At 56.7% G+C, this 57,671-nt stretch carries 47 protein-coding genes and 2 tRNA genes (2 of these 49 running past the window's edge); 35 read left to right on the forward strand and 14 right to left on the reverse strand.

Annotated features, from left to right (window positions below):
* Positions 1-100: the final stretch of a hypothetical protein gene (locus tag Q0V70_RS02570; protein WP_297588046.1), read on the forward strand. 893 nt of this gene lie to the left of the window's left edge; the window shows 100 of its 993 coding nt (coding positions 894-993); its start codon lies beyond the left edge, outside the window; it ends in the stop codon at positions 98-100.
* A gap of 93 nt (positions 101-193) precedes the next feature.
* Here the strand turns inward: Q0V70_RS02570 and Q0V70_RS02575 are convergent, their stop codons facing one another.
* Positions 194-2,002: a long-chain fatty acid--CoA ligase gene (locus Q0V70_RS02575; RefSeq protein ID WP_297588049.1), complete on the reverse strand. Its 1,809-nt coding sequence runs from the start codon at positions 2,000-2,002 to the stop codon at positions 194-196.
* A 198-nt stretch (positions 2,003-2,200) separates the two neighbouring features.
* Between Q0V70_RS02575 and Q0V70_RS02580 the strand changes: the two genes are divergently transcribed.
* The gene (locus Q0V70_RS02580; RefSeq protein ID WP_297588052.1) at positions 2,201-3,619 is read left to right on the forward strand and encodes a hypothetical protein; all 1,419 of its coding nucleotides are present in this window, start codon (positions 2,201-2,203) and stop codon (positions 3,617-3,619) included.
* Between the two features lie 53 nt (positions 3,620-3,672).
* Here the strand turns inward: Q0V70_RS02580 and glnA are convergent, their stop codons facing one another.
* Complete coding sequence (gene glnA, locus Q0V70_RS02585; protein ID WP_297588606.1) at positions 3,673-5,094, reverse strand: type I glutamate--ammonia ligase; 1,422 nt, start codon at positions 5,092-5,094, stop codon at positions 3,673-3,675.
* A gap of 292 nt (positions 5,095-5,386) precedes the next feature.
* Here glnA and Q0V70_RS02590 point away from each other — a divergent pair, with 292 nt between their 5' ends.
* From Q0V70_RS02590 to rraA, 4 genes are all read left to right on the forward strand, one after another.
* Positions 5,387-6,493, forward strand: coding sequence for a thiamine ABC transporter substrate binding subunit (locus tag Q0V70_RS02590; protein ID WP_297588054.1), 1,107 nt, complete (start codon positions 5,387-5,389; stop codon positions 6,491-6,493).
* A 27-nt stretch (positions 6,494-6,520) separates the two neighbouring features.
* A complete protein-coding gene (locus Q0V70_RS02595; RefSeq protein ID WP_297588056.1) occupies positions 6,521-8,227 on the forward strand; it encodes an iron ABC transporter permease in 1,707 nt (568 codons plus the stop codon).
* Positions 8,224-8,994, forward strand: coding sequence for an ABC transporter ATP-binding protein (locus tag Q0V70_RS02600; protein ID WP_297588058.1), 771 nt, complete (start codon positions 8,224-8,226; stop codon positions 8,992-8,994). Before Q0V70_RS02595 ends, Q0V70_RS02600 begins: the two co-directional genes overlap by 4 nt.
* Before the next feature lie 99 nt (positions 8,995-9,093).
* On the forward strand, positions 9,094-9,585 hold the full coding sequence (gene rraA / locus Q0V70_RS02605; protein WP_297588060.1) for a ribonuclease E activity regulator RraA: 492 nt from the start codon (positions 9,094-9,096) through the stop codon (positions 9,583-9,585).
* Positions 9,586-9,773: 188 nt separating this feature from the next.
* Here rraA and Q0V70_RS02610 read toward each other — a convergent pair whose 3' ends face one another.
* From Q0V70_RS02610 to Q0V70_RS02620, 3 genes are all read right to left on the reverse strand, one after another.
* Positions 9,774-10,865, reverse strand: a complete 1,092-nt coding sequence (locus Q0V70_RS02610; RefSeq protein WP_297588062.1) for a hypothetical protein — start codon at positions 10,863-10,865, stop codon at positions 9,774-9,776.
* 188 nt (positions 10,866-11,053) lie between these two features.
* Positions 11,054-12,160 (reverse strand): DNA adenine methylase, encoded by a 1,107-nt coding sequence (locus tag Q0V70_RS02615; RefSeq protein WP_297588064.1) that lies wholly within the window; start codon positions 12,158-12,160, stop codon positions 11,054-11,056.
* A 102-nt stretch (positions 12,161-12,262) separates the two neighbouring features.
* On the reverse strand, positions 12,263-12,727 hold the full coding sequence (locus tag Q0V70_RS02620) for a tRNA (cytidine(34)-2'-O)-methyltransferase (RefSeq protein WP_297588067.1): 465 nt from the start codon (positions 12,725-12,727) through the stop codon (positions 12,263-12,265).
* 71 nt (positions 12,728-12,798) lie between these two features.
* On the opposite strand from Q0V70_RS02620, the gene Q0V70_RS02625 reads away from it, so the two are divergent.
* From Q0V70_RS02625 to Q0V70_RS02650, 7 genes are all read left to right on the forward strand, one after another.
* Positions 12,799-15,762, forward strand: coding sequence for a DEAD/DEAH box helicase (locus Q0V70_RS02625; protein ID WP_297588069.1), 2,964 nt, complete (start codon positions 12,799-12,801; stop codon positions 15,760-15,762).
* An 88-nt stretch (positions 15,763-15,850) separates the two neighbouring features.
* On the forward strand, positions 15,851-16,213 hold the full coding sequence (locus tag Q0V70_RS02630) for a hypothetical protein (protein WP_282921536.1): 363 nt from the start codon (positions 15,851-15,853) through the stop codon (positions 16,211-16,213).
* Positions 16,214-16,342: 129 nt separating this feature from the next.
* A tRNA-Leu gene (locus Q0V70_RS02635) sits at positions 16,343-16,427 on the forward strand.
* Positions 16,428-16,476: 49 nt separating this feature from the next.
* Positions 16,477-17,160, forward strand: coding sequence for a GNAT family N-acetyltransferase (locus Q0V70_RS09640; protein WP_307741552.1), 684 nt, complete (start codon positions 16,477-16,479; stop codon positions 17,158-17,160).
* Positions 17,161-17,176: 16 nt separating this feature from the next.
* Positions 17,177-17,665 carry a nucleoside triphosphate pyrophosphohydrolase family protein gene (locus Q0V70_RS09645; protein ID WP_307741553.1) on the forward strand — a complete coding sequence of 163 codons (489 nt, stop codon included), beginning with the start codon at positions 17,177-17,179 and terminating at the stop codon, positions 17,663-17,665.
* 124 nt (positions 17,666-17,789) lie between these two features.
* Positions 17,790-18,884, forward strand: coding sequence for an FAD-dependent oxidoreductase (locus Q0V70_RS02645; protein ID WP_297588071.1), 1,095 nt, complete (start codon positions 17,790-17,792; stop codon positions 18,882-18,884).
* Between the two features lie 148 nt (positions 18,885-19,032).
* Positions 19,033-19,404, forward strand: a complete 372-nt coding sequence (locus Q0V70_RS02650) for a DNA primase (protein ID WP_297588074.1) — start codon at positions 19,033-19,035, stop codon at positions 19,402-19,404.
* 60 nt (positions 19,405-19,464) lie between these two features.
* Here Q0V70_RS02650 and Q0V70_RS02655 read toward each other — a convergent pair whose 3' ends face one another.
* Both Q0V70_RS02655 and Q0V70_RS02660 read right to left on the reverse strand, forming a co-directional pair.
* Positions 19,465-20,472: an aldo/keto reductase gene (locus Q0V70_RS02655; protein ID WP_297588077.1), complete on the reverse strand. Its 1,008-nt coding sequence runs from the start codon at positions 20,470-20,472 to the stop codon at positions 19,465-19,467.
* Positions 20,473-20,508: 36 nt separating this feature from the next.
* Positions 20,509-21,366 carry a PD-(D/E)XK nuclease family protein gene (locus Q0V70_RS02660; RefSeq protein WP_297588080.1) on the reverse strand — a complete coding sequence of 286 codons (858 nt, stop codon included), beginning with the start codon at positions 21,364-21,366 and terminating at the stop codon, positions 20,509-20,511.
* Between the two features lie 90 nt (positions 21,367-21,456).
* On the opposite strand from Q0V70_RS02660, the gene Q0V70_RS02665 reads away from it, so the two are divergent.
* From Q0V70_RS02665 to Q0V70_RS02725, 13 genes are all read left to right on the forward strand, one after another.
* Positions 21,457-22,512, forward strand: coding sequence for a tRNA (adenine-N1)-methyltransferase (locus tag Q0V70_RS02665; RefSeq protein WP_297588082.1), 1,056 nt, complete (start codon positions 21,457-21,459; stop codon positions 22,510-22,512).
* Complete coding sequence (gene arc, locus Q0V70_RS02670; protein WP_297588085.1) at positions 22,505-24,088, forward strand: proteasome ATPase; 1,584 nt, start codon at positions 22,505-22,507, stop codon at positions 24,086-24,088. Before Q0V70_RS02665 ends, arc begins: the two co-directional genes overlap by 8 nt.
* Before the next feature lie 12 nt (positions 24,089-24,100).
* Entirely contained in the window at positions 24,101-25,684 is a 1,584-nt protein-coding gene (locus tag Q0V70_RS02675; RefSeq protein ID WP_297588088.1) for a proteasome accessory factor PafA2 family protein, read from the forward strand.
* A 45-nt stretch (positions 25,685-25,729) separates the two neighbouring features.
* Positions 25,730-25,927 (forward strand): ubiquitin-like protein Pup, encoded by a 198-nt coding sequence (locus Q0V70_RS02680; RefSeq protein ID WP_282921544.1) that lies wholly within the window; start codon positions 25,730-25,732, stop codon positions 25,925-25,927.
* A 3-nt stretch (positions 25,928-25,930) separates the two neighbouring features.
* On the forward strand, positions 25,931-27,334 hold the full coding sequence (locus Q0V70_RS02685; RefSeq protein ID WP_297588090.1) for a proteasome accessory factor PafA2 family protein: 1,404 nt from the start codon (positions 25,931-25,933) through the stop codon (positions 27,332-27,334).
* The gene (locus Q0V70_RS02690; RefSeq protein ID WP_297588093.1) at positions 27,331-28,998 is read left to right on the forward strand and encodes a hypothetical protein; all 1,668 of its coding nucleotides are present in this window, start codon (positions 27,331-27,333) and stop codon (positions 28,996-28,998) included. The genes Q0V70_RS02685 and Q0V70_RS02690 overlap by 4 nt, the downstream gene beginning before the upstream one ends.
* Positions 28,999-29,006: 8 nt before the next feature.
* A complete protein-coding gene (hisF, locus tag Q0V70_RS02695; RefSeq protein WP_295026670.1) occupies positions 29,007-29,798 on the forward strand; it encodes an imidazole glycerol phosphate synthase subunit HisF in 792 nt (263 codons plus the stop codon).
* Positions 29,799-29,925: 127 nt separating this feature from the next.
* Entirely contained in the window at positions 29,926-30,342 is a 417-nt protein-coding gene (hisI, locus tag Q0V70_RS02700) for a phosphoribosyl-AMP cyclohydrolase (protein ID WP_297588096.1), read from the forward strand.
* On the forward strand, positions 30,342-31,190 hold the full coding sequence (locus Q0V70_RS02705; protein WP_297588099.1) for an indole-3-glycerol-phosphate synthase: 849 nt from the start codon (positions 30,342-30,344) through the stop codon (positions 31,188-31,190). The genes hisI and Q0V70_RS02705 overlap by 1 nt, the downstream gene beginning before the upstream one ends.
* Complete coding sequence (gene lgt, locus Q0V70_RS02710) at positions 31,190-32,272, forward strand: prolipoprotein diacylglyceryl transferase (protein WP_297588102.1); 1,083 nt, start codon at positions 31,190-31,192, stop codon at positions 32,270-32,272. Before Q0V70_RS02705 ends, lgt begins: the two co-directional genes overlap by 1 nt.
* Positions 32,273-32,435: 163 nt before the next feature.
* Positions 32,436-32,675, forward strand: a complete 240-nt coding sequence (locus tag Q0V70_RS02715; RefSeq protein ID WP_297588104.1) for a hypothetical protein — start codon at positions 32,436-32,438, stop codon at positions 32,673-32,675.
* Positions 32,676-32,776: 101 nt separating this feature from the next.
* Positions 32,777-33,217 carry a LexA family transcriptional regulator gene (gene umuD / locus Q0V70_RS02720; protein ID WP_297588106.1) on the forward strand — a complete coding sequence of 147 codons (441 nt, stop codon included), beginning with the start codon at positions 32,777-32,779 and terminating at the stop codon, positions 33,215-33,217.
* On the forward strand, positions 33,199-34,569 hold the full coding sequence (locus Q0V70_RS02725) for a Y-family DNA polymerase (RefSeq protein ID WP_297588109.1): 1,371 nt from the start codon (positions 33,199-33,201) through the stop codon (positions 34,567-34,569). The genes umuD and Q0V70_RS02725 overlap by 19 nt, the downstream gene beginning before the upstream one ends.
* A gap of 137 nt (positions 34,570-34,706) precedes the next feature.
* Here the strand turns inward: Q0V70_RS02725 and Q0V70_RS02730 are convergent, their stop codons facing one another.
* Positions 34,707-36,200 (reverse strand): DUF1846 domain-containing protein, encoded by a 1,494-nt coding sequence (locus tag Q0V70_RS02730; protein WP_296179800.1) that lies wholly within the window; start codon positions 36,198-36,200, stop codon positions 34,707-34,709.
* A 74-nt stretch (positions 36,201-36,274) separates the two neighbouring features.
* On the opposite strand from Q0V70_RS02730, the gene Q0V70_RS02735 reads away from it, so the two are divergent.
* Positions 36,275-37,492 carry a DUF4032 domain-containing protein gene (locus Q0V70_RS02735; RefSeq protein ID WP_297588112.1) on the forward strand — a complete coding sequence of 406 codons (1,218 nt, stop codon included), beginning with the start codon at positions 36,275-36,277 and terminating at the stop codon, positions 37,490-37,492.
* 109 nt (positions 37,493-37,601) lie between these two features.
* Here the strand turns inward: Q0V70_RS02735 and Q0V70_RS02740 are convergent.
* Positions 37,602-37,675, reverse strand: a tRNA-Leu gene (locus Q0V70_RS02740).
* A 106-nt stretch (positions 37,676-37,781) separates the two neighbouring features.
* Here Q0V70_RS02740 and Q0V70_RS02745 point away from each other — a divergent pair.
* Entirely contained in the window at positions 37,782-38,390 is a 609-nt protein-coding gene (locus Q0V70_RS02745; protein WP_296179794.1) for an ANTAR domain-containing response regulator, read from the forward strand.
* A gap of 40 nt (positions 38,391-38,430) precedes the next feature.
* Here Q0V70_RS02745 and Q0V70_RS02750 read toward each other — a convergent pair whose 3' ends face one another.
* Positions 38,431-38,826, reverse strand: a complete 396-nt coding sequence (locus Q0V70_RS02750) for a PaaI family thioesterase (protein ID WP_297588115.1) — start codon at positions 38,824-38,826, stop codon at positions 38,431-38,433.
* Positions 38,827-38,859: 33 nt separating this feature from the next.
* On the opposite strand from Q0V70_RS02750, the gene polA reads away from it, so the two are divergent.
* Positions 38,860-41,655, forward strand: a complete 2,796-nt coding sequence (gene polA, locus Q0V70_RS02755) for a DNA polymerase I (protein WP_297588118.1) — start codon at positions 38,860-38,862, stop codon at positions 41,653-41,655.
* 63 nt (positions 41,656-41,718) lie between these two features.
* Here the strand turns inward: polA and Q0V70_RS02760 are convergent, their stop codons facing one another.
* Positions 41,719-42,981 carry a dicarboxylate/amino acid:cation symporter gene (locus Q0V70_RS02760; protein ID WP_297588120.1) on the reverse strand — a complete coding sequence of 421 codons (1,263 nt, stop codon included), beginning with the start codon at positions 42,979-42,981 and terminating at the stop codon, positions 41,719-41,721.
* Positions 42,982-43,268: 287 nt separating this feature from the next.
* Here Q0V70_RS02760 and rpsA point away from each other — a divergent pair, with 287 nt between their 5' ends.
* From rpsA to uvrB, 4 genes are all read left to right on the forward strand, one after another.
* Positions 43,269-44,741, forward strand: a complete 1,473-nt coding sequence (rpsA, locus tag Q0V70_RS02765) for a 30S ribosomal protein S1 (RefSeq protein WP_282921563.1) — start codon at positions 43,269-43,271, stop codon at positions 44,739-44,741.
* 224 nt (positions 44,742-44,965) lie between these two features.
* Entirely contained in the window at positions 44,966-46,141 is a 1,176-nt protein-coding gene (locus Q0V70_RS02770; RefSeq protein ID WP_297588126.1) for a glycerate kinase, read from the forward strand.
* Positions 46,134-46,826 (forward strand): dephospho-CoA kinase, encoded by a 693-nt coding sequence (gene coaE / locus Q0V70_RS02775; protein ID WP_297588128.1) that lies wholly within the window; start codon positions 46,134-46,136, stop codon positions 46,824-46,826. The genes Q0V70_RS02770 and coaE overlap by 8 nt, the downstream gene beginning before the upstream one ends.
* Positions 46,823-48,994 (forward strand): excinuclease ABC subunit UvrB, encoded by a 2,172-nt coding sequence (uvrB, locus tag Q0V70_RS02780; RefSeq protein ID WP_297588130.1) that lies wholly within the window; start codon positions 46,823-46,825, stop codon positions 48,992-48,994. Before coaE ends, uvrB begins: the two co-directional genes overlap by 4 nt.
* Before the next feature lie 186 nt (positions 48,995-49,180).
* On the opposite strand, the gene Q0V70_RS02785 is transcribed toward uvrB, so the two are convergent.
* On the reverse strand, positions 49,181-52,690 hold the full coding sequence (locus tag Q0V70_RS02785) for a bifunctional proline dehydrogenase/L-glutamate gamma-semialdehyde dehydrogenase (RefSeq protein ID WP_297588133.1): 3,510 nt from the start codon (positions 52,688-52,690) through the stop codon (positions 49,181-49,183).
* A 125-nt stretch (positions 52,691-52,815) separates the two neighbouring features.
* The gene (gene putP / locus Q0V70_RS02790) at positions 52,816-54,471 is read right to left on the reverse strand and encodes a sodium/proline symporter PutP (RefSeq protein ID WP_297588136.1); all 1,656 of its coding nucleotides are present in this window, start codon (positions 54,469-54,471) and stop codon (positions 52,816-52,818) included.
* A gap of 286 nt (positions 54,472-54,757) precedes the next feature.
* On the opposite strand from putP, the gene Q0V70_RS02795 reads away from it, so the two are divergent.
* Together Q0V70_RS02795 and Q0V70_RS02800 are read left to right on the forward strand one after the other, a co-directional pair.
* Positions 54,758-55,756, forward strand: a complete 999-nt coding sequence (locus Q0V70_RS02795) for a TerC family protein (RefSeq protein WP_297588139.1) — start codon at positions 54,758-54,760, stop codon at positions 55,754-55,756.
* 55 nt (positions 55,757-55,811) lie between these two features.
* Positions 55,812-57,563, forward strand: coding sequence for a cell wall-binding repeat-containing protein (locus Q0V70_RS02800; protein WP_297588142.1), 1,752 nt, complete (start codon positions 55,812-55,814; stop codon positions 57,561-57,563).
* 4 nt (positions 57,564-57,567) lie between these two features.
* On the opposite strand, the gene Q0V70_RS02805 is transcribed toward Q0V70_RS02800, so the two are convergent.
* On the reverse strand, positions 57,568-57,671 hold the 3' portion of the coding sequence (locus tag Q0V70_RS02805) for a bile acid:sodium symporter family protein (protein WP_297588145.1). The gene runs 886 nt beyond the window's last position; the window shows 104 of its 990 coding nt (coding positions 887-990); its start codon lies off the right edge, out of view — the gene reads right to left on this strand; its stop codon occupies positions 57,568-57,570.

A 57,671-nucleotide genomic window follows, 5' to 3' on the forward strand; every position in this document is an offset into this window, starting at 1 on the left:
TGCGGCTTTGCTCTCTGTCGCTGCCCTGATTGCTGGCGTCGGATTGCTGGCTGGTGCAGTCGCCACTTCACGGCGTCGCGCTACCACGGTTGAACAGTGATTCGTTCAATCTAAATAACAAAAACCTCCACTTGTTGGACCCGCTGTTTGCGGGTCCAACTTGATTTAAAAACCTCCATGCTACGTGCGGAGTTTATTTCGCGTAGATGGCTTCGATTTCCTTGGCGTATTTTTGAATGACCAGTTCCCGGCGTACTTTTAAGGAAGGCGTCAACAGGCCGTTATCCACGGTGAAGTCGCCAATAATAACCCGAACTTTGCGGATAGATTCGGCTCTAGAGACACTGGCAGAGGCTCTCTGGGCGCCTTTCATCAGAGATTCTTGAACAGCGGGGTGAATAGCGGCAGTTGCCGGATCCATGGCGGGAAGTTTGTGATTGGCCAGCCACGTGGGCAGCATTTCCCGGTCCAAAGTCACCAAAGCCGACACAAACGGCTTCTTGTCCCCGATGACGACCACGTTGGAAACCAGGGGATGACCGCGGAACGAGTCCTCCAACGGAGCCGGAGAGACATTCTTTCCCGAGGCGGTGACGATAAGTTCCTTCTTCCGTCCGGTAATGCTGAGGAATCCATCGTCGTCGATTTCGCCCAAGTCTCCGCTGGCGAACCATCCGTCTGGGTCCAGAACTTCGCGGGTCGCCTCAGGGTTGTTGCGGTAGCCGCGCATCACCAGGTCGGAACGGACAAATATTTCCCCGCTGCTATCAATTTTTAGTTCCACACCGGGCAGCGGACGTCCCACGGTGCCCATGCGGATATTGCCGGGAAGGTTTCCGGTAACCGGACCGGCGGTTTCCGTTAACCCCCAGCCTTCTATGACCGTCAGACCCACGCCGTGGAAAAAATGACCCAGGCGCGCGCCCAGGGGGGCACCGCCGCTGATGACCCACCGGCAGTCCCCGCCCATCAGCTCCAGGAGTTTAGAAAACAGCAGTTTATCTGCAATCGCGTGGGAACGATGCAAGCGGAATCCGACAAATTTGCGGTTTGAATCCTCTAATGCTTCCGAGTAATGAATGGCTTGCGCCACCGCCCAGCTGAAAATCGTGTGTTTCAGGCCTCGGCCAGACTTGACCTGAGCAGCGGTATAAATTTTTTCCAGAACCCGTGGAACCACAATCATGCTGGTGGGACGGAACGACTGCAGGTCATTCAGCAGGTTTTTCACATTTGGTACGCAGCCCAGCACGCCGCGCCCCGAGAGCACCGTGTAGGAACTGAAACGGGCAAACACGTGAGCCAGCGGTAAAAACAGCAGCAGACGGGTCTTTTTGCTGTCGATAACCTCAGGCAGACTGTCCCCAATCATCAGAGCCATATAGACAAAGTTGCGCTGGGTCAGCTCCACACCTTTCGGTTTTCCCGTCGTTCCGGAGGTATAGACGATGGAGAGCAGCGAATCGAGGTTGACTGCGGACAGACGTTCCCGAACCTCCTGTTTACGAATATTGGTCCCCTTGAGACGAATCTGGTCCAGCGCCCCGTCCTGGATGGCGGCCACGCCGCAATCCACAACCCGTCCAGTGGACTCCACCAAACGGGTCTGGGTCGCGGTTTCGGTAATGACAAACCGGGCCCCGGTATCCTCCAAAATCCAGTCCACCTGGGCCGCCGAATCGGTTTCATAGATGGGAACCACGGTCAGGCCAGCAGACTGGGCAGCATAATCCAATAAAACCCAGTCGTATGAGGTGCCTGCCATAATGCCGATGCAGTCCCCGGCCTCTAAGCCCATGCCGATGAAGCCGCGTGCCACATCGATAATCTGGTTAGCAAAGGTGGAAGCGGTGATTTCTTCCCAACCGTTACCGAACGGCTGGGGTCGCATCATCACGACAGCCTGGGGAGTGCGGCGTGCCCGGGTGAAAAACAGCGCGGGTATGGAATCGTTAGATTCCAAGCTAATTTGGGCGGGGGTGGCGTAATAATTCGTGGTCAACAGATCCTCCTGAATCAATAGGTTTAACATACCGCAAAATGGGTCGAAAGATTGGACAGAGCATTTGGCTCAAACCCGCTGAGATTATGGACTTTGTGACTGCGGAGTCTCATAATGAAACCAGGAGTGCCGATGTGAGAGATATCCATTCGGTGGGTGAAATTTGCCAGATAGATTTCATTGAGAGGGGGAGCGTCCATGAGTATACCTGCGGTCGGGCCCTCCTTTCCGCTGGGAAATCCGGGGGTTGCCAACGCTGCCAATGTGGCTAATGCCGCCCAAAACGCCGCTACCGCCGCACAAAACGCGCAAGCTGCGGTCAACAACGCGGCAGCCAACATGGGAGCGGCGGCCCAGCAAAATCTGAGTGCAACTGGACTGCCGATGCCACAAAACTCGGCCGCCATCGCCAATGTGGTGGCGGGGCTGGCTTCGGCTCAAAATACTTCCGAGGCCGCTACCGGAAAACCTAATCCGGCATCTGCCCAATCCAACGCTTCTCCGGCAACCCAGCTGCTGCCCAACACCGGAACTTCCAGCACCAACCTCGACTCCGCGCTGCAAAACTCCCGCAGCGCCTGGCAAAACGCCGCCGGGCAAGCCGCCACTCAAAAGAGTGGGGCGAATCCGAATTCCTTGGCACGAATGCTGCAAACCTTTTCCCAATCCACCGTGTCTCCCGGCACGGTACAAACGTCATTAGGCCGAGCCCAGATTATTCCTCCCGGACAGGGGGCGAACCTTTATGCCGCGGCTCAAAATAGCGGGTCCGCAACCACCGCGAACCCCGCACCCGCGACGGGAGCTGCGAATCCGGGTACAGCTGCGGTGGGCACTGCCGCCCAATCGGCCCTGCCCACCCTGGCAAATACTGCGGCCAATGCGAATCCCGCCCCAGCCACTACAACCCAGTCGGCAGCTCCACAGCAGGCTGCCGCCCAAACCGCCACGCAGACAGCTGCCGGCGCGGCCACCCTGCGGGCGGAAGGAGCCCAGACTCAGGCTGCTCCTGCCCCGGCAACCCCGGCCGGTACTCCCGCTAGCGCTCCCGGTGGGCCGGCGGTTCCGGCCGCATTGCCCGAAGCGGCGGTGCGTCAGGCCAACGCGGCCCAAGCCAACGCACAGCAAGCCGTCACTCAGGCACTTACTTCAACCGCTAGTGAAGGAAAAACTGCGGCAGCGCATTCCCAGAACCAGGCACGCAACGCCGCCGTAGCCTCCGACGCCAACCCGGCACCCGCTTTGCCAGCCCCGATGACACCCCAAGATCCAGCCCCGAAAGCCGGTCAGTTAGGCACCAGCGTGAGTGGCGTGTCGGAGGACCCGATGTATATGAGCCAAGTCGCGGCAGCCAGCGGATTTGGGGCCAGGCTGCAGCAGAGCCTGAACCTGAACCTGGGCATCGCCAACCTCACAGCCGGCAACCTCATTAGTTTCTGCGGGGTGCTGGTGATAACCCTGGTCGTTATGCGAATTTTTGTTGACGGGGTGGTTCCAGAGGAAATTGTCGCGCTGAGCTTCGCGGCCATCATTGGAATCATGCTGATGATAGGGCCGTGGCTGATGCGGGGCAAACCCGGGAGTAAAAAGACGCCGCCGCCACCCGGAAAAAGGTGACGGCAACGCGAAAGTGCGGCAGAACCCTTGTGACTTCCGTCCAATCGTAGCTATCAGCAGTTGTAGTACAGTTCAAACTCCAGCGGATGAGGATGCACGAACAACTTTTGCACTTCATTCTCGCGCTTCAGCCGAATCCACGTCTCTAACAGGTCAGTCGTGAACACGTCGCCCTCGGTGAGGAACTCGTAGTCTTCCTCCAGGGCGCGCAACGCCAAATCCAACGACGGCGGCAGCTTGTCGATGTCGCGGTACTCCTCAGGAGGCAGCTCGTAAAGGTCTTTGTCGATAGGCTCGGCCGGCTCGATACGATTGCGAATCCCGTCCAGGCCCGCCATCAGAATCGCGGGGAAAGCCAGGTAGGGGTTCGCCGAAGGATCGGGCACGCGGTACTCGACACGTTTCGCCTTCGGGGAAGTCCCGGTGACCGGAATGCGAATGCAAGCCGACCGGTTACGCGCCGAATACACCAGGTTCACCGGGGCTTCAAAGCCCGGCACCAGGCGGCGGAAAGAGTTAATGGACGGGTTCGTAAACGGCAGAATCGCGGCCGCGTGACGCAGCAACCCGCCGATAAACCAACGAGCCAGGTCAGACAGGCCGCCATAGCCGTTTTCACCGTAGAACAGGGGATTGCCGTCTTTCCACAGAGACACGTGGCAGTGCATTCCCGAACCGGCCTGACCCCACAGCGGCTTGGGCATGAAAGTTACGGTCTTGCCCAGTTCGATAGCCTTGTTTTTCACAATGTATTTGAACACTGTGAGATTGTCCGCAGCGTGCAGCAGCGTGGAATAGGTGTAGTTGATTTCCTGTTGACCCGAAGCCCCGACTTCATGATGAGCTCGTTCGATTTCAAAACCAGTCTCTTGCAAGGCACGCACAATGGCATCCCGGTCGTCGGCCGTGGCATCCATCGGGGGGACGGGGACGTAGCCGGCTTGGAATGGCATCTTGTTGCCCAAGTTGTGCCCGTCCTCCCAATCGCCCGAGGTCACCGGCGATTCCTGCGAACCAATTTTTACGAAAGTATCGTGCGGATCGGTGCGGAACTGGATGGAATCGAAAAGGTAAAACTCCGGTTCGGGAGCCAGGTATGCTGTGTCGGCGATGCCGGTGGACTTCAGGTAGGCTTCCGCCTTTTGGGTCACGCCGCGCGGATCGCGGGAAAATGGTTCGTTCGTAAAGGGATCCACGATAGAGGAATACAGCACCAGGGTCGGTTCCCGGCGGAACGGATCGACGAAAGCCGCGGTGGGGTCGGGAATCAGCTTCATATCGGATTCATGAATCGCGGTGAAACCATTGATGGACGACCCGTCAAACATCATCCCGTCAGTGAGTGTTTCCTCCAACATATTTGTGGGGATGGTGAGGTGCTGCATAGTTCCGTAAAGGTCGGAAAAGCGCACGTCGATAAAACGAATGTTTTTTTCTTTCACAAAATTAATTACTGACTGCGAATCATTAAACATGCCGGAACCTCCTGCAAAAAATTTATACATTTTTACCTTTCTATTTTTACCTTTCGCCCAGGTGTCCGCCAAATCGGCGCGCCCACAGATTTTGTCTGGCGATGGCATATACTTAGAGGCACGACAGGGGAGCGAAATTCGCTGAGAGTGCCGTGGCTTTTTGCGTTGCATGAAGCGGGCAGACCCTCGCACCAGGCAAGTAATGTTGCCGAGGAAGTCGAGTAAATCTCGGTTTACGTCGCCCAGGACGTGAACTTTTCCCCTGCTCTTACTGATTTTAGAAAGGGCAGTTATGTTTTCTATTACTCGTGGACCAGCCTCGTCCCGGGCTTTGGCAGCGTTGGCCGCAGCAGGGTTGTGCGCGGCTTTGGTGGCGGGTTGCAGCGATTCGCGTCCGGTCGACAGCGCCACCACCACCCCGGGAACTGACAAAGGCACGTCCAGCGGCACGGTAACCCTGGTGACCTATGATTCATTTCCCCTGAGCGATGAAACCGCCGCCGCCTTTACCGACAAAACGGGTTACCAGTTAAAGGTGGTTAAGAACGGCGATGGGGTAGAGCTGACTAATAAGCTGATTTTGACCAAGGATGCGCCGTTGGGCGATGCCGTGTTCGGGTTTGATAACAACACCGCTCAGGCCGCCGTTGATGCCGGAGCCCTGGCTGATTTCACCGGGAAACTCGCTCCCAGCGTGCAAAAACTGCGCGGGGATTCGAAGCAATTAGTGCCTGTGGACCGCGGCGAGGTTTGCGTTAACTACGATGTCGCCTACTTCCAAAAGAAAGGCCAGCAGCCCCCCGCGACTTTTGATGACCTGGCGAAACCTGAATACAAGAATCTCACCGTGGTAGAGGATCCCCGCACGTCCACGCCGGGCCTGGCTTTCCTGCTGTCCACCATCAACGCCAAGGGCGAAAACGGGTGGATGGACTACTGGAAGTCCCTGAAAGAGAACGGGGTCAAGGCCGTGAGCTCATGGGACGATGCATTCAACGTTGACTTTACGGCGGGTTCTAATGACAACGGCAGTGCGGCTTACCCCATCATGGTGTCCTACGCTTCCTCCCCGGCTTGGGCGGTCAGCGATGACGGTAGCGTTTCCACCATTGGCAACGTGCCGGCGACTTGTTACCAGCAGATTGAATACGCTGGGGTGCTGAAAGGTGCCAAGAATCCGGCGGGTGCTGCGGCGTTGGTCCAGTTCCTGACCGAGGAAACGGCGCAAAAGGACCTGACCGAGAACAACTATATGTACCCGGTGCTGGATTCGGTGCAGCTGCCGGAACCGTTGGCTAAGTTCGGCGCCCCGTCGGGTCAGGCGGCCATCCTGAAGGAATCCGACGTGGTTAAGAACCGCGAAGCCTGGGTGCGTTCCTGGGCTGAAATCATGGGCTAGTCGTCCCGAGCGTTCGAAAGGCGATAAATGGAAAAGACAGCCCCCAGGGTGGCTCTAGCGGTGATGGTTTTCCTGCCGCTGGCTTTCCTGGGGCTGTTTTTTCTGTGGCCGACCCTGCGTATTATCGGCATGGGGTTGAGTGGTACGGCGGCTGGCCTGGGCTCCGGCGGGAGTGCTGGCTTTGGCGGGGCTTTGCGCGAAATGCTCGGTCGAACCCGGACCTGGACGACCCTGTTTTGGACCTTGGAGATGGGTTTGCTGGGGACCATATTTTCAGTTTTCCTAGGTGTCGCCGGGGCTTGGGTGCTTTACGGGCTGCGGATTCCGGGGCGTCGAGTGTGGCGCACCCTCACCGGGGTGCCTTTCGTGTTGCCCTCCGTAGTGGTCGGGGTGGCGTTCCAGAATTTGTTAGGGCCGGGGGCTCCCCTGGGTTTCCTGGGTCTGTCCGAGAGCCGTGCCGCGATTATCTTGGCGATGGTGTTTTTTAACTTTTCCCTGGTCGCGAGGATCGTTGGTAACGCTTGGATGCGTTTGGATCCGCGTCCCGCACAAGCCGCGCGGGCGCTCGGAGCCAGTCCGGCCCGGGCGTTCTTGACCGTGACCCTGCCCCGGCTGGGGCCGGCGATTTTTGCCGCGGCCTCCCTGGTGTTCCTCTATTGCATTACGTCTTACGGCCTGATTCGAGTGCTGGGTGGGGTAAAAATCACGACGTTGGAAGTCGAGATTTACTTGGAAACCGCCAGTTACCTCAATCTTTCGGGAGCCGCGGTTTTGTCTATCCTGCAGATTCTCATCGTGTTGGCGGCTCTGGGTATTAATGGGGTGGCCCGGGCGCGTTTTGAACGCGCGGGGGCGCTGCGCACCGTGCCGCCCCGGCGGGTGCGCCGCGAGGATATTTTCGCGCTGGTCTTGACCGGTTTTGGAATTCTGTTGGTGGCGATGCCGCTGATTTTCATGGTGGTGGCTTCGCTGCGTTTGGCGGGTCGCTGGACGCTGGCGAACTATCGAGCCTTGGGCCATCCGGGGATTGTGGCGCAGCTGCCGGGCACGGCTTGGGCAGCGTGGGAGTATTCCCTGCAGGTGGCGTTGCTGTCCTGCGTGATTTCCCTGGTCATGGGGTTGTCGGTGGCGCTGGTCGTGTCCCGCCGAGTACCGCCGAACTCGCGGTGGCGCGGGGCACAGGAACTGTTCGATATGCTGTTTTCCTCTCCCCAAGGCGTTAGCGCGGTTACGGTGGGTTTCGGAATGCTGATAACTTTGCAGGCTCCGCCGCTTTCTCTGCCCGCTAACGCGGCGTTTCTGGCGGCCGCACAAGCGGTGGTGGCGGTGCCGCTGGTGCTGCGTTCGGTCCTGCCGACCTTGCGAGCCATCAATCCGCATCTGCGCGAGGCGGCCGCGACTTTGGGGGCGAACCGTCTGCAGTCTTTCGTCACGGTGGAGCTGCCCGTTTTGGCGCGGGTCAGTGGGGTCGGGGCCGGTTTCGCTTTCGCGATTTCTCTGGGGGAGTTTGGGGCGACCAGTTTCCTGGCCAGGCCGCTGGAGCCGACACTGCCGGTGGCGATTTTTGCTTTGAGTTCGCGTCCGTCCGCGCAGGCACAAGGGGCGAGCGCCGCCGCGTGCGTGGTGCTGGCGCTGACGTGTGCATTGGTCATGTTCGTGGCAGAAAACGGTTTTGCCGCTGCAACGCGAGACCCGCAGTGGGGACTGCCTAAGAAAAGGAGAACAAGGACGTGAGTGAAGAAACCTCCCAACCGGGCTTGTGCCTGCGGCAAGTGACCTTTTCCTACCCGCCAAACCGACGCGGTGAGGCTCCCATGCCGGTTTTGCAGGCCGTGAACCTGGACGTGAACCGGGGCGAAATTATGGTGCTGCTGGGGCCGTCCGGCTGTGGAAAGTCGACCCTGCTGCAGGTTGTGGCGGGATTGCTGCCGGCCGATTCCGGCACTTTGACCTGGGACGGCGTCAACCAGGAGCCCATTCCCACCCATAGGCGCGGATTCGCGATGCTGTTCCAAGACGGCCAGCTGTTTGCCAACCGCAACGTGGAACGCAACGTCGGCTACGCCCTGGAACTGCGCCGCCCACGCCCTTGCAAAACGGAAATAGCCGCCACGGTGGCCGAAATGCTGCAGTTGGTGCGGCTGGAGGGCATGGAAAAGCGCCGTGTCGACACGCTTTCGGGAGGGCAGGCCGGGCGAGTCGCTCTCGCTCGTGCCCTAGCGGCCAGGCCAAAACTGCTGCTACTCGATGAGCCGCTTTCCGCCCTTGACGAACAGTTGAAGTACGAGTTAGCCGCCGAAATCCGCGACATTGTGAAACGCAGCCACATCACCGCCGTTTACGTCACCCACGATCAGGCAGAGGCCGCCCTGGTGGCGGATCGCGTGGGGATCATGCTTGCTGGGGAGATTCGTCAAACCGGTACATTAGATGAGCTGAAAACCCACCCGGAGACCCGTGAAGTCGCCAAATTCCTGGGGGTCGGTTTACCTCCTCGGTAAGTTCGAGAAATTCGTTAGACTGGTGACGCCAGCGCCCCGAGACCGGTGTATTCGTACCATTCTTGCGGTATGCAGTGGTGTTTCGGAAAGGAAACGACAATGAAACAAAACATGATAGCCCCCCTCGCAACCACGGATTTGTATGACGAATACGGTGACCAGCTGCGGGTTTGTGATATTCAGATGGCTAACTTTGGTGGGCACAAGGCTTTCGCCGGCCAGATTACAACAATCCACTGCCACCTGGACAACGGCCTGGTGAAAGCCACGCTGAACTCCCCGGGGGAGGGTCGGGTCCTGGTCGTTGACGGAGAAGGCGACCTGCACACGGCCTTGTGCGGTGACATGATTGCGGGTGCCGCGGTAAAGAACGGTTGGGCTGGGGTCGTCATCAACGGGGCGATTCGCGACTCGGCAACGATTCGCGGTCTGGCTCTGGGCATGAAAGCGCTGGGCACTACCCCTCGTAAATCCGCCAAAGACAGCGTGGGTGAAACCGATGTGGAGCTAAACTTCGGGGGCATCACGTGGCGCCCCGGAGACATCTTGCACGCCGACATGGACGGAATCGTTTTGCTCCCCAAAGAGTAAGCCAACCCCCTGTATCACGAAAAGACGAAAAAGTAACAGAATACGGGGCTTAAGAGTCAGGTATTTCGGTTCTAACTGTCATGGTAGTGGCGGTGCGTGTCCGGTTCGCAGATGGGTGCCAAGGTGCCCGCAGAGCGTATTAAATTCTCCACGGGCTTTTCTTGTGTATCCACTACAAAAATAACGGTTTAGTAGAATCCGTCTACCAGAATATGAGAACCTCCGTCAGGCAAAGTTACCGTTTTGTCATTATCGGTATTTTTAATTTTGTCAAAAACCCAACGAGTTTTTCCATTTACTTCCTGGGGGGTTAGAGTAACTGGATACGTCTCTTGCAAAAACGAAATCCCGCCGTCACTATCAGTCCAAAGATTCGGAGTCATGCTACCGATAGTTACCCCGTCAGGATAGCCAGGGTGGCTACTAAAAAGAATGGTAGGCTTATTGACAAATAGTGTCGATTCTAAGAACTGGCAGTCGGGTTTTGGTTTTTCAACATTAATTCCGCAAGCCCCGGTAGAAGCGTACTCATCAGTCAAAACCGGAACCATATGCCCCATCTGCATAAAGGTTTCCAGTAATTTTTTATTAAGCTCGGTAGCATCTGGTTTATCTCCATCTGAAAACCACTTTCTAGCATAAGTAAACGGATTTTCGACCTTTCCGGATTCAATGTCATTAATCATGGCTAAAGCTTCGCCTTCCGGTTTCCAAATGGTTTTGAAAGCCTTGAGGTGTTCTTCAAAAGAAGCTGTGCGAGGCATACTAGAACGAAATTCGCTCATAACCTCTTTGCGGGTCAAGTACTCTTTCCATGCGGGAATGAGACGCTCTCGGATTTCATTAGCAGAAATATTTTCACTCTTTGGAACCATAACCATGTTTGCAGGGAAAGTGCGTAAGTAAACTATATCCCAGTTATCATAAAGGGAAGCTACAGGGATTCGGGCGGTATCTACCGCGTCATCAACCAACTTCTGAGCCTCTTTTTCGCCCAAAATGTCGGTAATAGAAACATAGTCTTTCCAGCGGTCGGGAACAACTAAGTCTGCACGAACTAATCCTGTTTCATCAACAGGGAGCTGTTGCATTTCCCCAATCTCCAAAGGTTTGTCAGGACTCGGAACCAAACTCTTTGGAGCCAACTTATCGGGTCGCTCCATTGTAGCTGTTGGTTTTGGTCCATCACCCGCAGCTTTTGTTTTAGGTATATCAGTACTAGCACAACCTGTGAGCATAAGGGCAACGGTTGCTACAACCGCTATCATCGTCTTTTTCATTTTTTCTTTCCTTCCTAGAGCTGCTCTGGCTATCCTCCGCGAAAGACTGTAACTGGGAAGGGAGCGGACTGTTTTGCCTAGAACTGTCCACAGACTAATGCCCATTTACTGCTACAGTTTATAAGATAACGTTTCGCAGCGTACAGGGTTTCCACCCGAATATGCGGGCTGACGGAAACCCCGCGGAGCTAGCCCACTTGGGCGAGGAGGCGCGGTTCTGAGGGCGCATCCGGGGTATTGGGGACGTGGAAAGCGGCGCGGATACGCGCGCCAACCTGTGCGGTGCACCCGACGAATAGGTATTCCAGATTCCGCAGGTGGGTGACTTTACCGACCTTGGTTCCCTCCGGGTTATAGATGCCGATTTGGGCACCCACGTAGCGTTTATAGTCAAAAGCCAGCGCTACGCAGTCCTCAAAACCAGCCGCCACCGCGTCAAACAGGGTGTCAAAATCAATCCAAGATTCATTGTTATAGGACAGCATCAGCGTGTCCGTGTCGACCTGCGCAATCAGGCTTTGCAGAGCCTGGGGCATCTCGCGTTTCCGGTTATACGCCGAATGCGTGGCAGAATCCCGAGCGTCCACCCGCTTTTGCGCCACGCCGTAAGCCTCGGGGCAATCCCAGCGAATCAGCGTCTCCCAAATGTGATAGTTCGTAAAGTAACGATGCTGGTTATAGGGCGGATCGAGGTAAACCAGGTCAAAACGCGGGGTCGCGGGGTCGGCGATGAGTGCGTTCGTGTCGCGTTGGTAGGTGGTGCCAGTACCGTCCAAAAGCTCGGGCACTCGCAGTTCCAGGTCATTGTACGCGCGCGGAGCCCACTGTTTCAGGTACGCCATCTGCAGCCCGGTCGTGGAATCTACCCGGTCTGCCGCCTCCATCAGGGAGGTCAGCAGGATAGGGTAGCGGGGGTCGGCGGCAAATTCCGCCTCAATCCGATTGCGGATTGCATCGATGCGCGCCCCGTTCCGCGGTTGAAAGAACCGAGACTTTTCGCAAAACGTTTCCGTGAAGTAGCCCGGCTCTCCAGGGGTGGCTTCTAGGTCGCACAAGAGAGTTCGTAGCTCGCGGTCGTTTACCTGACGTTTGTCGGTGGCGATATAGCAATCCGAGAGTACCCGGGAATAGCTGGCCACATCGTTGGCGGCGGTGGTAATCCCGAGAGCTTTAAATGCCTGGGCGACCCGGGTCGTTCCGGTAAAGGCGTCAAGGGCGGTGCGTGCGCCTGACAGGTCCGCAATCTGTGCCAATGCCGGCACCAAAGTGCGTTTTGAACCCAGGTACTTAATCACACGCGCTCCCTCTTTTCCTCGAGATTAACATGAGAAAACGGGAAAACCGCGCAGGCACACGGAAAACCGGGAAATCGTGACTTGTGACCAGGAAAAATGAAGCTACATACCGCCGGTGTAGCCGAGCTGACCCCAGGCGTAATAGAGCCCAATGGCCGCTGAAATCGAAAGGTTCAAGGAGCGGCGCCCCTCCAGCATGGGAATGCGAACCCGACTGGTGACCCGCGGGTCGTCCATGACTTCAACCGGCAGCCCGGTATCTTCGGGGCCAAACATGAGGCCGTCCCCGTCCTGGAACTGAATCTGGGGCAGCAGGAGGTCCGTGTGGCCGGTAAAGGCGTAAATGTTTCCGGGCACGTGCGCTAAGCAGTCGTCCAAATTGGGGTGACGCTCCAGGTGCGCCAGGTCGTGATAGTCCAGTCCTGCCCGTTTCAACTTGGTGTCGTTATCCAGGTCAAACACGGTCGGTTCGACCACGTGCAGGGTAGCGCCGGTACAGGCAGCCAGGCGAATCGCGGCACCGGTATTCCCGGCAATGCGAGGTTGAAAGAAAATCACGTGCAACATAACGTCCCTATTCTAGGGAGGTTTTTCGCTGCAACGGAAAATCCGGCGCTGAAACCTGTAAAATGGACAGAATGGCTTACGAAATGGATTGGCGCGGGGGGCTCGGCAGCTTGCTCAACGCTGGCGAGGTTGATGTTACGAACCAACCTTTGGCCATCCAGATTGAGGGAGAAACCTTAGTTCCCCTGCGTATCAACCCGTCCGGAGACTGGTCAGAAAAGCGCGCCACTTGGCGTGACCTGACCTCACGCTGGGCCTCGGTCACCAAGGGGCTGAACGCGACGCAACTCGCCGCGATGCGCCACCTTTTTGAACACAGTGCCCGAGCACAACTTGTGAAGTTAAGCCACCTGGACGCTACCGGTCTGGACCTCCTGGAAAAGTGCATCACCAGCGGAGTTAGCGTGTTTTCTGACACTACTCGCACCACCGTGTTGCGTCCCGTGGCTCCCGACCCCCAAACTGTCTTGGTCATTACCCAGCACGAGGACGGCTCGGTTACGGTGGCGGCCGGCACCGAAACTGCGAGTGCTGGCGAGCCCTCAGAAGCGCCCGAAAACACAGAAGCCGTCTGCCAGCCTCTCGGGCCGCAACTGGACGCCCTGCACGGTCGATTCGTGGCGTGTGCCGGCTTAAAAGCTGGTGTGAACGAGGAACTAAACACTCTGGCCGCGGCTCAGGTTCGATGGGAAATCCCGGCTGCACAAGCCAACGAATTTTGGGCCAACTACGCCAAACGCCTGGGGGAGCTGGGAGTGCTGTCCCGTGATTCCATGCATCTGAACCAGGAACACGCTTTTGGTCCTCCCCGATTGTGCGGATTGCTGCGACTGAACGAAATGAACCCGAAACTGGTCGAAATCCGCTGGACCGTGCGTCGCCGCTCCGCCACCGCCGCGGTAGAAGTGGCTTTGGACCCCGACACCCCCGATCCGGAAATTCAGGAAGCTATGCGGGGCGTCGGCTCCCTGGGGGGATGGAATGAATCCGAAATTCAGACGTTCTTTACGAAAAAATTTCCCATTTTTGAGTTGGATCGGATTCGCGAGTTCATCAATACCATCAACGTTTCCGAACGCGCTGAAGTCAACATTTCCCCCGAACTGCAACACATTCAGATTTTCTCTGACGGACCCGCTCTCGATTTGCAGATTGACCAGGCGCTTTCTCCCACTGAAGGAACGCTCCGGTCTGACGACACAGCCCCGGACTTCGAGGCAGATTTTTGCGAGTTTCCCGAGGGTGAGCCGCGTGGCTGGGGGCTGCGTTACGGGCTGAACCTGGGACTGCGCCTGGGCCAAGAGGACTTGGATACGAAAGAGTTTCTGGCGGCTCTGGGGCGGGTGGAGCGCTGGTGGCAAACTCCCGAGGGTAACTGGGTGGATTTGTATGCAGCGAAAAATCAACAGCTGAAACGCTTGATTCGCGAGTTCACCGATTTGGGGCTCAACGATTTTTCCGGCAGCGCTGATTTTACGGTCGGGATTTCTAATTTCGGGCTGATTTCGGCATTGGATGCGATGGCCGCGACGCGCCATTTTTCCGGCGATTGGGAACACGCCGTCAATCTACTGGTGAATCCGCCCGAAGTATCGACTCCCGCGTTGGCACAAGGCACTTGGCGTGGGTATCAAGAGGATGGTTTCCGTTGGATGACGGCTCGGGCCGAGGCGGGTTTGGGCGGCATCTTGGCTGATGACATGGGCTTGGGCAAGACTATGCAGATGCTGGCGGTCATCGCCGGGCAAAAGCTGCAGTTGGTGGGTAGTCCCGCGGACGCCGCAGCGGTGTTCGTGGTGGTCCCGGCCAGTTTGATGGGGACGTGGGAGGAACAAGCCTCGCGATGGTTCCCGGACTTGCGGGTATATACCCAAAGGACGAGCGTGGGCAAAGCCGCCGCGGACTGGAATCAGGTCGCCCGCGAGGTTCAGCAAGCCGACCTGGTGCTGACCACCTATACGCTGGCGCGAATGGACATAGATTTCTGGCAAACTCAGAGTTTCTCGGGTCTAGTTTTCGATGAAGCCCAGTTTGTGAAAAACCCTTCCACCGCCACCCATAAAGCCTTGGTGCGTCTGCGTGCGAAGTGGGCTTTTGCCCTGACCGGCACACCTATCGAGAATACAGCCACCGACTTGTGGTCAATTATGTCCCTGACAGTTCCTACGGTGCTGCCCAGCTTGCCGGTATTTACGCGCCGTTTTGCCGCCGAGACACTCAGCGATCGCAGCGAGGCGGCTGCCGAGCTTTCGGATCGGGTGGCACCGTTCCTGCTGCGTCGCACCAAAGACAGTGTTGCCCAGGAACTGCCCGAAAAGATCGAACAGATAGTCTCTATCGACCTGGAGCCGGTGCAGCGAACCTGGTACGCCAAGTATTTGACGGCGGCCAGAGCCCAGGCGGCGAACGCTAATTCTCCACGTATCAATATCCTTACGGCGCTGACCCGCCTGCGGCAACTCGCTTTGAGCGCCCGGCTCATCGACCATCACGCGCACGAGGACGGTGCGAAAGTCACGTATCTGCTGCAAACGTTGGAGGGTCTGCGCAACGATGGCCGCTCGTCTTCCCGGAAACGCCACCAGGCGCTGGTGTTTTCTCAGTTCACTTCCTTCCTGGCGATACTGCGGGAAAGGCTGGACGAGGCGGGAATTGAGTACGCCTACCTAGACGGCACCAGTCGGGACCGCGACCGGCAGGTGGCACGATTCCAAAACGGGGCAGTCGAAGTGTTCCTGATTTCGTTGAAGGCCGGTGGGTTTGGTTTGAACCTCACTGAGGCGGATTACGTGTTTCTCACCGATCCGTGGTGGAATCCGGCGGCGGAGGCCCAAGCTGTCGACCGGGCACACCGGCTGGGTCAAAAACGGTTCGTGAACGTCTATCGGCTGGTCGCCGCCGACACTATCGAACAGCGCGTTTTGGAGCTGCAAGAAAAGAAACGCGACCTCATCGGGGCGGTGCTCTCCGGTCAAGAAAACCGGGACGTGTCCGCGGGAATCACCCTGGAACAGTTGCGTAGCCTTCTGGGCTAGCGCTTTCGGCGGGATAGCAGAGGGGTGGCGCGCGGTAAATTTTTCCGAAATTACGGCGCGGTCTGAAAGGTCATGAAACAATGAAGCTATGAATGATGACATTGTTGAAGGGCGTAATTATTTCCAACGTTCCGCCGTCCGGGCGAAGTCCTTGGTACGCGGCGACCCGCTGGTGGGTTCGGGTTTGATTGTCATTGGGGTGTACTCGGGTAACGCCGAAGTCGCTGAGGTGATGCGCGGTTCGGCAAAAACGGTTCGTTTTATGCGTCCTGATGGAACGCTTTCCGCTGAAGCGGCGACGGATCCAGCTCAGATTGGCATCAAGTTAGCCAGTGGTTACGTGTTGGTGAAAGCCAGCGCAACCGGCAAAGATGATGTGGATGAGAATGCCTTTTTCCTGACCCCGACCGCTTCGATGGTCGAGATTTGGCAGTTCGCCGAAGCCGATTGAGTTCAATTCGCTCTCTGAGCCGGCAATCCTGGGGTTTTGCGCCAAGTTTCGCACGGGTGCGTTTCCGTTGCGGACTTCGTTTTGAGAATGTTGCCTAAACCCGCTAAATTTGATTTGCCTTTGGCACCAGCGAGGGTGGCGGAATGGTAGACGCGCAAGCTTGAGGTGCTTGTGACCAATTGCGGTCGTGAGGGTTCAAGTCCCTTTCCTCGCACAAGACCCGGAAATCCGGGTCTTTGTCGTATTTTCGTTCGGGAGGTTGCATGTCTGAAACACCTTTCGTTCGAGGAATCGCCAAATCTGTTTCTACCAGCGCCGCAATGGGGGAAATCGGCGCACATCGACCGTTTCCGGTTTACGGCGACCTCCTGACTTTGGATGTGCCGCGGGCGGCGGACTCCCCTGAAGTCGCGGCAGCGTGCCAAGATCCCGAAATTCAGCGTTTTACGACGGTCCCAGTGCCTTTCGGTCCGGAACACGCGGATAACTTTTTAAACGAACTTTGCCCCCAGTTATGGGACGAGGGGGGAGCCAGCTGGATTATTCGTACTTATGATGCCCAAACCCCCCACGTGGCGGGCACGATTTCTTTGCGGGTCGGGTTGGAAAAGACCGCCAATGTCGGGTACTGGATGGCTCCCGAGTGGCGGGGGCGCGGGCTGATGCAAGAGGCTCTGCAACTGGCGGTCACCACCGCGTTCAACCTGTTGGGTTTCCAATGCGTGACCTTGGAATCACACCCGGACAATCTGGCGTCTATCCGGGTCGCCTGGCGTTGTGGATTCCGTTTTGGCGGTATCTTGCGCGGTATTGGCTTACATCAGAACCAGCGGGAGGACCGGGCCATGGCGACGTTGCTACCGGGGGACCCGCTGGAACCGGCGACCTCGTGGAACGCCCTTATGAAACTATTACAGCAAGGTAACCGGGGAAACGCCTCGGACTAGGGAAAGAAGTACAAAAATGAGTGAACCAACACTGCCAGCCCCTGACCCACGCGACCCCGAAGCCCTCGTGCGGCAATTTCATCACGTTTACGGTCTGCCGGTGGTGACTACAGGACCAAACATTGAAAATGAGCGGATGCATATGCGCTTGTCGCTGATTTTAGAAGAAACTTCCGAGCTGGTGCGCGCCCTGTACGGTCAAAAAGCCTATGCGGCGCTGCGCGGGGTTATGGACGGGATTAGCGAGCTCGATGAAGGGGAGCGCGATACGGTCGAGGTCGCCGATGCTTTGGCGGATTTGGCCTACGTTGTTTACGGCATGGCTTTGGAAGCGGGTATCAACCTGCCGGCAGTATTGCAGGAAGTTCAGGCGTCCAATATGTCAAAGCTGGGTCCCGATGGGAAACCGATATATCGCGAGGACGGCAAAGTTTTGAAGGGGGAGGGATTCTTTCCCCCGAATATCGCCCGAGCTTTGCAGGTCCCGCTAGCCGCGGAACTATAGACATCGACGCTTCGCGGGGAGAAATATCTGACCCGAAACCGGTGTACCAGCTGGCTTTTAGGTTAGGATTAAGACGTTTTGTTTGAAATTTGTCAATTCTATGTGAGCCGAAGCGGGAGGTAGTGTGGTTCGAGTTACTGTAGTCGGCGGCGGTTACGGTGGAATCACCGTAGCCGGCGGTTTGGATGATGTCGCCGAAGTAACTTTGGTGGAGCAAAAAGACCAGTTTGTGCATCACGCGGCGGCTTTGCGCGCCGCCGTTGACGATATTTGGACCCACACCATATTCATGCCCTACTCGCGCCTGTTAAAGCACGGCCGCGTCGTGCACGGGGAAGCGACTCGCGTCGAGGGAACTACTGTTCACCTGGCAAATCACGACCCTATTGAGGCGGACTATTTGGTTTTAGCCACGGGGACGACCTACCCTTATCCGGCGAAACACAATATTCCGACCGCATCGTTGGCGAAACGCCGTCTGGAAGAAACCCGGCGTAACCTGTCTCAAGCGAAGCGGGTCATGTTGGTTGGTGCGGGTACTGTCGCTATCGAATTCGCCGGCGAGTTGTTCACGAACTTCCCCGATATGGAAATCATCATGGTGGACCGTTCCCCGCATATTTTGGGTTCCAACGAGTACGCCGAAGACTTGCGTAACGTTTTGACCGCGGAGTTGCAGCAAGCCGGTGTCCATCTGGTTTTGGGCGCTCCTTTGGCTTACTTGCCGCCGACCGACATCGGCGAGCTGGCTCCTTTCCACGTCGAGACTGGGGCCGGAGTCGGCATTGACGCGGACATGTGGTTCCTGTGCTACGGCGCCCAAACGGCTTCGGGCTATCTGCGGGCAAACTACGGTGATTCCCTCAACAGCGAGGGGCAGGTCGCGGTGGACGAATACCTGCGGGTCAGAGGGCAAAATCACGTTTACGCAGTCGGCGACATTACCGATGTTCACGAGTCTAAACGGGCTGATGCCGCCCGGGCGCACGCGCGGGTAGTGGTGGCAAACATTAAGGCAGAAATCGCCGGGCAGGCCCCTACCACCACCTATACCCCTGGCAAGATGTGGATTGTCCTCCCGCTGGGGGTCGAGGGCGGAGCATCCCAGTTGACCGGTCCAAACGGTGAATCTCAAATCGTAGGTCCTGACGAAACCTCGGAAATCAAAGGCACCGACCTGATGGTGACGATGGTCAGAGGTCAGCTGCACCTGCCTTAGGCCGTTTTTGGCTCAACCGTGGTGAATGGTGAGCCCGCACCAGGGCACTGCGCTGGCGTTATTGGTTGGCTCAGGTTCGCGGGGGTAAGCCGCGGGTTTCGCCCGGAATACCCTGCAAACTTTGGTCGTGCCGATTAGAATTGACCCTATGAGAGATCCTCGCACGGAGTTAGATAATTTGATTGCCGCGCTGCAGCGGCATTTGGAAGTGGCGTCTGTGGCGGACAATGAGATGGACGATTCGCCGGTTCTGAGCAACGCCGAAGAAAAACTTCGTGATGCCTTCTTTACCTATGATGATGCGCTGTTCACCGCCACCGGAGTTGAGTTGCCTTTCGACATCTTAGACGAAGACGACGATGACTACGATGATGATGATGATGACAACGACGATGATTTCGTAGATGACCTCGATGATGAAGATGATCTCATCGATGACTTCGACGGCGATGACGACGACGATAACGATTATCTCGATGAAGGCGATTTAGAGAACTTTGACCTGCACGGCGAGGACTGATTTCGTCTGTCTCGGTGTCGCCTCTCAGAGGGCACGCTGCGAGAGCAGGGTGCAAAAGCACTAGGCCGCCGGGAGGCGCGGGTCAGACACTTCATCCAATGCCGACATGACCTGACGCGGCACTTTCGTGCCTAGTGCCCCCAAGATTTGGTGGAACTGCTCGGCGCTACGCGCACCAACGATAGCGCTGGAGACGCCGGGCTTTTGCAAAGCCCAAGCAAGCGATACCGCCAGCGGAGAAACCTCCAGGCCCTGCGCCGCGGTCGCCACCGATTCCACAATGCTGCGGTAACGTCCTTGCAGGTAGGGCTGCACAAAACCCTGCAGGTGAAGGGAGGCTCCGCGAGAATCCGGGGGCAGGGAGTTGCGATATTTACCGGTCAAAACCCCGCGTCCTAACGCCGACCATCCCAAGAATCCGAATCCCAGCGACTGGGCGGCGGGCAAAACTTCGGCTTCAGCCTGCCGGTTTAACAGCGAGTATTCATTTTCCACTGCCGCCAAACCCGGCACGTTGACCGTGCCTTCCCGCAAGCGCGCCGCCGCGTAAGCGCACTGCCAACCTGCATGGTTGGACAGTCCCACGTACCGCGCTTTTCCGCTCGACCAGGCCGACCACAACGCGCCCAGCACCAGGTCAAAGTCAGTTTGCGGATCGGGGACTTGAATCAGCCACAAGTCTACGTAATCTGTGCCCAGGGTGGTCAAAGTGCGGTCCAGGCTGCTCAATAGGTTGTGGCGCGAGGCATCCACGAAAGACTCATCGTGACGCCGTGAAACCCCCGCTTTTGACACAATGACCAGGTCCTCACGGGGAAAACCGGACGAGTCCGCGCTGGTAGCATCCGCTGCGGTCGAACCGGAGTGACTCAATATACGGCCCAGCACCTGCTCGGCCTGGCCGTCTCCGTAGGTTGGGGACGTATCGACCAGATTCCCTCCCGCCTCGACAAAGGCCTCTAACTGAGCGGCCGCTTCGGACTCTAAGGTATCTCGACCCCAGGTCAGGGTTCCCAGTCCCAAGGCTGAAACCCGCATACCGGTATTTCCCAGACGACGCATTTCCATGGTTTCCAGCCTAACCGAGGAAGCGCTCCGAACTGCCTAGCCCGCGGCGATGGGACCGATTTCTGCAATTTTTTCCACTTGCGCCGGGTCCAGGTCCGGGGCTGTGCCCCCAAAAGCGGGACACAGGTTTTGAAAGTAGCACCAGTCGCAGAGCCGGGATTGCCGGGTTTCAAAACGTTTCGCTTGCAGGTGAGCGGCTATGTCTGACCACAACGCGTTAAGTTCAGTTTCAAATTCGCTCACATCGGCATCGGTCGGGTCAAACGTCAACACCTGGGGGTTGCCTCCCAAGAACAGCAGCTGGGTGCGTTTGGGGGTGATCTGATACTGTTCCCGGTACAGCAGGGCATACATTCGCATCTGAAACACATATTCCCCGGTAAAGCGCATATCGGGAGCCTTGCCGGTTTTGTAATCGATAATGCGCACGTCCCCGTTGTCTGCCTGTTCCACCCGGTCAATGAAACCGCGCAGCCTTAAACCGCTGGATAATACTGTTTCCACCCCCAGCTCCCGGCCGCTGGGACGCAGGCGGCGCGGATCTTCCAGGGAAAAATATGCATCAATAAGCTGTCGGGCCGCAGCTTTCAATTCGTCCTCGGAAGTCTGGGCCAGGATTTCAGAAAGTTTGTAGGCTCCGTCCGTGACCTTTTCCCAAGCGCTGTCCACGGTTTCGCGTACCGTGGGGGCTTGGCGGTCGGCGGGCGGCAAATCAAACATATCCTCCAGGACCTTATGCACTAAACTACCGCGCAGGGCTGCGGGGCTTTGCAGCTCAGGGAGTTTGTCGACATACTTGAAACGCCACTTCAGGGGGCATTGTTGAAACTGTTTCGCCGAAGATGCCGAAAGCGCCGGGGGACGAGAGGCCTGGGCAGGAACTGATTCACTCATGCTTTCAGGCTAATCGCCGGGCCGCCAAAAATCCGTCCGTTTACCAACCGATTGTGTCGGGTCGAAAAACCATAGGTTAAGATAAAGGTTATGGCTCAATCTCAGGAAAAACCATCCGTTCCCGGCGGTCCAGCGCGCCGCCGCGGCCCTTTTCGCAGTGGAGAGTGGGTCCAACTGACCGACGAAAAAGGTCGGGTGCATACGACCCTGCTGCGCGAAAACGGCTATTTCCAATGCCATCAAGGAGCCCTGCACCACAGGGAAATCATCGGGAAACCGGAGGGCACAATTGTTCCCGCGGAGCGCGGCGAACACCGCTTCACCGCGCTGCGTCCCCTGCTGGTTGATTATCATCTATCCATGCCGCGCGGGGCACAAATCCTCTACCCGAAAGATGCCGCGCAAATCGTGATGGAAGGCGATATTTTCCCTGGCGCTACCGTTGTTGAAGCCGGGGTGGGCAGCGGTGCGATGACCATGAGCCTGCTGGGGGCGGTAGGGCCGTCCGGGCACGTAACCAGTTTTGAGGTGCGTCCAGATTTTGCTGAGGTAGCGCGTTGCAACGTGGAAATGTGGTTCTGCGGGGAAGTGGACAACTGGGAGTTACGTCTGGCTGATCTTAGTGAGGGGCTGCACGAGGGCGTGGCGGACCAGACGGTGGATCGCGTGGTGTTGGATATGTTGAAACCGTGGGAGCACCTGGAACAGGTTCATCGGGTGCTGGTGCCCGGTGGGGTGTTGACCTGCTATCTCACTACCATTACTCAGCTGGCGCGGATGGTCCAAGACTTACGAAACTTCGGGGGTTTCACGGCCTTGCGCTCCTGGGAGTCCCTGGTCCGACCCTGGCACGTTGACGGTTTGGCGGTGCGACCCGATCACCGCATGATTGCCCACACCGGATTTATATTTACGGCCCGCCGTTTGGCTGACGGCGAAACTTCCATTCGGCACGGCGAAGAAGCGGTTGGTCAGTTCGACCCCTGCGATGCCCTGTGGGAAAACGACAACCTTGACTACGAAGCGTCACGGCCGATTTCGGACCAAAAACTGCGTCGCGTCATCAGGGATGCCCAGGAAAAAGCTGCCTACCAGCGGGAACAGGCGGATCGCCGCACCGTGCTTGAGGAGGAAAACGATGAATGATTCCGACACGAGTATTGAGGACTTGAAACGTGAGGTCATCTCCGTTGGCGAACACAACGCCCGCCTGAAAACCGCCCTACGAGAATCAAAAACGCAACTCGAGTCCCTGCGCTCCCAACTGCGACAAATCGGTCAACCTCCCTTGTCGCGAGCTATTTTTGAAGGGTTTTCCACCGACAAGGTACCCGGTGCGGACGCGAGCCAACCCTCCCGACTGGCCGAGGTCGCTTGGGAAGGCAAACACGTGCGCTTGGCGGTGCAGGAATTCGCGGGGGTGGACCAGCTGCAGCCGGGGGACGCCGTGTGGATAGACGCCACCCCGGTAGTTGTGGGCTTTGCGACCAGGGCCCTGTCTGGGAGCGTGGCGGTCATTCGTGACCTGAAAATGGACCGGGCGGTCGTGCGGCTGTCCAGCGGCACTGAAATTGTAGTGCGCCTGCGTGCCGGATTCGCCAAAACCCTGAAAGCCGGCGACACCCTGTTGGTGGATACGCGGGCCGGTTGGGGACTGGAACTGCTGGAAAGCGCCGGCGTGGAACAGGCCCTGCAGCCCGAAGTTCCGGAAGTCACCTATGACGATATCGGGGGGCTCGACACGGAAATCAAACATATCCGCGCTGCCGTAGAGATGCCCTATACCCATCGCAATCTGTTCGCCTCTTACGGACTGAGTGCACCGAAAGGAGTCTTGCTGTACGGGCCTCCGGGCTGCGGCAAAACCATGCTGGCCAAGGCCGTAGCCACGTCTCTGGCGGTGCAATACGATCAACCCAGCGTGTTCCTCTCCGTGAAAGGCCCCGAACTGCTGAGCAAGTTCGTGGGCGAAACCGAACGGCAGATCCGCGCCATTTTTGACCGCGCCCGGGAACTGGCGGCGGGTACTCACCCTGTGGTGGTGTTCTTTGATGAGATGGAGGCCCTGTTCCGTACCCGCGGCTCGGGCATTTCCTCCGATGTGGAAAATATGCTGGTACCCCAACTGTTAACCGAGATGGACGGTTTGGACGAACTGCGCGATGTCATCGTCATCGGCGCTTCGAACCGGGAGGACATGATTGATCCGGCGCTGCTACGTCCCGGCCGTTTTGACGTCAAAATTCGCGTGGGGCGTCCGGATGCGTCAGCTGCACGCGGTATTTTGGCGCACCATCTCAGTCCGGCGACCCCTTTCGATGAGGTACAGATGAACGCTGCCGGGGGAGCGACAGTTTTTGCCGTAAACCTGGTGGAGGCCGCGGTCAATCGCCTATTTGTCCAGGAGCCAGCCACCTATCTGTGTACCTTGCGCTACGTTGAGGTGGGGGGCAAAGAGCAGGAACGCAAAGTGTTCTTTAGCGACATGATTTCCGGGGCTTTACTGGTTTCGATTGCGAACCAAGCCAAAAATCTGGCCATAGGCCGCGAACTGAACGGCGAGGGTCGTGGGATTCGTCTGGAGGACCTCAACGCCGCGCTCACGGACACAATCGCTCAGACCGCGGCGCTCACGGCGCTGCTACCCCCGGAAGCTCTGGCACGAGACTTGGGAATCAACTGTATCGCCAGCGGGGTAGTCCGCGACCCGTCATATTCCTAGTCAGGGGCCGGAATGATGACAAATCAGCGTGTGGTAGGAATCGAAACCGAGTATGGCATCGCGCACGACCCGGATACAGAAGTTTACGCAAATCCCAGTCTGCGGGATAGTCCCGAGGGTTTGTCCGTGATTGCAGCACAAGCGGTGCGTTCTTGGCAGGCGAGTTTGCGTCCTGACGGGCGGGCGATTGGTTGGGACTGGGACGGGGAAGACCCCTTGAACGACCTGCGCGGCACTCGGTTGGAACGTGCCAGCGCTAATCCGACCATGCTGACCGATGATCCCCACCGGTTTGCCCCGGCAGCTTCCCCTGCAGACGCTACCGCGGATGACACGTTTTCAGCGCAGGAACTGGTGGGTCAATCCTCTCCCATGCTCACGAATGTGGTGTTGACGAATGGGGGACGGTTCTATGTCGACCATGCTCACCCCGAATACTCCACTCCCGAAGTGTTGACCGCCCGCGACGCGGTGGTGTGGGACGTAGCTGGGGAATACGTGGCCAGACGAGCCATGAGTATAGCCGCCAGCTACGATTCTCCGATTGCGCTGTACAAGAACAACACCGATTCCAAAGGGCTGGCATACGGTTCGCACGAGAACTATCTGTTGGCCCGGGAAGTGCCGTTTGCGCTGCTACGCGACTGCCTGGTGCCGTTTTTGGTGACACGCCCGGTTATCTGCGGTGCGGGCCGGGTCGGTATCGGGAAAAACAGTGAAACTTGCGGTTTTCAAATGTCGCAGCGCGCGGATTTCGTGGGGGATTTGGTTGGTTTGCAAACGACTTTCAACCGTCCCATCGTCAATACTCGTGACGAATCTCATGCCGATTCAAAGTGGCGCCGCCTGCACGTTATCAACGGCGATGCCAACCGGTTCCCCGGCTCTATCCTGGTAAAAGTCGCTTCGACTAGGGCGTGGTTGGCGGCTCTGGAAGCAGCTTGGAGGTCCAGTCACAGTGCCCCGCCGGTAGAGGGCCTGTTCCTGGAGTGCGATCCGGTAGAAGCTGGGTGGCAAGTCTCCCACGATATTGACTTTGTGACGACCCTGCGGTGTGCTGACGGGACAGAACGCAGTGCTTTGGAGTGGCAGTGGGCGGCAGCGAATACAGTGGCGGATTTCTTACATTCCTTAGACCGGGACGTATTAGTGGCGGATGCCCTCATTGATGCTCTGACCTGGGTAGATACCGTGCGAATGCTGCGCGAAGATTCCGGAGCCGCAGCGCGGCGCATCGAGTGGGTGGCGAAACGCACGATTTTCCAGGCTCTAAGCGAGCGGATTCCCGGGGGATGGTCCAGCGCGAAACTGGCAGCCCTGGATATTCAGTGGGCTGATTTGCGCCCCGGTTTGTCTCCGGTGGATAAACTGCGAGCCAAAGGCCATGTTGAGGATGTCGCGCCCGCTACCGAAATTATTTTGGCGGCTACCCAGCCTCCTACCGGCACTCGTGCAAAAGTGCGGGGGGATGCGGTAGCTCATCGAAAAGACCTGGTCGCAGCCAGTTGGACATCGTTGGTAGTACGTGCCGGGTGGGACCGGCTGCAGCGCGTTTCCCTACTGGATCCGTTCTCGGATGAGGCTCCAACTTCGTAATTGCGTCAATAGCGCATAACCTAATGAATTAGACGAAGTAGCACAATGGAGACTGTTATGAAACAAGACCAGACGAATTATCCGGGAACTCCTGCCTCACCTGACTCGAGCGCGGTCCCGTTCGGACGCGGTCAGATTCAAGAACCGGCCGGACTGGATGACTTGCTCGATGAAATTGAGGACCTTGTCGCCGAGGACGCCGGTACTTTTGTGCAAGGATTTGTGCAAAAAGGCGGGGAGTGAACCTTGGCGCGAAACGCTCACCTGGAACAGTTGCCGCGCCGCATTTTCGGTATCGAAACGGAATACGGCATTCTCGCCGCCGCGGTGTCGGGCGGTGCTCCGGTGGTGGACGCCGACAAGGCCGGACGGGTGTTGTTTCATGACGTGTTAGCCCGCAGCCAAAGCACTTCAGTGTTCCTCCCCAATGGTTCACGCCTCTATCTCGATGTTGGGTCCCATCCTGAATACGCTACGGCCGAATGTCTGAGCTTGGACGATGTGTTGAACCAGGATCGTGCCGGGTCGGAAATCCTGGCAGATATGGCTGGTGGAGCCAGCGAGCGCCTGAGTGCCCAAACTGGCACGAAAACCCAGGTACATCTGTTTAAGAACAACCTGGACGCGGCGGGTCACTCATGCGGTTGTCATGAAAACTATCTGCTGTACCGGGACGGGAAGTTTCGTTCCCTGGTTGATTCCCTCGTCTCATTCCTGGTGACGCGCCAAGTCTTTACCGGAGCCGGCGCCCTGCTACGAATCCAGGGCGAAACCCGCTTTTGCTTTTCGCAGCGAGCTTTCCAGATAGATGACGCAGTCTCCGCCGCCACGACCTCCACCCGTCCTTTGGTCAATACTCGTGACGAACCCCACGCGGACGCGAAACGGTATCGCCGTCTGCATGTTATTGTCGGGGATTCCAACGTTTTGGAGCCTCCAACACGCTTCAAAATTGCGACGATGAACCTGTTGCTGGCCGCTTTGGAGGCCGGGGTGGATTTCTCCGACCTAGCTCTGGTTTCGCCCATCGCCGCGTTACGCGATATTACCTCGGACGTCACGAGTTTTGGGGGACAAGTCCGGGTGGAACTGACGGACGGCCGGCGCTACAGTGCCCTGGACGTGCAAGAGGTTTTCCGCGACCGTCTGTCTGACGTGTTCTCCGGGGCTGAGTTGGGTGCGGGTTACCGCGAGGTGTTGGCCCAGTGGGGGCAATGGTTAGAGGCTTTGCGGAATCAGGATTTGGAGGTTTTGACTGGCCAGCTGGATTGGGCGACAAAGTTGTCTTTGCTCAATGGCCTGCGCCAGCGCCATAATCTGGCGTTGGGCGATCCGAAGATGGCTCGTTTGGATTTGGCATACCACGACATCACTCCCGGCGGACTTCGCCTGGATCAGCGCGGCTTAGCAACCCGATTGACCCGCCCGGACGCAGTTGAGGCTGCGAAAAATGTGCCTCCGCAAAACACTCGCGCCAAGGTACGCGGCGCGTTCATTGCCGCGGCGCGAGAACACCGGGCGGATTTGCAAGCCGATTGGACTCATTTGCGTTTGCCGGAATCAGGGTTGGGAACCGTGACACTCAGCGACCCCTTCGCGGTTGACAGCGCGGAAGTCGATATGCTTATGAAAACAATGGAGGCAGCTTGAGCGAAGAAACTCCCCGGCGTTCCTCGCACCGAGCCGCGGGCCCGGTTGATGCAGGAACTTACGTCAGGCGTGAGGTTGACCCGAACCTTTCGCCACGCCGGCGTGCCAGAATGCAGGCGCAAGCTGCCGAGCAACAGTCCGCCCCGGCCGCCCCGCCGATGACGGACGGCGCCAAGGACTTACTGACCTCTTGGCTGAAGGCGAACGGTTTCGAGGACCTGGAGTCTTTCCAAGAGATGACCCGCAGAGCCGAATCCCAGCTTCGTCAAACTCCACCACCAGGCGATACGCCCGCTCCCTCCCCGGCGCTTTCGGCGGAAAATCCCGTGTCCAGGTCTTTGGACCCGGCAAACTTGGAGGTGCCCTCCTCACTACCGCCAAGGTCAAGCACATTGCCGCGCCGAGCCACTCGCTCGGCGGTACGCCAGGGAGTGCAAACTCCCGCCGCGGCCTCCCGTCAACTGGATTTCACCTCGCGTCCAGTACCTGCCGGTCCTGACGTTGCGTTGCCTGTCGTGTCCCCGGAAGCGCCAGCAATCCCGTCTCTCGCCGTTGCGGACACGCCAGCTCAGGTTGCCGCGCTGCCAGAACCTCCGGTGCGAGACTCGGTTTTAAACCTTCCTCCCGAAGTCGTGCCCACGGTCAGTTTGCGGCGTGAAGATGTACAAAACCTGGCTGTAGCGGAATCGAAAAAGCCGAAAACTCACAGTCCGCGCCGAGCAGCAAAACTCCGTCGTGCCGCATCTTTACCCCGGACTCCGAAGCCGTTGGCGAAAACGAAAGTTGTTCCGATTGCCCTCACCTTGGGGATTTTGCTGGCGCTGAGCGTGGCATTGTTGCTGTTGATTATGTGGTACCGCAGTGCCGTGGCCGTCAGCGACCCCGCGAAATCAAAAATCGAAGTCTTGGGAGCAATTGGCGCCCAACCTGTGTTGACTCTGTCCGAACCCATCCCTCTGGAAAAAAGTTCCACTGAACTTTTGATAAAAGGTAGGGGACAACAGATCAAAGACGATTCCATCGTGGCGCTGCGGGTCACGGTCTTTTCCGGAATGACCGGGAAACTGCAGTCCACCTCTGGCGATGAATCCGTGCTGGTCGGCCCGCTTTCGGCCAAGGTCTTTGGTACGGAACTGTATAACGCGGTGCGCGGCGCCACCGAAGGCTCGCGCTATCTATTGAAACAACCTGTCGAACAACAGGGTACTTCCACCATGGAAATCGGGGTTATCGATATTATCCCAACATCCCTGAACTCCCCGATGGCAGCCTTGCCGCCCGATGCTGGGCTGTCCGTAAGCGAAGACCAGGGCCAGGTGCGCCTGGCGATTCTTTCGGACTTTAGCGGCGATTTTCGTTTTTACCCCTTGATAACCGGCTCTGGGGCAACGGTTGCACCCGGTCAAACCGTACTGGTGAAATATCAAGAATTTTCTTACTCGAATCCACCTGCGTTGTTGAAAGACCACTGGTCCGAGCCGGTGAAGCTGAAACTTGATGATAAAGTGCAGCAGGGGGTGGCGCGCGGCATTGTGGACCGCAAGATTGGTTCGCGGATGCTCCTGGAGGTGCCGCCTGCCGAAGGCTCTGGCAACCAGGCGACCATCCTGGTGGTGGACATTTTAGCGGCTTGGGATAATCCCGAAGTGACGAAAGAATCTTGAGGTGACAAATGCCGAATTGTTATGCCGACGACACCCTAACAGTGCGTGTCATTCCCTGTTTGGACGTGAACGCGGGCCGCGTAGTCAAAGGTGTCAACTTTGAAAATTTGCGCGACGCCGGAGACCCGGTCGAGCTGGCGGCGCGCTACTGCGGAGCCGGAGCGGACGAAATCACGTTCCTGGACGTGTCGGCCTCCGTGGAGGGTCGGGCGACGATGGCAGAAGTCGTGCAGCAGTGCGCTCGTGAAATTTTTGTCCCCCTAACGGTCGGCGGGGGCGTGCGCAGCGTTGCCGATGTGGAACGGTTACTGAAATCCGGTGCCGATAAGGTCAGTATCAATACCGCCGCGATTGCCCGTCCGGAACTCATTACCGAGATTGCGTCCCGCTTCGGGGTGCAGGTGTTGGTGCTGTCCGCCGATGCCAGGCGGGTACAGGGTGGGGTACGCACCCCTTCAGGCTATGAAGTCACCACGCATGGCGGCAAACAATCGACCGGGATTGACCTGTTGGAATGGATTGGTCAGGCTTGTGAACGCGGAGCCGGGGAAGTGTTGTTGAACTCGATGGATGCTGACGGCACCAAGGCCGGCTTCGATATTGAGATGCTGCAGGCGGTGCGTCCGGTCTGTCCCGTTCCCCTCATTGCTTCGGGCGGGGCGGGTAACGTTGAACATTTTGTGGCGGCTGCACAAGCCGGGGCGGATGCGGTGTTGGGCGCTTCCGTCTTTCACTTCGGTGAGATTACAGTCGCTGAAGTTAAGTCAGCTCTCAGCGCGGCGGGCTTCCCGATTCGCTAGTTTTTGCGGTAAAGCGTGAAATTTTTGCGACCTTGTTTCGTGACGAGTTACTGCTCTTTTCATTTTGAAAATTAATTTTGCTCTCAGCGATTTGGGTAAATATCCCGTCAGCTGGCAATATAATTCCGTGACCGAATTACCCGATGATGTGTCCCAGCGTCTGAAACGTGATGCTCAGGGGCTGTTTGCTGCGGTCATCCAAGATTTTGACACGTTGCGTGTGCTCATGGTCGGCTATATGGACGATGAGGCTTTGGCGCGCACACTCTCCGAGGGGCGGGTCACCTTCTGGTCGCGCAGCCGTAAGGAGTACTGGCGCAAAGGCGATACTTCCGGTCACGTTCAATTCCTGCGCCACATCGAGATTGACTGTGATGGAGACGCGTTGCTGCTCCAGGTCAAACAGGTAGGTGCGGCTTGCCATACCGGCACCAGGTCTTGCTTTGATGCTGGAGGAGTCATCGAACCAGCGCGATTGGACGCCGATGTCGCCCCACCCTCGTGCGGACCCGACGGCCGGCCGATAGAGACGGTGGGACGCTGATGCTGACGTATGAGGAGTTTTATCGCCAAGCCAAAGCCGAGGTGGCCCTGCGTGAGGCCACCCTGCCTTTGGAACTTGTGAAAGAACAGGCCCGCCACACTCCCAGCCCGAAAGACGGCCTGGCGGTACTGCACTCCCGCCCCGGTTTTGTGGCCATTATGGGGGAAATTAAACGGCAGACTCCGACAGCAGGTTTTCTCAATCCCATTGAAGATCCGGTCGAGTTAGCCAGGGAATACATCGAAGGAGGGGCAGTAGCGGTTTCCGTGGTGACTGATCGCCCCAATTACCTGGGCACCACCGAAGACTTCGTGCAGGTCCGCCGCGCACTGGACGTGCCGATGTTGCGGAAAGAATACGTCGTCACTCCCTACCAGATTCACGAGTCGCGGGCGATGGGTGCGGACATGGTGCTGCTGATGGTGGCCCTACTGGAGCCGATGGTGCTGGAAGCATTGGTGGAACGGACGCATTCCCTGGGTATGTGCGCCCTAGTGGAATGCCATTCTCGTTTGGAGGCACGCCAAGCCATTTCCGCTGGGGCGCGCCTCATCGGCATCAATGCCCGGGACCGGGAAACGGGTGCGGTAGACCTGTCCATGTGCGAGCAAACTATTGACGTGATTCCCCCCGACATCACCGTGGTGGCCGAATCCGGGGTCCACGGCCCACAGGAAGTTTTTGACTATGCCCGAGTCGGGGCTGACGCTATCTTGGTCGGCGAGGCGCTGGTGCGTTCCCCGGATCCCGTGAGCCTGTTGCGCAAGATGACTTCCGCGGCCCAGCATCCCGCTTTGCGGCCCGACCGAGCCTCCCGCTATCGTCATAACTCCGAGGGGCACGATTGATGTTCTCCCTGCCTTTTGCCGCAGTGCTTTCGGTGCCGCTTTCCTCACACTGCCTTTTTTCTGCCGTTTGCACCAGCATTCCCTCCCCGCCTTCGCCGATTTTGCTCAGCCTCGGGCCGCTCACCATTCGCTGGTACGCATTTTGGATTATCTTGGGCATGGCGCTGGCGATTTTTTGGACCTCCAAGCGTTACCAATCCCGCGGAGGGAACCCCGGCTTGGTGGGCGACATCGGAATCTGGATTTGCCTCCTGGGCATTGTTGGGGCGCGGGCTATGGCGGTGTTTTCCTATCCCGGAGATTACTTTGGTCCGGGTATCCCGTGGTGGAAACCCTTTGCCATCTGGCAAGGCGGCTTGGCCATCTATGGTGGTCTGATTGGTGGATTCCTCGCCGCCGTGTGCTTCCTGCGTTTCAAGAAGCAACCCCTGGGGGTGTTCTTAGATGCCCTGGCACCCACGGTTCTGGCCGCACAAGCCTTAGGCCGCCTGGGCAATTACTTTAATCAGGAAGTCTACGGCAAGGCCACGACCCTCCCTTGGGGGCTAGAGATTAGCCCCCAGATGGCTCCGGCAAACACAGCCCCCGGAACCCTGTTCCACCCGACTTTCCTCTATGAAATCATCTGGAACCTTTTGGCCATGGGTATCTTGCTGCTGTATGAAAAGATTCGCAAGCGTTCCCATGATTCCGAGTTTGCGCAACAAGTCAATGTTTGCCCCGCGACGGGTCAGTCCTGGGGACGCCTGTGCGCGTGGGAAATCATTGGTCTGTACCTGTTCCTGTACAGTCTGGGGCGATTTTTCCTGGAGTTCGTACGTATCGACTACCAGTACACGGTGGCCGGGGGAGTCCGCTGGTTCCAAGTCGTCGCTGGCGTCATCGCCGTTGTGGGACTAGCCGTGTTCGCGGCGGCTCGGCACCGCAAACTGCCTGCTGTCTTAACTGAGGCTTCACACCCCGCCCCGGATTCACCGAAAACGCCACCCACAGAGCCTGACCGGGGGCAATCCCCTTGTGACGCCGAATCTGAAGCCGAGATAAACACGACCGCCGATGCTGTAAAAAACCCCGAAAAATAAACTTGTACCTGGTCCTAACCCAGATTAAACAGCTATTTTACGAGTGTTACGGTACAATGGTCATATTGAAGCAGTAATTCCAAGGGGGTTTTACTGCGGGGGGTTACCGGCGCAACCTATGCGTCCGCCCCTCAGAGGATGAAGAGGAAGAAGGTAAAACATAATGAATATGAATGAATCTATGCATCATCTCACCTGGTCACTTTTTGACCGTAACTCTGACCGCCAAGCTCTAAACTTGTCCCCTCGGTCGATTCTGTCCGAGGTAGTGCGTCCTTGGTTTGACGCTTACCGTCATGATCCGATGATTGAGTCGGCTCTGCGGGACTTGAACGAGGGCGGTGCTCGCCGGATTCGGGCCCTGGATTTCCTGGGATTGGATTTGGTTTCGGCAGCCGCCTAACAGCTAGGCGTTTTGACTGTAAATTCGCGGTAAGCCCTCGGGCTTGCCGCGAATTTTTGTCTTTCTGACCAAACGGGATAAAACATGCTAAAATCGAACATATGTTCGAAGATAAGCGGTCTGTGAAATCGTGGCGCTCCTACGCATTAGCGCAGTCAGCGCCGCACCCCGGTCTTCCTTTTGCGCCGGATTTGGTGCCGGCTGGCTGGCCTTCACCGTCTCAGGATTATTTCGACCGTGACATTGATTTGAACGAACATCTTATCCGCAATCGACCCGCGACTTTCCTGGTGCGGGTCGCGGGGGATTCCATGATTAACGCGGGCATCAGCGACGGGGACGAACTCATCGTGGATCGTTCCTTAGAAGCGGGGGACGGCAATGTCGTTATTGCCGTTATTGACGGTGAAATGACGGTGAAACGCCTGCACTTTGGGGCTCGCGGCCCGGAACTGCACCCCGCTAATCCGACCTATCCCATACTGCACCCCTCCGAATTGCAAATTTGGGGAGTGGTGACGCGATGTCTGCACCGACTCTGAGCCCAGGGGTCCGCCGCGCACTCGAGCGCACTCCCAGTTGCGGGGAAATAACCTGTGAGACGGAGGAATGCCAGAACGGGCTGGTGCATCGCTTTGCCTTGGTAGACGTCGATTCTTGCTTTGCCAGCTGCGAACGGATTTTCCATCCGGAGCTTTCCGGGCGTCCGGTAGTGGTGTTGTCTAACAATGACGGTTGCGTGGTAGCGCGCTCGCGGGAGGCGAAAGCCTTGGGCATTAAGATGGGCATGCCGTGGTTTCAAATCCGGGCATGGGCCGAGGCCTGTGGCGTGGTCGCCCGGTCCAGTAACTACGAACTTTACGGCTCTATCTCGGCGCGAATTATGGAGATCTTGCGCCAGTTTTCCGCCTCGGTAGAGGTCTATTCCATCGATGAGGCATTCCTGAGGCTCTACGGCAGACCCGCGGAGCTCCTAGGTATAGCCCGCAGTTTACGGTCCCGAATCCTGCACGACCTGGGGGTGCCAGTTTCGGTCGGAATCGCCCCGACCCGGACTTTAGCGAAACTCGCTTCCCACGGTGCTAAACATACCCCGGCCCTGGGCGGGGTAGCCAGCTGGGATGCTTATACCCCAGCCCAGCACGACCGGATTTTACGCGGTACCGAGATTGGCGATTTGTGGGGAGTAGGGCGACGTCTGAAAAAACGCCTGGAGGCTCTGGGGATTACGGATGCGTTGCAACTACAGAGGGCTGACCCCAGCGAAATTCGCCGCCGTTTCAACGTAAATCTGCAGCAAACAGTGCTGGAGCTCAATGGGGTGCCCTGCATCGAGATTATTGAGCGGGATGCGGTGCGCACTTATCAGGTCATGTATTCGCGTTCATTTTCCACGCCGGTGCGCGGAGTCACCCAGGCTTATCAGGTCCTCTCCATTTACTCCCAAAATGTGACGCGCCGTCTGCGCCGCCAACAGATGACCGCCGGGGCTCTGTGGGCTTTTGCCTCTACCGCCTGGTACAAGGAGCCTTTCTCACGAATCAGCGCGATGGCTCCGCTGCACCCGCGCACTGACGACCCGGTAACAGTCCTGAAAGCGGCCGCAAAGGTCCTGCTGGGACAAGTTGATCCGCGAGCGGATTACGTGCGGGCGGGCATCTGCCTGACAGACCTGGGCAAGCCCGACCCGCAGGATCCGCTGCCCATGTTTGCTCCGGATCCGGAAGCGCTGCGGCGGGGAAAAATTATTGACCGGGTCAACGCGGCGGTGGGGGAGGGCTCTGTAGGGCTGGGTCTGGCAGGACTGAAAGCTGCCCCGGACTGGACTATGAAGCGAGAAATGCTATCCAACCGCGGCACTACGCACTGGTCCGAGCTGGCTCTGGTGCACTAGCGTGATGGCAATACTTATTCAGCTATCACCAGGTTTAAGAGCTGCTTCCTGGTAGCGATACGCATTCGGGTGAGCTCCTGAGGGGCTCACCCGAATGGTTATAGTAAAAGTTCAGAGTCACACCGGAAGGGGATGTTCTAGCGTTTGCGGTACAGGCGCTTGCGCTGGAACTTGGGTTCCGAAGTGACTTGGATTCCGAGGTTTCTAAAGATTCCTTCGTCCACCGACCCCAAGATAGTGGTCGTGTGTACGTTCGTGCCATCGAGTTCCTTGAGCATCCCCAGCGCGGCGCGGGCTTCGGCAGAAGTCCCGGCGGAAACGGACAGGGCAATCAGCACTTCATCGGTGTGCAGGCGGGGATTGCGCGAGCCCAAATGCTGGGTCTTTAAGGTTTGGATAGGCTCAATCGACTCGCGAGATAGCAGGTCCAGCTCCGGATCAATATCCGCCAGGTATTTCAGCGCATTCAGCAGCATCGCGGCGGAACAGCCCAGCAGGGCAGAGGTCTTGCCGGTGATAATCGTGCCGTCGTGCAGTTCAATAGCGCTGCCGGGCTGGTTGGTGGCGGCTTCGACTTCCAGGGCGGCTCCCACTACGCGACGTTCCCAAGTGGAGATGCCCGCTTTTGCCATTAACACCGCAATCCGGTTGGATTCCTCAGAATCGCGACCGTCTCGTGCCTCTTCAACCAAAGCCTTATAGTAGCGGCGGATAATTTCTTGACGAGAGGCCTCCTGACACACTTCGTCGTCGCTGATGCAGTAGCCCGCCATGTTTACACCCATGTCAGTAGGGCTTTGATAGGGGGATTTACCGGTGAGTTGTTCCAACATGGTTTTCAGCAGTGGGAACGTTTCGGTGTCGCGGTTGTAGCTGGTGACCTGCACACCGTGTGCCGCCAAGTGGTAGGGGTCGATGAGGTTGATGTCCTCCAAGTCCGCGGTGGCGGCTTGGTAAGCCAAGTTCACCGGATGTTCCAAGGGCAGGTTCCAGATTGGGAAAGTCTCAAACTTGGCGTATCCGGCATCGATACCGCGTTTATTGTCGTGGTAGACCTGAGAGAGGCAAGTTGCCAGTTTGCCGGACCCCGGGCCGGGGGCGGTAACTACAATGAGGTCGCGGCTGACCTCCACATAGTCATTCCGGCCGAAACCATCCTCGGACAAAACCAGCTTCGTATTCGAGGGATACCCCTCGATAATACGGTGTCTGGCGACCTTCAACCCCAGTCGTTCCAGACGCTCCTTGAACGCGAAAGCCAGGGCGTTGTCGTCCGCGAGCTGGGTCATCACAACGTTTTCCACCAAGAAACCGCCTTCGCGGAACACGTCGATGAGCCGTAGCACGTCATCTTCGTAAGTAATATCCAAATCAGCACGCCGTTTTTGCCGCTGTAGATCCAAGGCGCTGACACAAACCAATATCTCAATTTCGTCCTTTAACTGACGCAGCATCGTAATCTTGTTGTCCGGTGTGAACCCTGGCAGGACTCTGGAGGCGTGCATATCGTCGTAGAGCTTGCCACCCATCTCCAGGTAGAGCCGCCCCCCGATTTCCTGGCGACGCTCCGCGATGTGTGTGGACTGCATTTTGATGTATAAGTCATGGTCAAACCCAATTTTTCGGCTCATCAAATACTTCACTTTCTCAGAAAATTTCAGCTTGGAATCAATAATTAATTATTGTCTTAGCTTACACTAGGGGAGTGACGTTCTCAGTGACCGCGGCCACCGCGGAACCCGCTTTACTGGATCTGCCTTGGGAATTACCCTTGGAAGAATGGCCAGAGCGCTATATCGCCTCTTTCCCGCACGGAATTTCACGCCACGTTGTGCGTTTCGTGAACCTCGGACCGCGAATCCTCGCGGTGAAAGAAATTTCTGAAGAAAAGGCACGTCACGAGTATTCCCTGTTGCGTGATCTGGTGCGTTTGGAACAGCCGGTGGTACAACCGCTAGCCCATGTCACTCACCGTACCAATGCTGACGGGGAAGAGCTCAACAGCGCCCTGGTGACCTATCACCTGCCCTTTTCCCTGCCTTACCGGACTTTGTTTAACGCGAACATGAGTCCCGAGACCGCCACTCGCCTCATCGATTCTCTGGCGGTGCTGCTGGTCAGGTTGCATCTGCTGGGGTTCTATTGGGGAGATGTCTCGCTTTCCAACACACTATTTCGGCGTGACGCCGGAGCATTTGCCGCTTACCTGGTCGACGCGGAAACTGGGGAGTTGCATCCTGAAGGCTTGACTTACGGACAACGTTCCTACGATGTCGAAATTGCTCGAGTGAACATCATCGGTGAGCTGATGGATCTCCAGGCCGGGGGCACTCTTGACGAAGCCGCTGACACCATCGAAATTGGTAATCTGCTCCAGGACCGGTACGACGCCTTGTGGGATGAACTGACCTCTGTAGAGACGTTCGACGCTGATGAAACCTGGCGTATCGAAGACCGCATTCGACGTTTGAATGATCTGGGCTTCGACGTAGGCGAGCTTAAGATGAAGACCAACACCGCGGACGGCGCTCGCCAAGTGCTGATTCAGCCTAAGGTCGTGGATTCCGGGCACTACCATCGCCAGGTAATGCGCCTGACCGGTCTCGATGTTCAGGAAAACCAGGGGCGGCGCATGATCAACGATATGCAGACTTTCCGAATGCTCAATCATCTCGAAAACGTACCGCTTGACGTGGTGGCGCACCGGTGGCTGACGAAAGTATACGAGCCGATTCTGGCGGCCCTCCCGGAGGAACTGCTGTCAAAGCTGGAGCCAGCTCAGGTGTTTCATGAGATTCTGGATCACCGCTGGTACCTGTCAGAAAACCGCGGGGAACAGGTCAGCTTACAGGAGGCCATCGATTCCTACATTCGCAAAGTCCTACCCCAGAAACCTGACGAAATCACCATTATGGGTGAGTGAGGTACCGGTTCTGTTTTGCTTATCCGCTGGGTATCCGCCCACATCAGCAGAAAATCGATTAGTAAAGAAGCAATGTCATTATTTGTTGGTACTGCAACGAAACGTGTAGTACCCCGGAAGGGATTCGAACCCTTAACAAGCCGGGTTTGAGCCGACCGCCTCTACCAGTTGGGCTACCAGGGCATTCTCTGTGAAGGTTAGGTAAATAACCGCCGCAAAGACTTCATATATACTAAAGTATCTAACGAGAAAAGCAAATCGAGTCCACTTACAGGGGGGATCTTAAGAGATGGCGAAGACGGCATCTGCAGCTAAGGACACCAAAGAGCACCGGCGAGTAATTGTGGCCGAAGACGAGGCGTTAATTCGCCTCGACATTGTCGAAACTATGAAAGAAAACGATTTCGAAGTGGTTGGCGAAGCTGCCGACGGCGAGGAAGCCGTAACCTTGGCTTTGGAATTGGAACCTGACTTGATTGTCATGGACATCAAAATGCCGAAGCTCGATGGCATTGCGGCCTCCGAAAAAATCATGAAGGAAGCCCCTTGTGCCATCGTGATGCTTACCGCCTTTTCCGATAAGGAACTCATCGAACGCGCCAAAGATGCCGGCACTATGGCTTACCTGGTGAAACCGTTTGACCCCAAGGATTTATTGCCTGCCGTAGAGGTCGCTCTGTCACGTCACCAGGAGCTACTCTCTCTGGAAGATTCCATTGCTGACCTGCAAGACCGGCTCAGCACCCGCAAACAGGTAGACCGCGCCAAAGGTCTCTTGATGGAAAAGATGGAACTGACCGAACCGGAAGCGTTCCGCTGGATTCAAAAGACTTCGATGGATCGCCGCCTGTCCATGCGCGAGGTTGCTGACGCGGTCATCGACCAGCTAGGCGATTAGTTCCGTTCAATCGTTTGCGTCTTCACCATTTCAGAAAAGGTCACTTTTCCAGGTGTTCGACGATAGCGCAGCTCATCACCCCGGTGGAAATGACCTTACCGCTGTCTTCGCTGACGTTCTCAAAACGGTAAACCGCAGTGCGTCGTCCCAGGTGAACCGCATCGGCGGTACAAACAACGTTTCCGCCCAATCCCGGTTTAATGTGGGTTATGTCAAGGTGTGCCCCCACTGTGGATTTTCCGGACTTTTGGGCCCACTTATAGGCCGCAAATGACGCCACCGTCTCAGCCAGCAAAGCGGCCGCGCCGCCGTGCAAAATTCCAAAAGGCTGGGTGTTGCCTTCCACCGGCATAACTCCAACAGCATGTTCGGGCGTAATCTCACGGAAAGTGATGCCCATTTTCGCAATCGCTGCACCAATGTTGTTCTCGTCCATTTTCGCCTCCGAGGTTACTGGTAGCCTTAAGTCATGGCTGAAAAACGTTTGCTGGTTTTGGACGGACACTCCCTCGCGTTCCGCGCTTTCTTTTCGCGTGATCCGGAAAGTTTCCGCACCTCTACCGGTGTCTATACTAATGCGGTACACGGATTTTTCTCTATGCTGCTGACGATGATCCGCACTGAAAAGCCTACTCATATCGGGGCAGCGTTCGACCTCTCACGTCATTCCTTTCGTACTGACATCTATCCGGACTACAAAGGCGGACGTTCCGAAACGCCACCAGAATTTATTGGACAAGTTGAAAATATCCAGAAGTTACTCAGCGCTATGGGGATTAAGTGGCTGACGGAACCCAATGTCGAGGCGGATGACATTTTGGCGACTTTGACGGCAAAAGGGACCAAAAACGGCATGGAGGTGTTGGTTTCGTCAGGGGATCGAGATACTTTTCAGCTCATATCCGACGAGGTTACCGTTCTGTATCCGGGACGTAGCATCTCGGACACCAAACGTATGACTCCCCAAGCGGTAAAAGACAAATACGACGTCTGGCCGCAGCAGTACCCGGAAATTGCCGCCTTGGTCGGAGAGAAAGCCGACAATTTGCCAGGCGTGCCTTTGGTTGGGGAAAAAGTTGCCGCCGCGTGGCTAAATGAATACGGCTCCCTGGATGCTTTGTTGGAGCATCGTGGCGAACTCACGGGCAAACGCGGGGAAAATTTGCGTCAGCACGTTGACGACGTCATGCGGAATCGTCAGTTAAACCGGTTGCGCACCGACCTGCAGCTTCCCGTTAGTGTGGAGGACATGCATTGGACCGGATTCGATTCACAGGCGGTTCAGGCGGTTTGTGATGAGCTGGAGTTTAATCAGATGCGCTCCCAGATTCTGAAACTCGGAAGAACTCTCGGTGTCGCGTCCGCCAACACCGCGCCATCCGGAGAGGCGAACAGTTCTGAGTTGGAACCGGAGCCGCAAGACGCGGATGGTTTTGGAGTGATACCGGATCCTGAACGTTTTCATCTGGGAAAGGATTTCACGTCGGCGCAGTTTGCCCAGTGGTTGCAAAGCACGGAAAGCCAGAGTTTAGGAATTTGGGCGGTAGGTAATATCGGAGTAACGAATCCGCGAATTGACTGGCTTTTGTTGGCTACAGATGAAACTCTCCAGGGTCAGTGTGTGCTGATTGTTCCTGATGAGCTCACGCCGGAAACGGAACACTTACTGTGCGATGCTTTGGCGGGATGTCGAAATAAAACCGTCTATGACGCGAAATCTCTGCGTCATGCGTTACGTGCCCACGGTTGGGAGCTGTGCGGTCCGGTCACGGACGTGAATATGCTCGATTACCTGGTCAATCCCGATGGGAATCGCACTAAGTTCGCCGGGGTGACGAAGCGTCTGCTGGGTTGGGAGATTGATGAGAAACCCTCCGATGTCAGCAAAATCAGTGAACAGATGACTTTGGATTTAGGCCTGGAACTGGACGGGGAGTCCCCGGCACAGCCGTGGCCCCAAACGCTGATTAATCAAGGCATCTATGCCTACGCCCTGCTACAGATGCAGCCCATGCTCCAACAACTGGCGCGCTTCCGCCGGGTAGACGGGTTACTGGAACTGGAAAACCCACTTTCCTTAGTTTTGGAAAAAATGGAATATACCGGTATCGGTATTGATACGATTTGCCTGGATGATTACGCGCAGAGTCTGCAATCTGATGTCGAGATGGCTCAGCATTCCGCTTTTGACTCCATTGGCCGCGAAGTCAATCTGTCCTCCCCGAAGCAGCTGCAAGATGTGCTGTTTACCCAGCTGGAGTTACCTAAAACAAAAAAGACCAAAACGGGGTATACAACGGATGCGAAGGCTTTGGAGGAACTTGCGCGGTACAACCCGCATCCTTTCCTCGAAGCACTTTTATACCATCGTGACCGGATAAAACTTTTACAGATTGTGCGCAATCTGCGTGACCGGGTAGGGGATGACGGCAGGATTCATACCACCTTTGGGCAAACTGTGGCGGCAACCGGACGGTTGTCCTCCATTGATCCGAACTTGCAAAACATTCCGGCACGTACCACGGACGGGCAAAAGATTCGGGAAGCGTTCGTGCCTCAAGAACCGTATACCGCCTTGATGACAGCGGATTATTCCCAGATTGAGATGCGGATTATGGCCCATCTGTCCGGTGATGAGGGACTGCTGGCCGCGTTTGCCTCCGGCGAGGACCTGCACCGTTCCGTGGCGGCCTTGGTTTATGGAGTGACGCCCGATGAAGTGACTTCCACCCAGCGCTCCCACGTCAAGGCGACTTCCTACGGCTTGGCCTATGGATTGAGCGCTTTCGGTTTAGCCGGTCAGCTCAACATCTCTCAAAAAGAAGCCAAGCAGCTGATGGATACCTATTTTGAGCGATTCGGAAGGGTGAGGGACTATTTGAATTCCATTGTCGCTACCGCCACCAAGGTTGGTTACACCGAAACTATGCGCGGCAGGCGCCGCTACCTGCCGGAATTGCGTTCTACCAATCGTAACGTGGCTGATAATGCCCGACGCGCGGCTCTCAACGCCCCCATCCAAGGCAGCGCGGCCGACCTCATGAAAGAAGCCATGCTCCAGGTCGATGCTGACTTGCGGCGCGACCATCTGCAGTCTCGTGTCCTGCTGCAAGTTCATGACGAACTAGTCTTGGAGGTGGCTCCTGGCGAAGAGCAACGTTTGGAAACGTTAGTACGTAAAGCCATGACGGGTATCGCAAAACTGCGGGTTCCGCTGGAAGTCTCGGTGGGCATCGGACCCAATTGGAGAGCCGCAGCCCACTAAAAACTCACGGACCGGCACCGGGATACTTGACCCGGCACCGGTCCGCAGTAAGTTGGGCAACGCCTACTTCACGTCTTCGAGATACTTATCGGAGTCGAAGTGGTTTTCACCGGCAAAGCTCTGGGCGATTTCCTTGTCGTTGTCGTCAATCTTTCCGCTAGAGAAACGAGCCATCAGCATAGCGATAGCTCCGTCACCAGTCACGTTCGTGGCTGTCCCGAAGGGATCGAGGGCAATGTAGGACGCAATCATCAACGCAACTTGTGCATCGTTGAATCCCAGCATGGAGGACAAGATACCGGTCGCCGCCATAATCGCACCGCCGGGAACGCCCGGAGCTGCGACCATCGTGACACCCAGCATAAAGATAAAACCGACGAACTGGGCGAGACTAACCTTAATATCGGAGGTCATGATGATGGCCAACGCAAAAGCGGTAATCTTCGAGGTTGATCCTGCCAGGTGAATGGTGGCGCATAGCGGCACTGTGAACGAAGCGACCGCGTCAGGAACACCAAGCTTCTTAACCTGGCGCAATGTCACCGGAATCGTCGCGGCAGACGAGGATGTCCCCAAAGCGGTTGCGTACGCGGGCAGCATCGTCACCAGAGCCTTGAACGGATTGACCCCGAAGGCCAAACCACCGACCAGGTACAGACTGACCAGGATAATGACCTCCAGTACCAAAACCAGGATGACCACCACCGCCAGCACGGCGATAACGTTGTAGACCTCCCCGGTCTTTGTCATGTTGAGGAAGATACCAAAGATGTGAATCGGCAACAGGGGGATGATGACTTTTTCAATCAACTTAATGATGATGGCACGGAACTCCACGAAAGCGCGGCGCAACGTGCCGCGGGACACCATAGACAAACCGATGCCCATGATAAAGGACAAAATGAGCGCCCCCAGTACGGAAATCGGGGCGGGAATCTCCAAAGTCACCGCCGGGGCAATGCTGGACGCCGAAGGATCCGTAACAGAAGCCAAGGAACCGTTGCGCAAAAAGTTGGGCAGTACGCTCTCAGAAATACCGTAGGTCAAGAACCCGGAATACATCGTCGAGATGTAGGCAACCAAAGCGGTCAACCCCAGCCACTTCGCGGAACCGGAACCGAGGTCAGCAATAGCGGGGGTCACCAGCCCGATAATAATGAGCGGGATACAGAAGTTCAGGAACTGACCAAACAAAGAATTGAAAGTGGCGAAAACCACAACGACGGGCTCGGGAACGAAAAGCCCGAAAACGATACCAAGGACAATCGCGATGACAACCCAGAGCAAGATGCCACCCTTTTTGAAAATATTCACAATAGACTGCATTCCTGCATTAAACCACACTTTTTACTTACCATTTTCAGTCGGTCGCCTCACCTCCGCTAACCAGGACCCAGTGTGTGCAAACCTGTTGTTAACCGGATTCCGCTCGCTGGGGGTCTGACGGTCAATTCAGAGTAGTGATTGAAGCGGTTTTAATTTGGATATGCCGGCAGTATCAAGTAGTATTGAGGCTTGGTGTTTTATCGCTTTAGGGTGGTTTATTCAGCCGTCTGGAAGTGATTCGACATCGGTAACTATTCCTACTACCTGACCTTGGAGTCACCAACTAAATGTCCAATACTACTAATGTCCCTACTACTGTTCCTCAGGTTGCCATTAACGACATCGGCTCGACCGAGGACCTCATCAAAGAAATCGACAAGACCATCAAGTACTTCAACGATGGCGATCTTGTCTCCGGTACTGTCGTGAAAGTTGATCGCGACGAAGTTTTGCTCGATATCGGTTACAAAACCGAAGGCGTTATTCTTTCCCGCGAGCTGTCCATTAAGCATGACGTGGACCCTGACGCGGAAGTCAAAGTTGGTGACGAAATCGAAGCTCTGGTCCTCCAAAAGGAAGACAAAGAAGGCCGTTTGCTGTTGTCCAAGAAGCGCGCTCAGTACGAACGCGCCTGGGGCGATATCGAAAAGGTCAAGCAGGAAGACGGGGTCGTCAACGGCACCGTTATCGAGGTTGTCAAGGGCGGCTTGATTATTGATATCGGTCTGCGCGGATTCCTGCCGGCCTCCCTGGTGGAAATGCGCCGAGTGCGCGACCTGCAGCCTTACATTGGCCGTCAGCTGGAAACCAAGATCATTGAGTTGGACAAGAACCGCAACAACGTGGTCTTGTCCCGCCGCGCTTTCTTGGAACAGACCCAGTCCGAGGTGCGTACTACGTTCCTGTCTACCTTGCAAAAGGGTCAGGTTCGCAAGGGCGTGGTGTCCTCCATCGTCAACTTCGGCGCGTTCGTCGATTTGGGCGGGGTGGACGGCCTGGTGCACGTGTCCGAACTGTCCTGGAAGCACATTGATCACCCCTCCGAGGTAGTGCAGGTCGGCCAGGAAGTCACCGTGGAAGTTCTTGACGTTGACTTTGATCGTGAACGCGTGTCCCTGTCCTTGAAGGCTACTCAGGAAGATCCGTGGCAGACCTTTGCTCGTACCCACAAGATCGGTCAAATCGTTCCTGGTAAGGTCACCAAGTTGGTGCCTTTCGGCGTCTTTGTCCGGGTCGAGGACGGTATCGAGGGCCTGGTGCACGTGTCCGAGTTGGCCACCCGTCACGTGGAAGTTCCCGAACAGGTTGCCAAGATTGGTGATGAAATCTTTGTCAAGGTTATCGATATTGACCTCGAACGCCGCCGTATCTCGCTGTCCTTGAAGCAGGCTAACGAGGGGCTGGACGTGACTTCTGACGACTTCGATCCTTCGCTTTACGGTATGTCTGCCGAATACGACGCTGAGGGCAACTACAAGTACCCCGAGGGCTTCGATCCGGAAACGAATGAGTGGATGGAAGGCTACGAAGAACAGCGCGCAGCTTGGGAAACCTCCTATGCCGCGGCTCAGGCTCGTTTTGAAGCCCACAAGGAACAGGTTAAGGTTGCTCAGGAAGCCGACAAGGAAGCTGCTATCGCTCAGGGCGTAGCTGAACAGACTTCCTATAGCTCCACCACCGAGGAAGAAGCTGATACCTCAGGTACCTTGGCCGATGACGAGGCTTTGGCGGCGCTGCGCGACAAGTTGGCCGGAGAGTAAAGCTCTCGGAGATTCCCGCGCGGCTGGACAGCCAGCAATAATTTCATAAGTGATGCGGAGACCGCTGGGTCTCCGCATCACTTTTAGGCTCGATTTTTGCACCAGCAATTGGCCACATTTCCCTGCGGCGTGGCTTAAGCTGAGAAATACTACGGTATTTGATGACCGGACGAAATATTTAGCACCGCCAGAATTTTGAGCGTAGCACAGAGAGGTTACTTGTCGTGAAAATTGTTATTGCCCCGGATTCGTTTAAGGGTTCTTTGTCCGCCGCGGAAGCAGTAGCTGCGATGAAACGCGGGGTTGAAGCAATTTTTCCCGAAGCCGAAACTGTAGCGGTGCCGGTGGCTGATGGTGGAGAAGGTACCGCCGCAGTCATGCTGAACGCTTATGGCGGAGAAGTTAAGACCGCAAAGACGGTAGATGCCCTGGGGCGTGAACGGGAGGGTGAATTTACCTGGATTCCGGCGCGGCGGATGGTCGTGCTGGATACCGCTGAAGCCTGCGGGATTATGTACATTTCCATGCTGGAACGCAACATTATGGAATCCAACACCGAAGGTGTGGGGATGTTGCTGAAAGCCGCGTTGGACTTGGATCCCGAAACTATCGTGGTCGGTTTGGGCGGTTCTGCGACCAATGATGGCGGCTGGGGCATGATGCATAATCTCGGCGCAAAACTATTTGACGAGGCCGGTCAAGAGCTCGAACCAAAAGTTCATGTTTTGGCTAACGCCGCCCGCCTGGATTTATCCGGGATGGATCCGCGCTTGAGCAAAGTAAGGATTGTGGCCGCGAACGACGTGCGTAACCCGCTGACCGGTTCCAGCGGGGCGTCTGCCTCTTTCGGTCCGCAAAAGGGCGCCAAGCCGCTGCAGTTGGGTAAGCTCGATCGCTGCCTTAAGAATTGGGGCCGGCTGTTAGAAGAGACTACCGGTACCAAAGTGGCAGACGTGGAGGGTGCTGGCGCCGCTGGAGGTATGGGAGCCGCTTTCCTTGCTTTGGGTGCTGAGAATCGCCACGGTTTCGAGATTGTAGCCGAAGCGACGAAACTTAACGAAGCTATGGAAGGTGCCGACCTGGTGCTGACCGGCGAGGGTCAGCTCGACCGACAAACTCAACGCGGCAAGACGCCCTGGGGTGTGGCACAGTTGGCTCGCCAGCACGGTATTCCCGCCTTGGCATTTACCGCGCGTCTCGGCTTGGGACACGAGATTTTGTTGCAGGACGGATTCACCGCGATTATTCCCATCATGCACCAGGCAATGACTGGTGAAAAAGCCGCTATCGACAAAGCCTCTATCTTGTTGGAGGACGCGGTCACTTTAACTTTGCAGCTGATGACGGTGGGGGCGAATCCCGCTATCAGTGACATTTTGTTGAAAGCACTTGATGATTAATCAGCTGCGTGAGTTTTCCGTTCCGGAGAATCGTGCCCTAAAAGTCGGTATCAGCGGCGGTATCGGTTCGGGGAAAACAACGTTCACCAACTGTTTAGCTGCTCTCGGTGGAGTTCGCTTTGACGCGGATGAGGTGTTGCGTGCCGCAACTGGTCCGCAGGGGAGCGCTACGGCACAAATCCAGGACGCGTTTGGTGCATCAGTGTGTGCCGGAGGTGAACTCAATCGCGGCGCCCTGGCGCAGCTCATCTTTTCCGACCCCGCCGCAAAAGCCCGTCTGGAAGGTATCTTGCACCCCTTGGTATGGGAGGAAATGGACCGGGTGTTAGCTCGACTGGAACCGGGAGACGTGCTGGTGGCAGAGATTCCTCTGTTGACCGAAACCGGTAACCACACCCGTTTCGACTGCTGTGTCATGGTGGATGCTCCTATGGAAGTGCGCCTCGCGCGCCTCACCCGAGACCGTCAACTGACCGAAGCACAGGCTCGGGCGCGGATTGATGCCCAAGCCAGCCGGGACCAGCGAGAGGCTATCGCGACGTTCTGGGTGGACAACTGCACAACGCCCGCAGACCTCGATGCGGACGCGGCTGCACTCTGGAAGATTCTGTCCGACCGCCCGATGCCGGAGGTTTCAGACTTTGTAAAGCGCGGTGGCTCGGATTTGCCTACACTGGGACTATGACTGAAAAAAAGGCGCTACCTCGCGATTTGGTGGAAAATCCAATTCCATTGGAAGTCGTCAGCGAATACACCCCCTCCGGGGACCAGCCGGAAGCCATCGCAGAGCTCGCTGAGAGAATCAATGCCGGTGAAAAAGATGTCGTGCTGTTGGGGGCAACCGGCACCGGCAAGACCGCCACCACCGCTTGGCTCATCGAAAAACTGCAGCGCCCCACCCTTGTGCTGGAACCGAACAAAACATTAGCAGCCCAACTGACCGCCGAGTTCCGCGAACTGTTACCAAAGAACGCTGTGGAATACTTCGTGTCGTATTACGACTACTACCAGCCCGAAGCCTACGTGCCACAAACCGATACCTATATCGAAAAGGATTCCTCTATCAACGATGAAGTGGAACGTCTGCGGCACTCGGCCACAAACTCGCTGCTGACACGCCGTGACGTAGTGGTTGTTTCCTCGGTATCGTGCATCTACGGTTTGGGCACGCCGGAAGAGTACGTGTCGCGTGGCATTCACCTGACTCGAGGGATGCAGATCGGGCGTCAAGACCTCATTAAACGATTCGTGCAGATGCAGTACAACCGTAATGACGTGGAGTTTACGCGGGGCAATTTTCGGGTGCGTGGGGACACCATCGACATTATTCCCATGTATGAAGAACTCGGGGTGCGGGTGGAAATGTTCGGCGACGAGATTGACGCCCTGGCTTTGCTGCATCCCGTGACTGGGGCGACTTTGCACGAAGTGGACGAAATCTATGTGTTCCCTGCCTCGCACTACGTCGCCGGTCCCGAACGCATGGAACGCGCTTTGGCTGGTATTGAGAGCGAACTGGAAGAGCGCTGCAAATGGTTTCACGATCAGGGCAAACTGTTGGAAGAACAGCGCCTCAGGATGCGTACCACCTACGACTTGGAGATGTTGCGCCAGATTGGGATGTGTGCAGGTGTTGAGAACTATTCCCTGCATATTGACGGCCGGCAGCCGGGAGAGCCTCCACACACCTTACTGGATTACTTCCCGGATGATTTCTTGCTGGTCATTGACGAGTCACACGTCACGGTGCCCCAGATTGGTGGCATGTTTGAAGGTGATATGTCACGGAAACGCACCCTGGTGGATTTCGGGTTCCGACTGCCCTCCGCGATGGATAACCGGCCCTTGAAATGGGAGGAATTCCAGGATCGCATCGGGCAAACGGTGTATCTGTCCGCCACCCCGGGGGACTATGAACTGGGTCTCAGCGATGGGGTAGTGGAACAGATTATTCGTCCGACTGGCTTGGTCGACCCCAAGATTGTGGTGAAACCGGTGGAGGGCCAGATTGACGACTTGATGGAACAGATTCGCCAGCGCACCGAAGCTGATGAGCGAGTGCTGGTGACCACGCTAACCAAACGCATGGCCGAGGACCTGACTAAATACTTGGCTCAGCGCGGAATCAGGGTCGAATACCTGCACTCGGATGTGGATACGCTCCGCCGAGTGGAGCTGCTGCGTTCCTTGCGTCAAGGTGAATTTGATGTGTTGGTGGGTATCAACTTGCTGCGCGAGGGTCTGGATTTGCCCGAAGTGTCGCTGGTTTCGATTTTGGATGCCGACAAGCAAGGGTTCTTGCGTTCCACGAAGTCTCTGATTCAAACGGTTGGGCGCGCCGCCCGTAATGTCCACGGGGAAGTCCATATGTACGCTGACGCGGTTTCTGACGCGATGCGGGAAGCCATCGATGAAACTGAGCGACGTCGCCATAAGCAGATTGCGTATAACGAAGCTCACGGTATCGATCCGCAGCCGCTACGCAAGAAGATCTCTGACGTGACCGACATGCTGGCACGCGAAGATATTGACACCGCAGAGTTGTTGGGAACCGGGTATCGCCAGCCTGATCAAAAGCCTTCTGCCGCGGCCCGCAGCGCAGCTCAGGATGCCGCGGCAGCCCGCGCGGCGCTGGAGGTCATCAGCCGAGCGCGAGCCAATGCGGCAGAGGACCGGCCAGCTCAGCATGGCGCGGATGACGATAGTGTGGACTTGGTTTCTCTGGTCGCGGAGCTGACCGACCAGATGCATGCGGCTGCCAGTGAGCTACGGTTTGAGCTGGCAGCTCGGCTGCGTGATGAAATTGCCGATCTAAAGAAAGAAATCCGCCGCGGGAAAGCCCTGGGCAACTAGTGTTTCGGGTCGTGTTACGGGTTATTGTTAGCAGCAAAGGTCGGCCGGGTTGGCTTAGTTTCGCCAGTTTTGTGCCCCGGTTGCTGGCGGGGTCGAGTATGCAAATGAACTGAACAGACCGGTGGCTGCTGAATATCAGCAGCCACCGGATGTATTAAGTTATGAGTTCAAAGCCCGAACGGTGGATTAGTAGTCCACCACGTGGTCCTCAAGGATGCCCTTGGTAATCGGGGTGGGATCGCCAAAGCGGTGGTTCGTCAAGGCAACCGCCTGTTCGTGGAGGAACGGAATCATTTCGACCCGACCGGAATAGGTGACCGGGTGATCCCAGATAGCGATGTCAACAGAACCGTCGATAGCTTCAGCGACCTTGGTCCGAGTTTCACCGATGATACGAATTCGCCCGTCATAGCCGGCATCGTGAGCAGCCCAGCTCCGTGCCCAGTTCAACCAGGCGGCTTCATCTTGAACCATCACACTGACGCCGTGCTGGGAGGCAAAACCAGCCAGGCCAGGGGTCAACGGCTTGGCGGTGGAAACCGTAATCTTGGAACCCACCAGCAAACCGGAGTGCAGCACGTGGGCAATCTCCCAGTTCTTGACGTTTTCACCGAAACGCACGATAACCGGAACGGGCAGGCAACGGAAAATGTTGCGTTCCACTCCGAGCTGAGACGGATCGCGATTAACCTGGAAATCCTGAGCATAAGCGGTTTCATCGCCAGCCAACGACTTCTCAAGTTTGTCCTGGTCTCCGATTTCATCGGCCAGCGCAGTCAATTCCCTCGCTAAGGTGCCGGAAGCTGAACCGGAAATGTCGCTCAAGGTGGCGTCGTCCGGGTTCCATTCACCCAAAGCGTACAGGTAGGAGGGACCGCCGGCCTTGGAACCGGCACCCACGACCGAACGCTTCCAGCCGCCAAACGGTTGACGGCGCACGATTGCACCGGTAATACCGCGGTTGATGTAGGCATTACCGACCTGAACGTGATCGAGCCAGTACTTGATTTCGTCCGGATTCAGGGTGTGAATACCGCCGGTCAAACCGTATTCAACCTGGTTTTGCAACTCGACAGCTTCTTCCAAAGTGTCGCAGCGCATCACGCCCAAAATCGGTCCGAAGTATTCGGTCATGTGGTACTCGCTGCCGGGTTTCACATTAGCGCGCACGCCGGGGCTCCACAGCCGCCCGGAATCATCGAGTTCTTTGGGCTTGACTGCCCAGCTCTGGCCGGGCTCCAACTGAGTCAAGCCGCGCATCAGCTTTTCGCCGGGCTTTTCCACGACCGGCCCCATCTGGATACCCAAATCCCACGGGTAGCCAACTTTCAGGGACTGTACCGCGTCAATCAACTGATTGTGGAAACGCTTGGAATTGCCAACTGTACCAACCAAAATGACCAAAGAGGCGGCCGAACACTTTTGTCCCGCGTGACCAAACGCACTTGTGACAACGTCCTTCACCGCCAGGTCAAGGTCAGCCGAAGGGGTGACGATGATGGCGTTCTTGCCGGAAGTCTCGGCCAGCAGGCCCAGATCAGGGCGCCAGGAGCGGAACATTTGGGCAGTTTCGATGCCGCCGGTCAGAATGACGCGTTCCACCCGCGAATCGGTGACCAGAATCTTGCCCAGGTCGTGATTGGCCAGGGTTACCAGCTGCAACACGTCCTTAGGAACGCCGGCTTCCCACAGGCATTCCGCGAGCAACGCCCCACAGCGGCGAGCGGGGGTAGCTGGCTTCAAAATAACCGGAGAACCAGCCGCCAAACCGGCAATGGTCGAACCGCCGGGAATAGCCACCGGGAAGTTCCACGGTGGCGTCACCACGGTAATCTTGGCGGGAGTGAACTTGGCCCCGGCTACCTTCGACATGGCGATAGCCTCATCGGCGTAATAGTGGGCGTAATCAACGGCCTCGGATACTTCCACATCGCCCTGGTCAAGGGCTTTACCGGCTTCGGAACCCATCACTTCGATAAACTCGGCACGATGTTGGCTCATGATAACACCGGCGCGGTGCAGAATCTCGCCGCGTTCCTCCGGGCTGAGCGCCCACCACTTCGCGCCACCTTCCTCAGCTCGCTTCAGTACACCCTGCAATTCGCCTTCGTTGTTAATCTTGGAGGCATCGACCGTGTCTTGACCAAGCTGAGAATCCTGCATCTTGGCGGCAATCGCCTCACCCCACGCCACGTTGCCCGGCAGGGACGGATCGGAATCCGGAACGTTGCGGAACGCCCACTTACCGGAATCGTCCTGGACCAGTTTGGCCAGTTCTTCAGCGGTTTCGTGGTTGCGGTCTTGATGACGTCGCGGCCCGAACTCCAGGTCATTGACCATGGAAATAGCTTTCTCGAAGCGGTTGCGTTCCCGTTCGTACATAGCTTGGTTCGTGGTCAGCTCAAAAGCCGCGCTCATGAAGTTTTCTTCCGCGGCAATCTCTTCCAGACGACGCACCAGGTAGCTGATGGCGACATCGAATTCCTCGGGGTGCACCACGGGAACGTAGTACAACAACGGACCGGTGTCCTCCATGACTGCGCGAGCCATGGAGCTGTTCATACCCGTCAGCATCTCGAACTCGCAGCCGTGGTTTTGGAACACCCCGCGCTTATTGGCAAGCTCGTAAGCAAAACCAGCGGTAAACACGTTCATACCAGCCACGCCGATACGAATGTTCCGAGTATGCTCAGGGGTCAACGCATAGTTGAGGATACGCATATAGTTTGCGTCAGTGTGCTGCTTTGAGGGCTGCGGGGTCATCGGCCAGCCGTGCATCATGGCGTCAACGTGTTCCATAGACAGGTTCGCTCCTTTGACCACACGGACCTTGACGCGGGCTCCGCCGCTTTCGACGCGTTTCGCGGCCCAAGCTTGTAGGTCTTGCATGGCTCCCAGCGAATCCGGCAGGTAAGCCTGAAGCACGATACCGGCCTCCAGATTCTTGAACTCCTCGCGGTCCAGCAGCTGCTTGAACACATCGATGGTCATGTGCAGGTCGTGGTATTCCTCCATGTCCAAGTTGATGAACTTCTTGGGGCTAAACTTGTTGGCTTCCCGATAAAGCGGCAACAGGTTTTCGACTGCGTAAGCCACCATGTTCTGGTAGTCCCAGGCAATGTGCGGTCCGGTTACGGCGGAAACTTTGATAGAAACGTAGTCCACATCGTCACGCTGCAGCAGTTCCACCACATCACTCAGGCGCCGGGAGGCCTCGTTGTTGCCCAACACGGCTTCACCCAAAAGGTTCATGTTCAGCCGAGACCCGTCAGCGCGCAGTTTTGCAATAGCTCGCCCCAGAGACTTGTTGGTCACGTCAATCGCCAGGTCGCCCACCAGTTCACGGAACACTCGTCGAGCCGCCGGAACTGCAATATCGGGAACGACCGTACCCAAAGCCCCACCGTAGACAGCCGGTAGCTTCAGGTAGGGAGGCAGGAAAGACGGTTTATTGTCTTTCACCAGGGCGGCCAGATTTTTTCCGGCAATTTTGATGTCCTCCGGACGCACAACTTCATCGACAAACGCAACGGTGAAGTCCAAGCCACGCGGATCTTTCAAAGTGCGTGACAGCAACTTAGAAGCGTAATCGACCGGGTATTTCTTTGAGGCCTCAATCCACTTCTGAGCGCGTTTTACAGCTAGCTGACCGACTTCTCTCAGCTCAGCTAATTCTTGTTCATTGAGCGGTTTCAACTTATCTCCTTTGGTGTTGTGTTTTCGCTCGGAGTACTCGTTGCTCGCGAGAGTAATTCCGTACCCTTTTACCTATCATTTACTGAGGTTTATTGCATAGACGTTAACGTCCATTGTGGAAAAATTCAGGAATTCTGTTCCTCCGCACCAGATTGAGACTGTTTTTCCTCGAGAGTCTTAATCAGACCCTTCGGATCGGGCTGCCCCTTAGCGATGGCCACGGCACGTTCAAATTCCTCAAGAATCTGAGGATCATCCCGCCAAGTCGCTTTGGATACTAGCCAAGCTACCAGCAGGCACAGCATGAACCCGGGCACGATTTCATACAGGTGCGTATAGGCAATCCACGAGGCGTCGCCGTTGTTGAACGCTTTGTTCCACAGCACCGCCACGACGGCACCCACGACCATGCCAGAAGCTGCTCCCTGCCAGGTCAGTTTCTTCCAATAGAGGGACAAAATGACGATGGGGCCAAAAGCGGCGCCGAAACCTGCCCAGGCAAAGGACACCAGTCCAAGTACGGAGTTCGACGGATCTATGGCCAGCAGAGCAGCCACCACGGACACCAACAGAACCGTAATCCGACCGAGCAGCACGCCCTTGTAATCACTGAGTTCTTTCTTGGTTGCCCCGTGATAGATGTCCTCTACCATGGCCGAGGACGTCACCAGCAGTTGCGAGGATACGGTGGACATAATTGCGGCCAGGATAGCGGCCAGCATGAAGCCAGCCATAATGGCCGGAAACAACGTGGTCCCCATAACCAGGAACACAGTTTCTTGGGGATTGCCCTCCATGCCCTCTTTCGGCATCAAATCGGGAATCATACCCTTTTCGCTCATGGCACGGCCGATAATGGCTGTCAAACCGGTACCGAGCAAGCAGAACACCATCCACCCCAACCAGAAGCGCCGGGCTGGAGTAGCTTGGCGCGGGGAACGCAACGCCATGAAACGTACGATAATGTGGGGCATCCCGAAGTAGCCAAATCCCCATGCTACGTTGGAAATCCAGTCCATCCACCCAACGGCGTCAAGTCCGGTACCGAGAGGGTTCAACAGGGAGCTGTCGCCAGTGGCCGACAGGCCTTCGGCAACACCGCCGAACCCACCAATAACCACCAGGCCCATAATCGGCACCGCCACCAAGGCCACCATCATAATCATACCTTGCACCATATCTGTCCAAGACACAGCCAGGAAGCCGCCAATCAGGGTGTAGAGAATCACGATACCGGCCACAAACACCATGCCGACGTGATAGTCCCAGCCGAAGGTGGACTTAAAGAAGGTACCACCGGCAACCATCCCCGAGGACACGTACAGGGTAAAGAACACCACGATGATAATGCCCGCTACGTAGCGGATAATTTTGGAGTCATCGTGAGTACGGTTGGAAAAGAATGAGGGGACCGTAATCGAGTCGCCAGCGACCTCCGTATAAGCACGCAAACGCGGCGCGGTGACCAGCCAGTTGATCCAGGCACCGACTGTCAAACCAATCGCAATCCAGCCGTTGAAAATCCCGCTGAGGTACATGGCGCCAGGCAGCCCCATCATCAACCAGCCGGACATGTCTGCTGCACCAGCGGAAAGGGCGGCTACGAACGGAGGCAGGTCACGCCCGCCCAGCATATAGTCGTCCAAGCTCTTGGAACGCGAATAGCCATAGATGCCAATCATGATCATGGCTACGAAATAGATAATCATCGCGATGGCGATGCCTGCGGGGTTAGCCGTGGTTCCAGCGGCTCCTGCAGGTACAACTGTAGTTATGCACATATTGGACCTTTCTGAAAATTATTAGACCGGCAACAATGCGGGCCGTACGCTTCGACAAGCGACATCATAGTACTTAAGTCCTATGTTTTAGAAACGTGACCGCATACTGATACAATTGTAGGTACGAGAGGGAGTATTCCCACTAATGGGGGCATCGTCATCACAGTGAAGCTATCCGCTGTCCATACTGCGGAATCGCGACACTCGGTGTCATCGGCCTGCGTGACGTCAGGCGGGGAGAGACTTTCGGTACCCAACTAGTTTCGTACCGGAGGAACGTTTACGCATGCATGTGCCCCTACTGGCTTGGATAATTCTCTTTGTCGTCGTTATCGGCATTTTGACTTTTGATTTTTTTGCCCACGTCCGCAAGGACCATTTCCCTTCCCTGAAGGAAGCGGCGACGTGGACCGCTATCTACATTGTCATTGCTTTGGCGGCTGGGTTGGTCATCGGTTTGACGCTAGGCTGGGAATTGGGCGGACAATTCTTTGCCGGCTGGGTGACCGAGTGGTCACTGTCGCTGGATAACTTGTTTGTGTTTGTCATTGTCATTTCGGCCTTTAAAGCTCCGCGCGAGGTACAGCAAAAGATCATTGCGGTCGGCATTACTTTGGCGCTGGCGTTCCGTCTCATTTTCATCCTGCTGGGAGCCGCCCTCATCGAACAGTTCAGCTGGATTTTCTATATTTTTGGCGTATTTCTGCTGTTTACCGCGGTGCAACAGATTCGTGAAGGTAGCGCAAGTTCCGAGGAAGAGGCGGAATACAAAGATAACTTTTTTGTGGCCTGGGTGCGCCGGATTTTCCCGGTCACACCTAACTATGTGGGGCATCAATACTTTGCGATGATTGATGGTAAACGTCGCATCACGCCCTTCCTCCTGGTGGTTGTGGCGGTGGGGTCAGCAGACGTGATGTTTGCGGTTGACTCCATTCCCGCCATTTTCGGTCTCACCAACGAAGCCTTCATCGTGTTCGCCGCCAACGCCTTTGCCTTGATGGGATTGCGCCAGTTGTACTTCCTTATCGAAGGCCTGATGGAACGCTTGATTTTCTTACACTACGGACTGGCCGCCATTCTGGCTTTCATCGGAGGCAAACTCATCATTCACGCGTTGAGTACGAACGAAATTCCGTTTATCAACGGTGGCCAGCCCTTTACCGGACTACCCGAAGCGACCATCCCAGTGTCCTTGGGCTACATAGTCGGGGTGCTGATTATTACCACGGTGACTTCTCTATTGGTTAGCCGACATCGGGCGAACCAAGAGCGCCGCGATTGACCCCGAAAAACGTGGAATTCTAAATACTACGCAGACTCGCCGATAAATTATCATTGTGAGCAGACATCTAATTCTTCGTCATTGGTGGACCGTACTGACCGTGGCTGTTTTCTCTGCCAGCCTTCTGGCGATGCCGGTTCCTGCTCAAGCTATCAAAGGTGGCAACCTGGCCGGAGGCTCTAAAACTGATTGGGCTGTGGCCCTCCAAATCGTGAACCGTATCGATTCCGGGTGGATGAAGTGCAGCGGTACATTTGTCACCCCGGACTGGGTGCTGACTGCAAAACACTGTGTAAACAACGCGAATCTTCAACATGCTTATGCTTCCGTGGGCGCGCACGTGAACTACAACTGGCCTTACCATGTCACCAATATCGTAGGTCACCCTTACCTGGACGTAGCTTTGGTAAAACTCAATGCCCCCGGAAAAAATACCTTGCCCTTCAGCATCCAAAAACTGAGTTCGGGTGCATCGGCTCAGTTTTACGGTTTCGGCACCGGAGTCGATTTGAAAGTCGGGCAGTTGAGTTCTCTGGGCAGTCCGGGGGATGGGTTTCTTTACGCTCGTTCTGCCAGCAGCAATATTTCCGAAGTTGGCGATTCCGGCGGTCCTCTGGTCAGCGGAGGGGTGGTCTATGGTGTGCTGTCCGCGGCGGTGCAAGCGCCGCGGGGATACCTGCGCCCTGAGGACTACAAATTTGTCCCCAGCGCAGCGTTCGCCAGATGGATTTTTGAGTCAATCAAAGCGGTTCCCTGGGAAGGCACGCCTTGGATAGTGCCGGCCCAACCGAATCCGCCCGCCGATGCCGGCCACAATCCGGCCCCCAATCAGCAACCGCAAACACCCCCTAATCAGCAGCCGAATCAGCAACCCCGAGCTGCGTTACCTGCCAATCCCGCACCGGGTCGTGTTTTCGGACCTGACCGGGTCACAACCTCTCTTGCCGCTTGGCGTCAAGGTGGATTTACCGGCCCCTCCCTGGTAATCGCCACCGGCACCGCAGCACCCGATGCCCTCAGCGCCGGCCCCTTAGCCGCGGCGCTGGGCGCTCCGCTGGTCCTGTCGAACGGTCCTGTGGTGGAACCCGCTACGGTAGCCGAAATCCAGGCTAGGGGAATTCGCGACGTGCGATTGGTGGGGGGGCAAGTAGCTTTTGACCCTGCTACGCTGGGAAATTTGCAGGCCCGAGGAGTGCAGGTCAGTCACATTTACGGAACGAATCGCTACGGTACCGCCGCGGCGGTTGCCGGCCAAACTATTGCGGAATGGAATCAACGCGGTATCACTCAAACACCAATCTTCTTGGCTGACGGCCTTTCATTTCCCGATGCGTTGAGTTCAGGAGCGGGTGCAGCGTTTGCGCACGGTGTGGTGGTGCTGAACGCAGGAGGTTCTCTCCCGCCGGAAACGGTCGAGTTTATTCGAAACCATAAAGCCCAATCGGGTGGAAGTATATTTCCCATTGGCGGACCGGCGGTACAGGCGTGGAATCAAGCCGGATTAGCAGGTTACAAGTCGCAACCCATTCAAGGTTTGGATCGTTATCAAACTGCTCAGTTTGTGGCCCAAGCCTTTGCTCCCGGTGCCACTTCCGCGGTCGTCGCCAGTGGGGTGAACTTCCCCGATGGTCTGGCAGGAGCGGCTTTGGCCGCACACCGTAACTCCTGCTTGCTGCTGACCAACCCCAATGTCCTGTCTGCACCCGCCGCATCCCGATTGGCACAGCTACCTAACCGTGGTTTGTCCGTGGTCATGGGTGGTCCGGGAGCTGTCAGTGAGGCCGTAGCTTGGGCAGTCCGAGGCTAGGTTTTCAGAAATCAGCTTTCCAGGAACCGGCACCGCGTCCCAGCTGTGAAGCAATAACCGAACACATAATGAGCTGCTCTAAATGCAGCAACATAATGGGTACCGCAA

Source organism: uncultured Mobiluncus sp. (assembly GCF_947087965.1).
GTDB lineage: Bacteria > Actinomycetota > Actinomycetes > Actinomycetales > Actinomycetaceae > Mobiluncus.

Bases quoted from the DNA above. Each gene is read 5' to 3' on its own strand.
- Q0V70_RS02580 (WP_297588052.1), top strand. From the start codon at position 2,201: ATGAGTATACCTGCGGTCGGGCCCTCCTTTCCGCTGGGAAATCCGGGG.
- glnA (WP_297588606.1), bottom strand. From the start codon at position 5,094: ATGTTTAATGATTCGCAGTCAGTAATTAATTTTGTGAAAGAAAAAAAC.
- Q0V70_RS02590 (WP_297588054.1), top strand. From the start codon at position 5,387: ATGTTTTCTATTACTCGTGGACCAGCCTCGTCCCGGGCTTTGGCAGCG.
- Q0V70_RS02595 (WP_297588056.1), top strand. From the start codon at position 6,521: ATGGAAAAGACAGCCCCCAGGGTGGCTCTAGCGGTGATGGTTTTCCTG.
- rraA (WP_297588060.1), top strand. From the start codon at position 9,094: ATGAAACAAAACATGATAGCCCCCCTCGCAACCACGGATTTGTATGAC.
- Q0V70_RS02610 (WP_297588062.1), bottom strand. From the start codon at position 10,865: ATGAAAAAGACGATGATAGCGGTTGTAGCAACCGTTGCCCTTATGCTC.
- Q0V70_RS02620 (WP_297588067.1), bottom strand. From the start codon at position 12,727: ATGTTGCACGTGATTTTCTTTCAACCTCGCATTGCCGGGAATACCGGT.
- Q0V70_RS02625 (WP_297588069.1), top strand. From the start codon at position 12,799: ATGGCTTACGAAATGGATTGGCGCGGGGGGCTCGGCAGCTTGCTCAAC.
- Q0V70_RS02630 (WP_282921536.1), top strand. From the start codon at position 15,851: ATGAATGATGACATTGTTGAAGGGCGTAATTATTTCCAACGTTCCGCC.
- Q0V70_RS09640 (WP_307741552.1), top strand. From the start codon at position 16,477: ATGTCTGAAACACCTTTCGTTCGAGGAATCGCCAAATCTGTTTCTACC.
- Q0V70_RS09645 (WP_307741553.1), top strand. From the start codon at position 17,177: ATGAGTGAACCAACACTGCCAGCCCCTGACCCACGCGACCCCGAAGCC.
- Q0V70_RS02650 (WP_297588074.1), top strand. From the start codon at position 19,033: ATGAGAGATCCTCGCACGGAGTTAGATAATTTGATTGCCGCGCTGCAG.
- Q0V70_RS02655 (WP_297588077.1), bottom strand. From the start codon at position 20,472: ATGGAAATGCGTCGTCTGGGAAATACCGGTATGCGGGTTTCAGCCTTG.
- Q0V70_RS02660 (WP_297588080.1), bottom strand. From the start codon at position 21,366: ATGAGTGAATCAGTTCCTGCCCAGGCCTCTCGTCCCCCGGCGCTTTCG.
- Q0V70_RS02665 (WP_297588082.1), top strand. From the start codon at position 21,457: ATGGCTCAATCTCAGGAAAAACCATCCGTTCCCGGCGGTCCAGCGCGC.
- arc (WP_297588085.1), top strand. From the start codon at position 22,505: ATGAATGATTCCGACACGAGTATTGAGGACTTGAAACGTGAGGTCATC.
- Q0V70_RS02675 (WP_297588088.1), top strand. From the start codon at position 24,101: ATGATGACAAATCAGCGTGTGGTAGGAATCGAAACCGAGTATGGCATC.
- Q0V70_RS02680 (WP_282921544.1), top strand. From the start codon at position 25,730: ATGGAGACTGTTATGAAACAAGACCAGACGAATTATCCGGGAACTCCT.
- hisF (WP_295026670.1), top strand. From the start codon at position 29,007: ATGCCGAATTGTTATGCCGACGACACCCTAACAGTGCGTGTCATTCCC.
- Q0V70_RS02705 (WP_297588099.1), top strand. From the start codon at position 30,342: ATGCTGACGTATGAGGAGTTTTATCGCCAAGCCAAAGCCGAGGTGGCC.
- lgt (WP_297588102.1), top strand. From the start codon at position 31,190: ATGTTCTCCCTGCCTTTTGCCGCAGTGCTTTCGGTGCCGCTTTCCTCA.
- Q0V70_RS02715 (WP_297588104.1), top strand. From the start codon at position 32,436: ATGAATATGAATGAATCTATGCATCATCTCACCTGGTCACTTTTTGAC.
- umuD (WP_297588106.1), top strand. From the start codon at position 32,777: ATGTTCGAAGATAAGCGGTCTGTGAAATCGTGGCGCTCCTACGCATTA.
- Q0V70_RS02725 (WP_297588109.1), top strand. From the start codon at position 33,199: ATGTCTGCACCGACTCTGAGCCCAGGGGTCCGCCGCGCACTCGAGCGC.
- Q0V70_RS02730 (WP_296179800.1), bottom strand. From the start codon at position 36,200: ATGAGCCGAAAAATTGGGTTTGACCATGACTTATACATCAAAATGCAG.
- Q0V70_RS02745 (WP_296179794.1), top strand. From the start codon at position 37,782: ATGGCGAAGACGGCATCTGCAGCTAAGGACACCAAAGAGCACCGGCGA.
- Q0V70_RS02750 (WP_297588115.1), bottom strand. From the start codon at position 38,826: ATGGACGAGAACAACATTGGTGCAGCGATTGCGAAAATGGGCATCACT.
- polA (WP_297588118.1), top strand. From the start codon at position 38,860: ATGGCTGAAAAACGTTTGCTGGTTTTGGACGGACACTCCCTCGCGTTC.
- Q0V70_RS02760 (WP_297588120.1), bottom strand. From the start codon at position 42,981: ATGCAGTCTATTGTGAATATTTTCAAAAAGGGTGGCATCTTGCTCTGG.
- rpsA (WP_282921563.1), top strand. From the start codon at position 43,269: ATGTCCAATACTACTAATGTCCCTACTACTGTTCCTCAGGTTGCCATT.
- coaE (WP_297588128.1), top strand. From the start codon at position 46,134: ATGATTAATCAGCTGCGTGAGTTTTCCGTTCCGGAGAATCGTGCCCTA.
- uvrB (WP_297588130.1), top strand. From the start codon at position 46,823: ATGACTGAAAAAAAGGCGCTACCTCGCGATTTGGTGGAAAATCCAATT.
- putP (WP_297588136.1), bottom strand. From the start codon at position 54,471: ATGTGCATAACTACAGTTGTACCTGCAGGAGCCGCTGGAACCACGGCT.
- Q0V70_RS02795 (WP_297588139.1), top strand. From the start codon at position 54,758: ATGCATGTGCCCCTACTGGCTTGGATAATTCTCTTTGTCGTCGTTATC.